46 protein-coding genes, 5 tRNA genes, 6 rRNA genes, 1 other RNA gene and 1 other annotated feature (1 of these 59 running past the window's edge) are annotated in these 57,671 nt (G+C 43.4%); of the genes, 52 read left to right on the forward strand and 6 right to left on the reverse strand.

Annotation, left to right across the window (positions count from 1 at the left end; all coding sequences use genetic code 11):
* Positions 1 to 639: 639 nt before the first annotated feature.
* The 13 genes from dnaA (at position 640) to rrf (K7887_RS00065) (ending at position 16,383) form a co-directional block, all read left to right on the forward strand.
* Positions 640 to 1,986, forward strand: a complete 1,347-nt coding sequence (dnaA, locus tag K7887_RS00005; protein WP_010197890.1) for a chromosomal replication initiator protein DnaA — start codon at positions 640 to 642, stop codon at positions 1,984 to 1,986.
* A 195-nt stretch (positions 1,987 to 2,181) separates the two neighbouring features.
* Positions 2,182 to 3,318: a DNA polymerase III subunit beta gene (gene dnaN / locus K7887_RS00010; RefSeq protein WP_010197892.1), complete on the forward strand. Its 1,137-nt coding sequence runs from the start codon at positions 2,182 to 2,184 to the stop codon at positions 3,316 to 3,318.
* A gap of 140 nt (positions 3,319 to 3,458) precedes the next feature.
* Positions 3,459 to 3,674, forward strand: a complete 216-nt coding sequence (gene yaaA, locus K7887_RS00015; protein WP_392396780.1) for a S4 domain-containing protein YaaA — start codon at positions 3,459 to 3,461, stop codon at positions 3,672 to 3,674.
* A 17-nt stretch (positions 3,675 to 3,691) separates the two neighbouring features.
* Positions 3,692 to 4,813, forward strand: coding sequence for a DNA replication/repair protein RecF (gene recF, locus K7887_RS00020; protein WP_223491702.1), 1,122 nt, complete (start codon positions 3,692 to 3,694; stop codon positions 4,811 to 4,813).
* Positions 4,814 to 4,824: 11 nt separating this feature from the next.
* On the forward strand, positions 4,825 to 5,073 hold the full coding sequence (gene remB / locus K7887_RS00025) for an extracellular matrix regulator RemB (RefSeq protein WP_223491703.1): 249 nt from the start codon (positions 4,825 to 4,827) through the stop codon (positions 5,071 to 5,073).
* Positions 5,074 to 5,180: 107 nt separating this feature from the next.
* Positions 5,181 to 7,106 (forward strand): DNA topoisomerase (ATP-hydrolyzing) subunit B, encoded by a 1,926-nt coding sequence (gene gyrB, locus K7887_RS00030; protein WP_223493734.1) that lies wholly within the window; start codon positions 5,181 to 5,183, stop codon positions 7,104 to 7,106.
* Positions 7,107 to 7,219: 113 nt separating this feature from the next.
* Positions 7,220 to 9,712 carry a DNA gyrase subunit A gene (gene gyrA / locus K7887_RS00035; RefSeq protein ID WP_223491704.1) on the forward strand — a complete coding sequence of 831 codons (2,493 nt, stop codon included), beginning with the start codon at positions 7,220 to 7,222 and terminating at the stop codon, positions 9,710 to 9,712.
* Positions 9,713 to 9,790: 78 nt separating this feature from the next.
* Entirely contained in the window at positions 9,791 to 10,861 is a 1,071-nt protein-coding gene (locus K7887_RS00040) for an HD-GYP domain-containing protein (protein WP_223491705.1), read from the forward strand.
* Positions 10,862 to 11,255: 394 nt separating this feature from the next.
* Positions 11,256 to 12,807 (forward strand): 16S ribosomal RNA (locus K7887_RS00045).
* Between the two features lie 60 nt (positions 12,808 to 12,867).
* Positions 12,868 to 12,944 (forward strand) — tRNA-Ile (locus tag K7887_RS00050).
* 23 nt (positions 12,945 to 12,967) lie between these two features.
* Positions 12,968 to 13,043: transfer RNA gene (locus K7887_RS00055), tRNA-Ala, on the forward strand.
* Positions 13,044 to 13,247: 204 nt separating this feature from the next.
* Positions 13,248 to 16,179, forward strand: a 23S ribosomal RNA gene (locus tag K7887_RS00060).
* Between the two features lie 87 nt (positions 16,180 to 16,266).
* Positions 16,267 to 16,383, forward strand: a 5S ribosomal RNA gene (gene rrf, locus K7887_RS00065).
* The 16S, 23S and 5S rRNA genes sit together here with 2 tRNA genes alongside, the layout of an rRNA operon.
* A gap of 323 nt (positions 16,384 to 16,706) precedes the next feature.
* Here rrf (K7887_RS00065) and K7887_RS00070 read toward each other — a convergent pair.
* Positions 16,707 to 17,666, reverse strand: a complete 960-nt coding sequence (locus tag K7887_RS00070; RefSeq protein WP_223491706.1) for a YaaC family protein — start codon at positions 17,664 to 17,666, stop codon at positions 16,707 to 16,709.
* Between the two features lie 140 nt (positions 17,667 to 17,806).
* Here K7887_RS00070 and guaB point away from each other — a divergent pair, with 140 nt between their 5' ends.
* From guaB to K7887_RS00100, 6 genes are all read left to right on the forward strand, one after another.
* Entirely contained in the window at positions 17,807 to 19,270 is a 1,464-nt protein-coding gene (guaB, locus tag K7887_RS00075; protein ID WP_223491707.1) for an IMP dehydrogenase, read from the forward strand.
* A gap of 126 nt (positions 19,271 to 19,396) precedes the next feature.
* Complete coding sequence (locus K7887_RS00080; protein ID WP_317849228.1) at positions 19,397 to 20,776, forward strand: D-alanyl-D-alanine carboxypeptidase family protein; 1,380 nt, start codon at positions 19,397 to 19,399, stop codon at positions 20,774 to 20,776.
* 284 nt (positions 20,777 to 21,060) lie between these two features.
* Positions 21,061 to 21,948: a pyridoxal 5'-phosphate synthase lyase subunit PdxS gene (gene pdxS, locus K7887_RS00085; RefSeq protein ID WP_223491708.1), complete on the forward strand. Its 888-nt coding sequence runs from the start codon at positions 21,061 to 21,063 to the stop codon at positions 21,946 to 21,948.
* An 18-nt stretch (positions 21,949 to 21,966) separates the two neighbouring features.
* The gene (pdxT, locus tag K7887_RS00090; RefSeq protein ID WP_223491709.1) at positions 21,967 to 22,542 is read left to right on the forward strand and encodes a pyridoxal 5'-phosphate synthase glutaminase subunit PdxT; all 576 of its coding nucleotides are present in this window, start codon (positions 21,967 to 21,969) and stop codon (positions 22,540 to 22,542) included.
* Positions 22,543 to 22,606: 64 nt separating this feature from the next.
* Positions 22,607 to 22,843: a binding site (T-box leader), on the forward strand.
* Positions 22,844 to 23,064: 221 nt separating this feature from the next.
* Positions 23,065 to 24,342, forward strand: coding sequence for a serine--tRNA ligase (gene serS / locus K7887_RS00095; RefSeq protein WP_223491710.1), 1,278 nt, complete (start codon positions 23,065 to 23,067; stop codon positions 24,340 to 24,342).
* A gap of 95 nt (positions 24,343 to 24,437) precedes the next feature.
* Positions 24,438 to 24,530, forward strand: a tRNA-Ser gene (locus K7887_RS00100).
* Positions 24,531 to 24,743: 213 nt separating this feature from the next.
* Here the strand turns inward: K7887_RS00100 and K7887_RS00105 are convergent.
* The 4 genes from K7887_RS00105 to K7887_RS00120 form a co-directional block, all read right to left on the reverse strand.
* On the reverse strand, positions 24,744 to 25,412 hold the full coding sequence (locus tag K7887_RS00105; protein ID WP_060667146.1) for a deoxynucleoside kinase: 669 nt from the start codon (positions 25,410 to 25,412) through the stop codon (positions 24,744 to 24,746).
* On the reverse strand, positions 25,412 to 26,050 hold the full coding sequence (locus tag K7887_RS00110) for a deoxynucleoside kinase (RefSeq protein ID WP_148990342.1): 639 nt from the start codon (positions 26,048 to 26,050) through the stop codon (positions 25,412 to 25,414). The genes K7887_RS00105 and K7887_RS00110 overlap by 1 nt, the downstream gene beginning before the upstream one ends.
* Before the next feature lie 289 nt (positions 26,051 to 26,339).
* Positions 26,340 to 27,650, reverse strand: a complete 1,311-nt coding sequence (locus K7887_RS00115; RefSeq protein ID WP_223491711.1) for a glycoside hydrolase family 18 protein — start codon at positions 27,648 to 27,650, stop codon at positions 26,340 to 26,342.
* 68 nt (positions 27,651 to 27,718) lie between these two features.
* The gene (locus tag K7887_RS00120) at positions 27,719 to 28,261 is read right to left on the reverse strand and encodes a cysteine hydrolase family protein (protein ID WP_223491712.1); all 543 of its coding nucleotides are present in this window, start codon (positions 28,259 to 28,261) and stop codon (positions 27,719 to 27,721) included.
* A gap of 84 nt (positions 28,262 to 28,345) precedes the next feature.
* Here K7887_RS00120 and tadA point away from each other — a divergent pair, with 84 nt between their 5' ends.
* The 22 genes from tadA (at position 28,346) to rsmI (ending at position 46,330) form a co-directional block, all read left to right on the forward strand.
* Positions 28,346 to 28,837 carry a tRNA adenosine(34) deaminase TadA gene (gene tadA / locus K7887_RS00125; protein WP_223491713.1) on the forward strand — a complete coding sequence of 164 codons (492 nt, stop codon included), beginning with the start codon at positions 28,346 to 28,348 and terminating at the stop codon, positions 28,835 to 28,837.
* A gap of 99 nt (positions 28,838 to 28,936) precedes the next feature.
* An RNA gene (gene ffs / locus K7887_RS00130) (signal recognition particle sRNA large type) lies at positions 28,937 to 29,201 on the forward strand.
* Positions 29,202 to 29,509: 308 nt separating this feature from the next.
* The gene (dnaX, locus tag K7887_RS00135) at positions 29,510 to 31,201 is read left to right on the forward strand and encodes a DNA polymerase III subunit gamma/tau (protein WP_223491714.1); all 1,692 of its coding nucleotides are present in this window, start codon (positions 29,510 to 29,512) and stop codon (positions 31,199 to 31,201) included.
* Between the two features lie 38 nt (positions 31,202 to 31,239).
* Positions 31,240 to 31,566 (forward strand): YbaB/EbfC family nucleoid-associated protein, encoded by a 327-nt coding sequence (locus tag K7887_RS00140; RefSeq protein WP_087942025.1) that lies wholly within the window; start codon positions 31,240 to 31,242, stop codon positions 31,564 to 31,566.
* Positions 31,567 to 31,576: 10 nt separating this feature from the next.
* Positions 31,577 to 32,173: a recombination mediator RecR gene (recR, locus tag K7887_RS00145; protein ID WP_047972597.1), complete on the forward strand. Its 597-nt coding sequence runs from the start codon at positions 31,577 to 31,579 to the stop codon at positions 32,171 to 32,173.
* Positions 32,174 to 32,226: 53 nt separating this feature from the next.
* A complete protein-coding gene (locus tag K7887_RS00150; RefSeq protein ID WP_060667154.1) occupies positions 32,227 to 32,439 on the forward strand; it encodes a YaaL family protein in 213 nt (70 codons plus the stop codon).
* A gap of 121 nt (positions 32,440 to 32,560) precedes the next feature.
* Positions 32,561 to 32,824 carry a pro-sigmaK processing inhibitor BofA family protein gene (locus tag K7887_RS00155; RefSeq protein ID WP_088016624.1) on the forward strand — a complete coding sequence of 88 codons (264 nt, stop codon included), beginning with the start codon at positions 32,561 to 32,563 and terminating at the stop codon, positions 32,822 to 32,824.
* A 356-nt stretch (positions 32,825 to 33,180) separates the two neighbouring features.
* Positions 33,181 to 34,732 (forward strand): 16S ribosomal RNA (locus K7887_RS00160).
* A gap of 60 nt (positions 34,733 to 34,792) precedes the next feature.
* Positions 34,793 to 34,869: transfer RNA gene (locus K7887_RS00165), tRNA-Ile, on the forward strand.
* A gap of 23 nt (positions 34,870 to 34,892) precedes the next feature.
* A tRNA-Ala gene (locus K7887_RS00170) sits at positions 34,893 to 34,968 on the forward strand.
* 204 nt (positions 34,969 to 35,172) lie between these two features.
* Positions 35,173 to 38,104, forward strand: a 23S ribosomal RNA gene (locus tag K7887_RS00175).
* A gap of 87 nt (positions 38,105 to 38,191) precedes the next feature.
* Positions 38,192 to 38,308: ribosomal RNA gene (gene rrf / locus K7887_RS00180) — 5S ribosomal RNA — on the forward strand.
* A 383-nt stretch (positions 38,309 to 38,691) separates the two neighbouring features.
* Complete coding sequence (locus K7887_RS00185; protein ID WP_223491715.1) at positions 38,692 to 38,892, forward strand: sigma factor G inhibitor Gin; 201 nt, start codon at positions 38,692 to 38,694, stop codon at positions 38,890 to 38,892.
* Positions 38,893 to 39,070: 178 nt separating this feature from the next.
* The gene (locus K7887_RS00190; RefSeq protein WP_223491716.1) at positions 39,071 to 40,522 is read left to right on the forward strand and encodes an aminotransferase class I/II-fold pyridoxal phosphate-dependent enzyme; all 1,452 of its coding nucleotides are present in this window, start codon (positions 39,071 to 39,073) and stop codon (positions 40,520 to 40,522) included.
* 7 nt (positions 40,523 to 40,529) lie between these two features.
* On the forward strand, positions 40,530 to 41,168 hold the full coding sequence (gene tmk, locus K7887_RS00195; RefSeq protein WP_223491717.1) for a dTMP kinase: 639 nt from the start codon (positions 40,530 to 40,532) through the stop codon (positions 41,166 to 41,168).
* Between the two features lie 81 nt (positions 41,169 to 41,249).
* On the forward strand, positions 41,250 to 41,579 hold the full coding sequence (locus K7887_RS00200; RefSeq protein ID WP_047972434.1) for a cyclic-di-AMP receptor: 330 nt from the start codon (positions 41,250 to 41,252) through the stop codon (positions 41,577 to 41,579).
* Positions 41,580 to 41,652: 73 nt separating this feature from the next.
* A complete protein-coding gene (locus K7887_RS00205; protein WP_223491718.1) occupies positions 41,653 to 42,093 on the forward strand; it encodes a YaaR family protein in 441 nt (146 codons plus the stop codon).
* An 18-nt stretch (positions 42,094 to 42,111) separates the two neighbouring features.
* Positions 42,112 to 43,104 carry a DNA polymerase III subunit delta' gene (gene holB / locus K7887_RS00210; protein WP_223491719.1) on the forward strand — a complete coding sequence of 331 codons (993 nt, stop codon included), beginning with the start codon at positions 42,112 to 42,114 and terminating at the stop codon, positions 43,102 to 43,104.
* Position 43,105: 1 nt separating this feature from the next.
* Positions 43,106 to 43,933, forward strand: a complete 828-nt coding sequence (locus tag K7887_RS00215; RefSeq protein ID WP_060666692.1) for a PSP1 domain-containing protein — start codon at positions 43,106 to 43,108, stop codon at positions 43,931 to 43,933.
* A gap of 12 nt (positions 43,934 to 43,945) precedes the next feature.
* Positions 43,946 to 44,314, forward strand: a complete 369-nt coding sequence (gene yabA / locus K7887_RS00220; protein WP_223491720.1) for a DNA replication initiation control protein YabA — start codon at positions 43,946 to 43,948, stop codon at positions 44,312 to 44,314.
* A 343-nt stretch (positions 44,315 to 44,657) separates the two neighbouring features.
* Positions 44,658 to 45,410, forward strand: coding sequence for a tRNA1(Val) (adenine(37)-N6)-methyltransferase (locus K7887_RS00225; protein WP_223491721.1), 753 nt, complete (start codon positions 44,658 to 44,660; stop codon positions 45,408 to 45,410).
* A 38-nt stretch (positions 45,411 to 45,448) separates the two neighbouring features.
* The gene (rsmI, locus tag K7887_RS00230; protein ID WP_223491722.1) at positions 45,449 to 46,330 is read left to right on the forward strand and encodes a 16S rRNA (cytidine(1402)-2'-O)-methyltransferase; all 882 of its coding nucleotides are present in this window, start codon (positions 45,449 to 45,451) and stop codon (positions 46,328 to 46,330) included.
* 208 nt (positions 46,331 to 46,538) lie between these two features.
* On the opposite strand, the gene K7887_RS00235 is transcribed toward rsmI, so the two are convergent.
* Entirely contained in the window at positions 46,539 to 46,820 is a 282-nt protein-coding gene (locus K7887_RS00235) for a transition state genes transcriptional regulator AbrB (RefSeq protein ID WP_010191364.1), read from the reverse strand.
* Positions 46,821 to 47,363: 543 nt separating this feature from the next.
* Here K7887_RS00235 and metG point away from each other — a divergent pair.
* The 11 genes from metG to ridA form a co-directional block, all read left to right on the forward strand.
* The gene (gene metG, locus K7887_RS00240; RefSeq protein ID WP_223491723.1) at positions 47,364 to 49,355 is read left to right on the forward strand and encodes a methionine--tRNA ligase; all 1,992 of its coding nucleotides are present in this window, start codon (positions 47,364 to 47,366) and stop codon (positions 49,353 to 49,355) included.
* Positions 49,356 to 49,514: 159 nt separating this feature from the next.
* Positions 49,515 to 50,282: a TatD family hydrolase gene (locus K7887_RS00245; RefSeq protein WP_223491724.1), complete on the forward strand. Its 768-nt coding sequence runs from the start codon at positions 49,515 to 49,517 to the stop codon at positions 50,280 to 50,282.
* Between the two features lie 224 nt (positions 50,283 to 50,506).
* Positions 50,507 to 51,715, forward strand: coding sequence for a G5 and 3D domain-containing protein (locus K7887_RS00250; protein WP_223491725.1), 1,209 nt, complete (start codon positions 50,507 to 50,509; stop codon positions 51,713 to 51,715).
* Between the two features lie 177 nt (positions 51,716 to 51,892).
* Positions 51,893 to 52,447 (forward strand): ribonuclease M5, encoded by a 555-nt coding sequence (gene rnmV / locus K7887_RS00255; RefSeq protein ID WP_223491726.1) that lies wholly within the window; start codon positions 51,893 to 51,895, stop codon positions 52,445 to 52,447.
* On the forward strand, positions 52,448 to 53,338 hold the full coding sequence (gene rsmA, locus K7887_RS00260; RefSeq protein WP_223491727.1) for a 16S rRNA (adenine(1518)-N(6)/adenine(1519)-N(6))-dimethyltransferase RsmA: 891 nt from the start codon (positions 52,448 to 52,450) through the stop codon (positions 53,336 to 53,338).
* A 156-nt stretch (positions 53,339 to 53,494) separates the two neighbouring features.
* Positions 53,495 to 54,397: a sporulation peptidase YabG gene (yabG, locus tag K7887_RS00265; RefSeq protein ID WP_223491728.1), complete on the forward strand. Its 903-nt coding sequence runs from the start codon at positions 53,495 to 53,497 to the stop codon at positions 54,395 to 54,397.
* Between the two features lie 263 nt (positions 54,398 to 54,660).
* Positions 54,661 to 54,924, forward strand: coding sequence for a biofilm formation stimulator Veg (veg, locus tag K7887_RS00270; protein WP_010191377.1), 264 nt, complete (start codon positions 54,661 to 54,663; stop codon positions 54,922 to 54,924).
* A 282-nt stretch (positions 54,925 to 55,206) separates the two neighbouring features.
* A complete protein-coding gene (locus tag K7887_RS00275) occupies positions 55,207 to 55,389 on the forward strand; it encodes a small, acid-soluble spore protein, alpha/beta type (RefSeq protein ID WP_047972421.1) in 183 nt (60 codons plus the stop codon).
* A 163-nt stretch (positions 55,390 to 55,552) separates the two neighbouring features.
* Entirely contained in the window at positions 55,553 to 56,422 is an 870-nt protein-coding gene (gene ispE / locus K7887_RS00280) for a 4-(cytidine 5'-diphospho)-2-C-methyl-D-erythritol kinase (RefSeq protein ID WP_223493545.1), read from the forward strand.
* A 57-nt stretch (positions 56,423 to 56,479) separates the two neighbouring features.
* Positions 56,480 to 57,322: a pur operon repressor gene (purR, locus tag K7887_RS00285; protein WP_223491729.1), complete on the forward strand. Its 843-nt coding sequence runs from the start codon at positions 56,480 to 56,482 to the stop codon at positions 57,320 to 57,322.
* Positions 57,323 to 57,337: 15 nt separating this feature from the next.
* Positions 57,338 to 57,671, forward strand: partial view of a 2-iminobutanoate/2-iminopropanoate deaminase gene (ridA, locus tag K7887_RS00290; RefSeq protein ID WP_010191383.1) — the 5' portion only. Its footprint extends 41 nt past the window's final position; the window shows 334 of its 375 coding nt (coding positions 1–334); its start codon is at positions 57,338 to 57,340; its stop codon lies off the right edge, out of view.

Below are 57,671 nucleotides of genomic sequence, written 5' to 3' on the forward strand. Positions count from 1 at the left end.
AAAGCAACCCTTTCTTTTTATATAGTAAAAACTAACAACCAAATTCACTTATCAAACCTACAACAAAAATTAAAAAAGGTGCCAAAGGTGCCTGACCCCGAAAACAAACAGCCGATCTTCCACACAAATTTAAAAATCGGGGTCTGGAACCAATAAAGGGGTCTGACCCCTTTTATACGTTCAAGTTTTTTCTACCTGTGAATAACTTTTTTCGCTATTTTTCGTCATCCACAGCACTTATCGACAAGGTTTACACAGTATCTTGTGTTGTGGAAAACTTTTCTCCACAATTTGTGGTAGTTGTGGATAATATCAAAAAGCAATTGCAACACAAGGATTTTTTTGATATTATTATTGTGTTTTCACTCTTAATAAATGGTTGACCGAAAATAGTTTTCCACAGACTGTGGATAAGATGTGGATAGTTATCCAAGGGTGTGTGTAAGTATTTGTCCACAGGTGTGGTTTTTTGTCGAAAACTACTTTTCTACTATATAATATCTTTTTCACAGTATACGAATGAATAAACATACAACGGGTGTTTTTCTAGCAGAGTGTTTGTTGAACAAAACTTGTACAGATAAGCACCTTTTTCTATTGTAAAAAGGTTGCCAGACACAAACGAAAGGGGGATTCATGATGAAAAATATTTCTGATCTATGGGTCAAAGCGCTAAATCAGATAGAGAAAAAAATAAGCAAACCAAGCTTTGAAACATGGTTGAAGAGTACAAAAGCTCATTCATTGCAGGGAGATAATCTCGTCATCACTGCACCAAATGAATTTGCACGTGACTGGCTCGAGTCCAGGTATTCCGGTCTTATCGGAGAAACCATCTCTGATATCACAGGTGAAGAATTATCCATCAAATTTATTATTCCTCAAAACCAAGCAGATGAAGAGATCGAAATAAAAACTCCTCCTGCAAAAGTGAAAAAAGACGATGATATGATCGAAATTCCGCAAAATATGCTGAATCCGAAGTACACATTCGACACATTCGTCATCGGTTCTGGAAACAGATTTGCCCACGCCGCATCTTTGGCAGTGGCAGAAGCTCCAGCTAAAGCCTATAATCCACTATTCATTTATGGGGGAGTAGGACTAGGAAAAACTCACTTAATGCATGCAATCGGCCATTATGTAATTGAGCATAATCCTGCAGCAAAGGTGGTCTATTTATCATCTGAAAAATTCACCAATGAATTCATTAATTCCATCCGGGACAACAAGGCTGTCGATTTTCGCAATAAATATCGAAATGTCGATGTGTTGCTTATTGATGATATTCAGTTCCTTGCCGGAAAAGAACAAACCCAAGAAGAATTTTTCCATACATTCAATACATTGCACGAAGAAAGCAAACAGATTGTCATCTCCAGTGACAGGCCTCCAAAAGAGATTCCAACATTGGAAGACCGCCTGCGATCCCGCTTTGAATGGGGTCTGATCACAGACATTACACCGCCAGATTTGGAAACCCGTATTGCTATCTTACGTAAGAAAGCAAAAGCAGAAGGGCTGGATATTCCAAATGAAGTGATGCTTTACATTGCCAATCAAATTGATTCCAATATTCGTGAACTAGAAGGGGCGCTCATCAGAGTGGTTGCCTATTCTTCCTTGATCAATAAGGATATTAATGCTGATTTGGCAGCAGAAGCACTCAAGGACATCATTCCAAGCTCTAGGCCAAGAGTGGTGACCATTCATGACATTCAACGGACCGTTGGAGAAGAGTACAATGTGAAATTAGAGGATTTTAAAGCAAAGAAGCGAACCAAATCGATTGCTTTCCCTCGACAAATCGCCATGTACCTATCAAGAGAACTTACGGATTATTCTTTGCCTAAAATAGGAGAGGAATTCGGAGGGCGAGATCATACAACGGTTATTCATGCCCATGAAAAGATCTCCAATCTGGTAAAAACAGATACAAATTTACAGAAACAGATACAATCAATTGCTGATTCTTTAAAAAGTTAATTAGAAGTTAAATAGAGCAATAGTGGAAACTGTGTATAAGTGGTGCTTGGTTAAACACAGGTTATTCACATGTGGATATCTACTCTTTGTAACAGAAAAGGGACTTATCCACATAATCACAGCCCCTACTATTACTTCTACTAGTTTTTTATTAATAAAATATATAAATAGACCTGCCCATTAAGGAGGATTACGATGAAATTTATTATCCAACGCGACAAGCTGGTTCAAAGCGTTCAAGACGTACTAAAAGCAGTATCTTCACGGACAACCATTCCTATTTTGACTGGAATAAAGATTGTCGCTACAGAAGAAGGAGTTACCCTAACTGGAAGTGATTCTGATATCTCCATTGAATCTTTCATTCCTTGTGAAGAAGATGGATCTGAAAATGTTGAAGTAAAAACGGCTGGAAGTGTTGTGCTGCAAGCCCGCTTCTTTAGTGAAATCATTAAGAAACTTCCAATGGATACAGTCGAAATCGAAGTACAAAACCAGTATGTAACAACCATCCGTTCTGGTAAATCAGAGTTTAACCTAAATGGTCAGGATGCTGCAGAATACCCGCATCTGCCACAAGTAGAGGAGCAAAACGTTTTCCGTGTTCCAACAGATCTACTGAAAAATATTATTCGACAAACTGTCTTTGCAGTGTCCACCTCAGAAACACGCCCTATCTTGACAGGTGTAAACTGGAAGCTTGAAAACCACGAACTCATCTGTATTGCAACAGATAGCCATCGCTTGGCTTTACGCAAAGCAAAGGTAGAAGCAGAGAACGATATTACCTGCAATGTTGTTATTCCGGGTAAGAGCTTGAATGAATTAAATAAAATTTTAGATGATACGAACGAATTGCTTGATATCGTTGTGACAGAGAACCAGGTGCTTTTTAAAGCAAAAAATATCCTTTTCTTCTCACGTCTGCTTGACGGAAACTATCCGGATACGTCCAGATTGATTCCTGCAGAAAGCAAAACAGATATTACGGTAACAACGAAAGAGTTTCTACAAGCGATCGATCGTGCGAGCCTACTTGCAAGAGAGGGACGAAACAATGTAGTAAAGCTTGCTACGTTAGAGTCTGATACGCTTGAAGTTTCTTCTAACTCTCCAGAAGTCGGAAAAGTAGTAGAACAAGTTCAAAGCAATTCCATTGATGGAGAAGAGCTGAAAATTTCTTTTAGCGCAAAATATATGATGGATGCCCTAAAGGCCCTTGAAGGAAACGAGATATTAATTAATTTCACTGGTGCGATGAGACCGTTTGTCATCAAAACATTGCATGATGATTCCATGCTTCAACTTATCCTGCCAGTCAGAACGTACTAATAAACATAAGCCCTGAAAGCTACTAGTGACCATTCCTAGTGGCTTTCTTTTCTATATGGAGAAGTTCTAGTACAATAGGAAGTAGACAATAAGGGAATAGTAAAAGAAAATCTGATCCCTAAAAAGAAAGTGAGCGCGAAATAATGACAGAAATTCAAATATCAACAGAAATGATTACACTTGGACAATTTTTAAAGTTGGCCGATGTCATCCAATCAGGTGGAATGGCAAAATGGTTTCTTTCAGAATATGAAGTAAAGGTGAACGGAGAGCTTGAAGACAGAAGAGGAAGAAAACTGAAAGTACAGGATGTAATTGAAATAGACGGTCATGGAAAATATGTCGTTGTTTCCTGATGAGTTGGTGATACGGATTGTATATTGAAGAATTGACGTTGAGACACTATCGCAATTATGAAAGTTTGCATGCCGTATTTGAAAACGGTGTGAATGTCATATTAGGTGAAAACGCACAAGGAAAGACAAATGTGATGGAATCCATCTATGTATTGGCAATGGCAAAATCACACAGGACGTCCAATGATAAAGATCTTATCAGATGGGACGAAGAGTATGGTAAAATAGAAGGTAGGATACATAAACGGAATGGAGAGTTGCCGCTGCAACTAGTCATAAGTAAAAAAGGGAAAAAAGCAAAGATCAATCATATTGAACAAACCAAATTAAGTCAGTATATCGGAAATATGAATATCGTCATGTTTGCACCTGAGGATCTTACGCTTGTAAAAGGTAGTCCTCAGGTGAGACGACGTTTTATAGATATGGAACTTGGACAAGTTTCACCGCGGTATATGCATGACCTGTCAAGGTACCTAAAAGTACTTCAGCAGCGGAATCATTACTTAAAGCAGTTACAGACGAGAAAGCAAAAAGATGAAACTATGCTGTTTGTATTAACAGAGCAGCTGATTGAATTGGCTGCGAGCGTGACGGAAAAGAGGCAGGAGTTTGTTCAATTGCTGCAAAGCTGGGCTCAGCCAATTCATAAAAGCATCAGCCGTGATTTAGAAGAATTGACTATTATCTACAAACCATCCATTGATTATGTATCAGAAACAACAAACTTGTCGAAAATGATAGAAGCATATAACGAAAAGTTTGATAAAATAAAAGATAGAGAAATTGAAAGAGGCGTGACACTATTTGGTCCCCATCGTGATGACCTGCTCTTTCAAGTGAACGGAAAAGATGTCCAGACATTTGGATCACAAGGACAACAGCGCACGACAGCTCTGTCGCTGAAGCTTGCAGAAATAGATCTCATTCACTCGGTAGTAGGGGAATATCCCATTCTGCTCCTTGATGACGTATTATCTGAGCTGGATGATTATCGACAGTCCCATCTCTTAAACACCATTCAGGGAAAGGTCCAAACCTTCGTTACGACAACGAGTGTGGATGGAATCGACCATCAAACGTTGAAACAAGCGGCTACGTATGAGGTAGTCTCAGGTACAATCAAGAAACGAAATTGAGGTGAAGGCTCATGTATTTACATATTGGAGAAGAAGTAATGGTGCGAGCTTCTAAAATTATCGCTATTTTAGATCGCAGGCTCCTCCAATCCGACTGGAAAGATACCCTGCCGGAAGTTGCGGACAAATCCATTAAAAATATCAGTAAACATGACATCAAATCAATCGTGATTACCGAAGAGAACATATACCTTTCTCCCCTAGCCTCGACAACCTTGAAAAAAAGAATGGATACCTCGATTGAGGAGTTACTCTTTTAGAGAAACTGCCTGTTATAGGTGTGGATGTTGCCTATAGGGACAACCCCCGCCAACAAATAACGAAGTCTATTGTGTAGAAATAAAAAGTGAAGGTGATAGATATGACGATGGACCAAAAAGAATTGCAAGAAAACAACTATGATGAAAGTAATATACAGGTACTCGAAGGCCTTGAAGCCGTAAGAAAACGACCAGGTATGTACATCGGTTCCACTAGTGCCAAAGGTTTGCACCACTTAGTGTGGGAGATTGTCGATAACAGTATCGATGAAGCATTGGCAGGATATTGCTCTGAGATTAATGTGGTCGTAGAAAAAGACAACAGCATCACCGTAAAAGATAATGGCCGTGGAATTCCAGTCGGTATCCATGAGAAAATGGGCCGTCCGGCAGTAGAAGTAATCATGACTGTACTTCATGCAGGTGGAAAATTCGGCGGTGGCGGTTATAAAGTTTCCGGAGGTCTGCACGGGGTTGGTGCATCCGTAGTTAACGCACTTTCCTCTGAGCTTAAGATTTATGTCCATCGCGACGGAAATATCCATTACCAGCAATTTAATAAAGGGGTACCGAATGAGGACCTGAAAATAATCGGCGAAACGGATGTTACAGGAACGATTATTCATTTTGTTCCCGATGAAGAAATTTTCACTGAAACAAAAGAATATGACTACGATACGTTAGCACACCGTCTACGTGAGCTTGCGTTCTTAAATAAAGGATTACGCATCACCATTGAAGATAAGCGTGAAGAAACACCGAAGAAAAATGAATACCACTATGAGGGCGGGATCGCTTCTTATGTAGAGCATTTAAACCGAACAAAAGAAGTCATTCATGAGGAAGTTGTCTTTGTAGAGGGAGAAAAGGACGGCATCTCTATTGAAGTGGCACTTCAGTACAATGACAGTTACACTAGCAATCTGTACTCTTTTGCCAACAACATCAACACCTATGAGGGTGGAACGCATGAATCAGGCTTTAAAACGGCATTGACGAGAGTAATCAATGACTATGCCCGCAAAAACAATATTTTCAAAGATGCGGACAGCAACCTGACAGGGGAAGATGTTCGAGAAGGTTTGACAGCTATCGTCTCCATCAAGCATCCAGATCCACAGTTTGAAGGCCAGACGAAAACAAAATTAGGAAACAGTGAAGCAAGAACGGTTACTGATTCTGTTTTTACGGAAAAATTCGAAGGCTTCCTTCTTGAGAACCCTTCTGCAGCAAGAAAAATTGTAGAAAAAGGCTTAATGGCTTCGCGAGCAAGAATGGCAGCCAAAAAGGCAAGGGAACTTACAAGAAGAAAAAGTGCATTGGAAATCTCCAGTCTTCCTGGTAAATTGGCTGACTGCTCCTCTAAAGATCCATCTATCAGCGAAATATATGTGGTAGAGGGAGATTCTGCCGGAGGATCAGCTAAGCAAGGCCGAGACCGTCACTTCCAGGCAATCCTACCTTTACGCGGTAAAATCATTAACGTTGAAAAGGCGCGTCTTGACAAAATTTTATCCAACAATGAGGTTCGTGCCATCATCACTGCACTTGGAACTGGAATTGGAGAGGATTTTGACATTTCCCGTGCACGTTACCATAAAATCGTGATCATGACGGATGCCGATGTCGATGGCGCTCATATTAGAACGCTATTATTGACATTCTTCTACCGTTACATGCGCCAAATCATCGAACATGGATATATCTACATTGCCCAGCCACCACTATACAAAATTCAGCAGGGTAAAAAGATCGAGTACGCTTATAATGACCGTCAGCTTGAAGAGATCCTTGCCACCATGTCCGATCAGCCTAAAGCGGGTATCCAGCGCTATAAAGGATTAGGGGAGATGAACCCTGAGCAGCTTTGGGAAACGACAATGGATCCAGTTTCTAGAACATTGCTACAGGTAAGCCTGCAAGATGCAATTGAAGCGGATGAAACATTTGAGATTCTAATGGGTGATAAAGTAGAGCCAAGAAGAAACTTTATCCAAGACAATGCCCGTTATGTGAAAAACCTGGATATCTAATTTCAGAATCCAATAAAAAAGCGGGGTAGTGTCATGCTATCCTGTCTTTTACATAGAGAAGAGCGAAAGCGAATGTAGTCATGAACTCACATTTCGCAAGGAGGTTCGTTATTATGTCTGAGAGGTCCTCAGTTAAAGAAATAAATATCAGTCAGGAAATGAGAACATCCTTCCTGGACTATGCCATGAGTGTAATCGTATCTCGTGCCCTGCCGGATGTACGAGACGGATTGAAACCTGTACACCGACGTATTTTGTACGCGATGAATGATTTAGGCATGACATCCGATAAAGCCTATAAAAAGTCCGCCCGTATCGTAGGGGAAGTAATCGGGAAGTACCATCCACATGGTGACTCTGCGGTTTATGACACGATGGTACGTATGGCACAGGACTTTAACTTCCGTTACATGCTGATTGACGGCCACGGAAACTTTGGATCTGTCGATGGTGACGCAGCAGCTGCCATGCGTTATACGGAAGCAAGAATGTCGAAGATCTCGATGGAGATACTTCGCGATATCAATAAAGACACCATTGATTACCAAGATAACTATGATGGTTCCGAGAGAGAGCCAGTTGTATTGCCTGCACGTTTTCCAAACTTGCTTGTAAACGGTGCTTCCGGTATCGCAGTTGGGATGGCAACCAATATCCCACCTCACCAGCTGGGAGAGATCATTGACGGAGTACTTGCTGTAAGTAAGGACCCTGACATTACCATTCCCGAGTTAATGGAAATCATTCCTGGTCCAGACTTCCCGACGGCAGGACAAATTCTGGGCAGAAGCGGAATCAGAAGAGCCTATGAAACGGGCCGCGGCTCCATTACTGTTCGTGCGAAAGTGGAAATCGAAACAAAGCCGAATGGCAGAGAAGTCATCCTTGTTCATGAACTTCCTTACCAGGTTAATAAAGCAAAACTGATTGAGAAGATTGCGGACCTTGTTCGTGATAAGAAAATAGAAGGCATCTCTGACTTGCGCGATGAATCAGACCGTAATGGTATGCGTATCGTTATGGAAGTCAAAAAAGATGCAAACGCCAATGTCCTTTTAAATAACTTATACAAGCAGACTTCCCTTCAAACAAGCTTTGGTATTAACCTGCTTGCACTAGTAAACGGGGAACCGAAAGTATTAAACTTGAAACAATGTCTGTATTACTACCTGGAACATCAAAAAGTCGTAATCAAGCGCCGTACGGCATTCGAATTGCGTAAAGCGGAAGCAAGAGCACACATCTTAGAAGGTCTGCGTATTGCCTTAGATCACTTAGATGCTGTTATCACCTTGATCCGTAGCTCTCAAACGGCTGATATTGCCCGTGAAGGATTAATGACCGAATTCTCTCTATCTGAGAAACAAGCACAAGCTATTCTAGACATGCGTCTACAACGTCTAACTGGCTTAGAGCGTGAAAAGATAGAAGAAGAATACCAAGGGCTTATGCAGCTTATTGCTGAACTAAAAGCCATTCTTGCAGATGAAGAAAAAGTACTGGAAATTATCCGTGAAGAACTAACAGAAGTTAAAGACCGTTTCAATGACACTCGTCGTACAGAGATAATGGTCGGCGGCTTTGAAAATATTGAAGATGAGGATTTAATTCCACGTCAAAATGTCGTGATCACCCTTACGCATAATGGCTATATTAAGCGTCTGCCTCTTTCTACTTACCGTAGCCAGCGTAGAGGAGGTCGTGGAATTCAAGGGATGGGAACCAATGAGAATGACTTTGTTGAACATCTATTGACCACTTCCACTCACGATACGTTACTATTCTTTACAAACAAAGGGAAAGTGTACCGAGCAAAAGGTTACGAGATCCCAGAATTCAGCCGAACAGCAAAAGGAATTCCAATCATCAACTTGCTTGAGGTGGAAAAAGGAGAATGGGTCAACGCCATTATCCCGGTGGAAGACTTTGTGGATGACTGGTATTTATTCTTTACAACCAAGCATGGAATATCCAAGCGTTCTCCGTTATCTCAATTCGCCAATATCCGTAAAGGCGGTTTAATTGCACTAGGATTACGTGAAAGCGATGAGTTAATCTCAGTAAAATTAACCGACGGCACGAAAGAGATGATCATTGGAACGAAAAAGGGAATGCTCATTCGTTTCCATGAAACGGACGTACGTTCCATGGGTAGGACGGCAACGGGAGTAAAAGGTATCTCCATTTCCGAGAATGATGAAGTGGTAGGAATGGAACTTCTAGATGAAGGCCTTGATGTGTTGGTTGTAACCAAAAACGGTTACGGTAAACGTACTCCGGCAGAAGAGTACCGTGTCCAAAGCCGTGGAGGAAAAGGAATCAAAACATGTAACATCACCGAGCGTAACGGTGAGCTAGTTTCTGTTAAGACCGTAACCACTGAAGAAGACCTAATGCTGATCACGGCAAGTGGCGTCTTGATCCGTATGTCTGTCGATGGAATCTCACAAATGGGTCGAAACACCCAAGGAGTGAAGCTGATTCGTCTTGCAGAGAATGAATTTGTGACAACAGTCGCAAGAGTGGATAAAGAAGACGAGCCAGAAGATGGTACGGAAGATACAGAAATGGAAGAAGGAAATTCCACAGAAGAAGTCGAAGAATAAGAATAGCAAAGTAAATGATCAACTCTAAGAGAGGAGCACTTTCATGTGTTCCTCTTTGTTTATAAGGAGAGAGCGTTCATGTTAGTGAAAACCGAACAGCTGGTGGAAGGATGTATTCTGGCACAAGAAATAAAAGCACTCACTTCAAAGCCGATTATGCCAAAGAGAACCGTCCTGACTAACCAACACATCGAAATATTAGAATCTTTCTTAGTGGAAAAAGTAGAAATAGAAGCATTCCTTTCAAACGGCCAGCCCTTTAATCCTCAATTGTTAACGATGATTGAAGAAAAGCCAAAAGAAGATTCCTTCTTGCAGATGTACTTAAAAGCAACCCAAGCCTACAAAAAGATGTATGAAGCATGGGGATCAGGAGCACCGATTGATTACAGTGCCGTTCGAAAAACAATCATTCCTTTAATTGAAAAATCCCTTCACTATCAAGAAGAAGTCTTCTCCCTTTACCATTACACAAATGAAGAAGATTATATCTATCATCATTCTGTCGCGGTAGCCATCATAGCTTCTGCAATCGCAAAGTCACTTGGCTATAAAAAGAAAGACATCATTCAAGTCGGCATTGCCGGTTACTTAATGGATTGCGGCATGTCACGCATCGATCAGAAAATCTTAAAAAATGTTGCGGTCCTGAGAAAAGAGGAGTTTGCGCAAATAAAAGAACATCCAATCTTCAGTTACCAAATGGTAAGCAAACAACCAGTAATACAAGATGAAATAAAACTAGCTGTATTACAGCATCATGAGCGCTACGATAAAACCGGTTACCCTTTTGGCTTATCAGAAGACAAAATACATACTTACACGAAGATACTGGCAGTAGCAGACGTATTTCATGCAATGACATCACCAAGGAAGTACCGCAGCAAGCAATCGCCGTTTAAAGTAATCGAGCAGCTGAAACATGAAACCTTTGGCAAGTATGACCTCTCTATCGTTCAAGCTCTTACTTCTAATGTATGCAGCTTTAGCATCGGCGACAAAGTAAAGCTTTCCAACAATAAAATTGCAGAAGTCGCCTTTATCGACCCGCAATACCCATCCAGGCCGATGGTGAGAGAAATTGAATCAGATCAATTCCTTACCCTGAATCAAGAATTGGATATTTATATAGAAGAAGTTTTAAAATAAATAAGTTGAAAAGAATGAAGGGAATCTATTAGGTTTCCTTCGTTTTTTAGGTTTAAAAGACAACCAAAAACCTAAAAAGTAGACTAGCAAAAAAGAAAATAAAAATATATTAAAAAAGTAATTGCATCCCTATTCCACCCATGCTATAATCAATCAAGTCAGCAACGACAACGAGTTGCATCTTACATAACTATCGAAAAAAGATAATAAAAAGATGTTGACTTAAAACGAAATAAATGATATATTAGTGAAGTCGCTTTTGAAAGGCGTCAACACAAAAGAGTTCTTTGAAAACTAAACAAAACAACAGCGTCATAACGTCGGTTCTACGGAACACGACAAAATGATTTTAAGTAACACAAGCTAGCAAATTTTGAGCAAAAGCTCAGACTCTTTATTGGAGAGTTTGATCCTGGCTCAGGACGAACGCTGGCGGCGTGCCTAATACATGCAAGTCGAGCGGACCTTTTAAAAGCTTGCTTTTGAAAGGTCAGCGGCGGACGGGTGAGTAACACGTGGGCAACCTGCCTGTAAGACTGGGATAACTTCGGGAAACCGGAGCTAATACCGGATAATATAAGGAACCTCCTGGTTCTTTATTGAAAGATGGTTTCGGCTATCACTTACAGATGGGCCCGCGGCGCATTAGCTAGTTGGTGAGGTAACGGCTCACCAAGGCGACGATGCGTAGCCGACCTGAGAGGGTGATCGGCCACACTGGGACTGAGACACGGCCCAGACTCCTACGGGAGGCAGCAGTAGGGAATCTTCCACAATGGACGAAAGTCTGATGGAGCAACGCCGCGTGAGCGATGAAGGCCTTCGGGTCGTAAAGCTCTGTTGTTAGGGAAGAACAAGTGCGAGAGTAACTGCTCGCACCTTGACGGTACCTAACCAGAAAGCCACGGCTAACTACGTGCCAGCAGCCGCGGTAATACGTAGGTGGCAAGCGTTGTCCGGAATTATTGGGCGTAAAGCGCGCGCAGGTGGTCCTTTAAGTCTGATGTGAAAGCCCACGGCTCAACCGTGGAGGGTCATTGGAAACTGGGGGACTTGAGTGCAGAAGAGGAAAGTGGAATTCCAAGTGTAGCGGTGAAATGCGTAGAGATTTGGAGGAACACCAGTGGCGAAGGCGACTTTCTGGTCTGTAACTGACACTGAGGCGCGAAAGCGTGGGGAGCAAACAGGATTAGATACCCTGGTAGTCCACGCCGTAAACGATGAGTGCTAAGTGTTAGAGGGTTTCCGCCCTTTAGTGCTGCAGCTAACGCATTAAGCACTCCGCCTGGGGAGTACGGTCGCAAGACTGAAACTCAAAGGAATTGACGGGGGCCCGCACAAGCGGTGGAGCATGTGGTTTAATTCGAAGCAACGCGAAGAACCTTACCAGGTCTTGACATCCTCTGACACTCCTAGAGATAGGACGTTCCCCTTCGGGGGACAGAGTGACAGGTGGTGCATGGTTGTCGTCAGCTCGTGTCGTGAGATGTTGGGTTAAGTCCCGCAACGAGCGCAACCCTTGATCTTAGTTGCCAGCATTCAGTTGGGCACTCTAAGGTGACTGCCGGTGACAAACCGGAGGAAGGTGGGGATGACGTCAAATCATCATGCCCCTTATGACCTGGGCTACACACGTGCTACAATGGACGGTACAAAGGGCAGCAAAACCGCGAGGTCGAGCCAATCCCATAAAACCGTTCTCAGTTCGGATTGCAGGCTGCAACTCGCCTGCATGAAGCCGGAATCGCTAGTAATCGCGGATCAGCATGCCGCGGTGAATACGTTCCCGGGCCTTGTACACACCGCCCGTCACACCACGAGAGTTTGTAACACCCGAAGTCGGTGGGGTAACCTTTTGGAGCCAGCCGCCTAAGGTGGGACAGATGATTGGGGTGAAGTCGTAACAAGGTAGCCGTATCGGAAGGTGCGGCTGGATCACCTCCTTTCTAAGGAATGTACGCTTGTTGTTTTGTTTAGTTTTGAGAGATCTCTCTCATAGATAGTCGGGGCCTATAGCTCAGCTGGTTAGAGCGCACGCCTGATAAGCGTGAGGTCGGTGGTTCGAGTCCACTTAGGCCCACCATTTTTTAATTATAGAACTTTTATGGGGCCTTAGCTCAGCTGGGAGAGCGCCTGCTTTGCACGCAGGAGGTCAGCGGTTCGATCCCGCTAGGCTCCACCAAGATGTTTTCACTCCGTGAAAATTATCATCCATAGACAATTCTTACGAATTGTCATATAAGATAAATCATTCGATTTATCCTTGTTGTTCCTTGAAAACTAGATAATGTAACTAATATCAAGATATTCACAAAATATCGTTCATCTTAGTAATTTTCTTTATAGATATCATCGCTGATATCGACACATGACCATATTGGTCAACGGTTAAGTTATTAAGGGCGCACGGTGGATGCCTTGGCACTAGGAGCCGATGAAGGACGGGACTAACACCGATATGCTTCGGGGAGCTGTAAGTAAGCTTTGATCCGGAGATTTCCGAATGGGGAAACCCACTGCTCGTAATGGAGCAGTATCCTTATCTGAATACATAGGGTATGGAAGGCAGACCCGGGGAACTGAAACATCTTAGTACCCGGAGGAAGAGAAAGCAAACGCGATTTCCTGAGTAGCGGCGAGCGAAACGGAATTAGCCCAAACCAAGAGGCTTGCCTCTTGGGGTTGTAGGACACTCAACATGGAGTTACAAAGGAACGGGGTAAATGAAGCGACCTGGAAAGGTCCGTCATAGAAGGTAAAAACCCTGTAGTTGAAACTTCGTTCCCTCCTGAGTGGATCCTGAGTACGGCGGGACACGAGAAATCCCGTCGGAAGCAGGGAGGACCATCTCCCAAGGCTAAATACTCCCTAGTGACCGATAGTGAACCAGTACCGTGAGGGAAAGGTGAAAAGCACCCCGGAAGGGGAGTGAAATAGATCCTGAAACCGTGTGCCTACAAGTAGTTAGAGCCCGTTAATGGGTGATAGCGTGCCTTTTGTAGAATGAACCGGCGAGTTACGATTACGTGCAAGGTTAAGTCGATGAGACGGAGCCGTAGCGAAAGCGAGTCTGAATAGGGCGCATGAGTACGTGGTCGTAGACCCGAAACCAGGTGATCTACCCATGTCCAGGGTGAAGTTCAGGTAACACTGAATGGAGGCCCGAACCGACTCACGTTGAAAAGTGAGCGGATGAGGTGTGGGTAGGGGTGAAATGCCAATCGAACCTGGAGATAGCTGGTTCTCTCCGAAATAGCTTTAGGGCTAGCCTCATGTGTTAGAGTCTTGGAGGTAGAGCACTGATTGGACTAGGGGTCCTCATCGGATTACCGAATTCAGTCAAACTCCGAATGCCAAAGACTTATCCATGGGAGTCAGACTGCGAGTGATAAGATCCGTAGTCAAGAGGGAAACAGCCCAGACCGCCAGCTAAGGTCCCCAAGTATACGTTAAGTGGAAAAGGATGTGGAGTTGCTTAGACAACCAGGATGTTGGCTTAGAAGCAGCCACCATTTAAAGAGTGCGTAATAGCTCACTGGTCGAGTGACTCTGCGCCGAAAATGTACCGGGGCTAAACGTATCACCGAAGCTGCGGACTGTTCTTACGAACAGTGGTAGGAGAGCGTTCTAAGGGCGTTGAAGCTAGACCGTAAGGACTGGTGGAGCGCTTAGAAGTGAGAATGCCGGTATGAGTAGCGAAAGAAGGGTGAGAATCCCTTCCACCGAATGCCTAAGGTTTCCTGAGGAAGGCTCGTCCGCTCAGGGTTAGTCGGGACCTAAGCCGAGGCCGAAAGGCGTAGGCGATGGATAACAGGTTGATATTCCTGTACCACCTCCACTCCGTTTGAGCAATGGGGGGACGCAGAAGGATAGGGTAAGCGCGCTGTTGGATATGCGCGTCTAAGCAGTAAGGCTGAGAAGTAGGCAAATCCGCTTCTCGATAAGGCTGAGCTGTGATAGCGAGGGAAATATAGTACCGAAGTTCCTGATTTCACACTGCCAAGAAAAGCCTCTAGCGAGGAGTATGGTGCCCGTACCGCAAACCGACACAGGTAGGCGAGGAGAGAATCCTAAGGTGAGCGAGAGAACTCTGGTTAAGGAACTCGGCAAAATGACCCCGTAACTTCGGGAGAAGGGGTGCTCTGTTAGGGTGTTAAAGCCCGAGAGAGCCGCAGTGAATAGGCCCAGGCGACTGTTTAGCAAAAACACAGGTCTCTGCGAAGCCGTAAGGCGAAGTATAGGGGCTGACGCCTGCCCGGTGCTGGAAGGTTAAGGGGAGAGGTTAGCGCAAGCGAAGCTTTGAACCGAAGCCCCAGTAAACGGCGGCCGTAACTATAACGGTCCTAAGGTAGCGAAATTCCTTGTCGGGTAAGTTCCGACCCGCACGAAAGGCGTAACGATCTGGGCACTGTCTCAACCAGAGACTCGGTGAAATTATAGTACCTGTGAAGATGCAGGTTACCCGCGACAGGACGGAAAGACCCCGTGGAGCTTTACTGTAGCCTGATATTGAATTTTGGTACAGCTTGTACAGGATAGGTAGGAGCCTGAGAAGCCGGAGCGCTAGCTTCGGTGGAGGCGTCGGTGGGATACTACCCTGGCTGTATTGAAATTCTAACCCGCAGCCCTTATCGGGCTGGGAGACAGTGTCAGGTGGGCAGTTTGACTGGGGCGGTCGCCTCCTAAAGAGTAACGGAGGCGCCCAAAGGTTCCCTCAGAATGGTTGGAAATCATTCGCAGAGTGTAAAGGCACAAGGGAGCTTGACTGCGAGACCTACAAGTCGAGCAGGGACGAAAGTCGGGCTTAGTGATCCGGTGGTTCCGCATGGAAGGGCCATCGCTCAACGGATAAAAGCTACCCCGGGGATAACAGGCTTATCTCCCCCAAGAGTCCACATCGACGGGGAGGTTTGGCACCTCGATGTCGGCTCATCGCATCCTGGGGCTGTAGTCGGTCCCAAGGGTTGGGCTGTTCGCCCATTAAAGCGGTACGCGAGCTGGGTTCAGAACGTCGTGAGACAGTTCGGTCCCTATCCGTCGTGGGCGCAGGAAATTTGAGAGGAGCTGTCCTTAGTACGAGAGGACCGGGATGGACGCACCGCTGGTGTACCAGTTGTCTTGCCAAAGGCATAGCTGGGTAGCTACGTGCGGACGGGATAAGTGCTGAAAGCATCTAAGCATGAAGCCCCCCTCAAGATGAGATTTCCTTTTACTTCGGTAAGTAAGATCCCTGAAAGATGATCAGGTAGATAGGTTCGAGGTGGAAGCATGGTGACATGTGCAGCTGACGAATACTAATCGATCGAGGACTTAACCCAAATAAGTATTGAAATAAGTGAACGATATGAATATCTTGATAAGAACACATTATCTAGTTTTGAAGGATCAACCTTCAACTGAATATGTCTGGTAATGATGGCGAAGAGGCCACACCCGTTCCCATACCGAACACGGAAGTTAAGCTCTTCAGCGCCGATGGTAGTTGGGGGATCTCCCCCTGTGAGAGTAGGACGTTGCCAGGCAATTTTAATGGGAAACCAGTGCTTATTTATTTAGGCACTGGTTTTTTGTGTTTTCTTTATGGAGAATGGTGGCGAAACAATGACAGAGTCCTTGGGTAAGAGGAGGATTTGTCATTGTAGAGGGTGAACGGCGCCAAAGCAACGAAGAAAAAGGAAGTTTTGTCACCGTAGAGGCGGAACAGCGCCAATACAAATGGAGTCATGAGTTCTGTCATCGTATAGTAATAGCGAACCCCCTTGCCCCACCACCAGGCCTATCATACCCGGCCCGCCCTAAGCTTACCGATGCCCCGCAACAAGTACCCCGCCCCCCGCCCTCCCATTCAATCAATCCCAAACGCACCCACCAAATACTCATGCAGATAAAAAGGAATTTTTGCAGATGTTGTTTCTAAAAACTGCTGGATCAAGGATAGATCGCTGCTGGTAAATGTATGAAGCAATTCGCCCCACCATTCTGTTTCGTATCGGCAAATCATGCTCAAGTTGTATAAAATTAGATAATGGTTAAGTATTTCCGGAAAAATAGTGAGCTTTTCTTTTTTTCTTGGAATAAACAAGGCCTCCTGTTCCAAGTGGAATAATAATGGCGAACAGTTGAGCGGCCCCTGGTTTTTGCTGCATTTAAAAAGAAGCTGGTTGTTTTTTTGTGAGTCAAATTCATAACTTGTCTGTTTTTGAAAGTACTGTTTAAATCGGTCTTGGGTCATTTTATAATCGTCTAAAATGGTTAGAGGGACTTTAATAAACTCATCTGTCATTTTTCCAACGGGAAGAAAAGGTGTTTTATTTTTGTTAATTTTTATGGTTCTTTCTAATTCAGGTATGGTAAATAGTAACTCTTGCATAGAAAATTTTGTTCCTTCTATTTGTTTCACATGGAACATTTTGTCGCTAAAGTGCGAGAATAGTCCGTTTTTCTGGATTTTCACTTCATCTTGAATAAATTCGTAACTTTGTTTTTTACGTTTTCTTGTTGAAACGCCATGAGCCAAAACAGACGTGGATTCTGGGTAGAGGGGGTCCACGGTTAATAGACAAGCTTTTATCAATTGAACCATTCCATAAAACAAGAGGACTGGTTTAATGGAAGTGGGAGTATTGCTTGACTGTTGAAGGTATGTGAGCCCATGCTCCACGTAATAGATAAAGCTATAGGCGTTGTGATAGCTCTTTTGTTCGGAATGCTCAACCTGTTGATTTTGATAACAATTTTTTAGTAATTTCTGTGCGGTTTCAACGGATTGAAAAGGGGAGAATAAATGTAAGTATGGAGCTGTCAATGAATCCACGTCCTCATAAAAAATAGTATAGTTAGAATAATTAGAAAAAATAAACTTATGTTACCATCCTTGACAGTATTTTGTCCAGTTGATACTCTACTATAAATATTATCGAGTTTAAGAAGGGGGAAAATTTTGTCATGTGGGAAAATAAATTTGCTAAAGAAGGCTTAACATTTGATGATGTTCTTTTGGTTCCATCCAAGTCTGAGGTATTACCAAGGGATGTAGATTTAAAAGTGAAGTTAACAGAGACATTGCAATTAAACATTCCGATTATCAGTGCAGGGATGGATACAGTGACAGAAGCGGAGATGGCGATTGCGATGGCACGCCAAGGAGGCTTAGGTATTATTCACAAGAACATGTCCATTGAACAGCAGGCAGAACAAGTGGATAAGGTGAAACGTTCTGAACGTGGCGTTATTACTGATCCGTTCTTCTTAACCCCTGAGCATCAAGTATTTGATGCGGAGCACTTGATGGGGAAATACAGAATCTCTGGAGTTCCTATCGTTAATAACAAAGAAGAGTTAAAACTTGTTGGTATCCTGACAAACCGTGATCTTCGATTCATTCAGGATTTCTCCATTCCCATTTCAGATGTCATGACAAAAGAAAACCTTGTAACTGCTTCTGTAGGAACAACTTTACAAGAAGCAGAAAGCATCTTGCAAAAGTATAAGATTGAAAAGCTTCCTCTTGTAGATGAAGCTGGCGTATTAAAAGGACTTATTACGATTAAAGATATAGAGAAAGTCATTGAATTCCCTCACTCTGCTAAAGATGACCAAGGACGTTTATTGGTTGGTGCAGCAGTAGGTGTAACTGGAGATACGATGCTTCGCGTTGAGAAGTTGGTACAAAAGAGCGTGGATGCTATTGTAGTGGATACGGCACATGGCCATTCTCAAGGTGTTCTTGATACGGTGAGAAAAATAAGAGACAAATATCCGAACTTGAACATTATCGCCGGGAATGTTGCAACAGCAGAAGCTACAAGAGATTTAGTAGAAGCTGGAGCGAATGTAGTGAAGGTAGGTATCGGGCCGGGCTCCATTTGTACGACTCGAGTAGTGGCCGGTGTAGGCGTCCCGCAAATCACTGCAGTATATGATTGCGCAACAGAGGCACGTAAGCTTGGAGTTTCCGTTATTGCAGACGGTGGAATCAAGTATTCCGGTGACATTGTAAAAGCACTTGCTGCTGGTGGACATGCCGTTATGCTGGGCAGTATGTTGGGTGGTACATCAGAAAGCCCTGGGGATACAGAAATTTTCCAAGGCAGACGTTTTAAAGTCTACCGCGGCATGGGCTCTGTTGGGGCGATGGAAAAAGGAAGTAAAGATCGTTATTTCCAAGAAGATAATAAAAAGTTCGTTCCAGAAGGTATTGAAGGACGCATTCCTTATAAAGGACCTGTTGCAGACACTATTTACCAAATGGTTGGCGGTCTGCGGTCCGGCATGGGGTATTGCGGTACAAAAGACTTACAAGCATTAAGAGAAAATGCACAATTTGTGAAAATGACAGGTGCCGGGCTTCGTGAAAGCCATCCGCATGATGTACAAATCACGAAAGAATCCCCTAACTATTCCGTTTAAGGAAGGGGCATAGGAGATTAGTCTTATATACGGACAGAGAAAGAAGTGGTCTTTCTCTGTCTATTTTTTTTGGACATAGTGTGATAAAATAACGACTATGTGAAAAAAATCTGGAGGTAAGACAAGGTGAAAAGAAGCTTTAAACAATTGTTCGTCGGTTTATTAGTACTTACGCTTATGGTTTCAATATTTCCTGGTAAATCTGCTCAAGCAGAAGAAAATGATTTCCTGAATATAAACGCGAAAGCTGCTATATTAATAGAATTTAGTACAGGAAAAATTATCTATCAAAAAAATGTAGATGAGGCACTTCCTGTTGCAAGTATGACAAAGATGATGACAGAGTACTTACTTCTTGAAGCAATTGAAGAAGGGAAATTGGATTGGTCCAAAGAAGTGATTCTGAGTGACTATGCACAAGCGATCTCTCAAAAGTATCCTGAGTTATCCAATGTCCCTATGAGAAAGCAAGAACCGTATACGATTAAAGAACTTTATGAAGCAATGGCAATCTATTCTGCGAACGGAGCTACCATTGCATTAGCTGAGGCTATTGCAGGGTCAGAAACGAAATTTGTAGAAATGATGAATGCGAAAGCGGAAGAAATAGGTTTAGAGAATTACAATTTCGTTAACTCTACAGGATTAAACAATGAGGATCTTGCTGTCGGTGGAGTCCCTATGCACCCTGAAGGAACGGATGCTAATGAAGAAACGACCCTTTCGGCTAAGGACACTGCAAGATTAGCACACCGTCTACTTACTGATTATCCTGAAATCTTAGATACAGCAAGCATTCCATTTAAAGTGTTCAGAGAAGGTACACCTGATGCCATCGATATGCCGAACTGGAATAAGATGTTGTTCACAGAAGAGTTAAAGGTACAATTTGAAGGAATTGACGGATTGAAGACTGGTTCTACAGATGCAGCTGGGTTCAACTTTACCGGTACTGCTGAAAGAGACGGAATGAGAGTAATATCTGTCGTAATGAACACAACAAACGATGAAGGTGTCTCTACAGAGATTTCCCGTTTTATTGAAACGAAAAAACTTATGACTCATGCATTCGGTAGTTACTCTGTACAAGAATTGTTTCCTGGCGAGTATCAAATTGAAGGCGAGTCCATCCTTCCTGTAACAAAAGGGAAAGAAGACAAAGTAGAAATTCATACAAAAGAACCATTCAAGACACTTGTCAAAGATGGCAATAAAGATAACTTTAAACCTCAATTTGAAATCAACGAAAAGCTCCTGAACGAAGAAGGAGAATTAACAGCTCCGGTAAAAGAAGGAGATAGCGTTGGTGTAATGAAAGTGACTCAAGAAGGCGGCCAAGATTATGGCTATCTTTTCGGTAACGATCAAGAAGGTGCAACAGTAGAGTTGGTAACAAAAGAAGGCGTGGAAAAAGCGAACTGGTTCGTATTATCCATGCGTGCAGTTGGTGGATTCTTTTCCGATCTTTGGTCCACAGTAGCTGGAGCAGTTAAAGGATTATTTTAATTAATGAATGTATAATGCTTGAAGGCCCATCTTCACAGAGGATGGACTTTCAGGCATTTTCCTTATAAATGAAGGATGGGTAATTTCATTTATCGGGGAAATACTACCTGAAGATTAAGGGTTTCACAAAAGCCGAATCTTTCTAAATAGTGGCAGGGTAATCTTTCGATATTTTATTAGGATTTTTCTAAAATTTAAGGTAAAATAAAGAGCGTGTTAGTAAATTATATGGACTTGCTCCATTTTATGAAAAAATTATTTTATACATATAGGGGGACTTATCGATGACACATCAAACAGGTACAGATCGTGTAAAACGTGGAATGGCAGAAATGCAAAAAGGCGGCGTTATCATGGACGTTGTCAATGCTGAGCAGGCGAAAATTGCAGAAGAAGCTGGTGCAGTTGCTGTAATGGCATTAGAGCGTGTTCCTGCTGATATCCGTGCAGCTGGTGGAGTTGCCCGAATGGCAGATCCAACGATTGTGGACGAAGTAATGAAAGCTGTATCTATTCCGGTAATGGCTAAAGCTCGTATCGGACATATCGTAGAAGCGCGCGTATTGGAAGCAATGGGTGTGGATTACATCGATGAGAGTGAAGTATTGACTCCAGCGGATGAGGAATATCACTTGGACAAGCGTCAATACAAAGTACCATTCGTATGTGGTTGCCGTGACCTTGGAGAAGCTGCTCGCCGTATTGGTGAAGGTGCATCTATGCTTCGTACTAAAGGTGAGCCAGGAACAGGAAACATCGTGGAAGCGGTTCGTCACATCCGTAAAGTGAACGCACAAGTTCGCAAAGTGGTTGGAATGAACGAAGATGAATTGATGACAGAAGCTAAGCTTTTAGGCGCTCCATTTGAGTTGCTTCTTGAAATCAAGCGTACTGGTAAACTTCCGGTAGTAAACTTCGCAGCAGGCGGAATTGCAACTCCAGCTGATGCAGCGTTGATGATGCAATTGGGTTCTGACGGGGTATTTGTTGGATCGGGTATCTTCAAATCCGAAAACCCTGCGAAATTTGCCCGTGCTATCGTGGAAGCGACTACTCATTACCAAGATTATGAACTAATTGCAAGCCTGTCCAAAGGATTGGGTACAGCGATGAAAGGCATCGAAATTTCTACACTATTACCTGAAAATCGCATGCAAGAGCGTGGCTGGTAAGTAAAGGAGTTTTAACGTATGGTGAAAGTTGGGGTCTTAGGACTTCAAGGTGCGGTTCGGGAACATGTTAGATCCATCGAGGCATCTGGAGCAGAAGCAGTAGTAGTAAAAAGAGCAGAACAGCTCTCTGAAATAGACGGCCTGATCATACCGGGAGGCGAAAGCACGACGATGCGCCGACTGATTGATAAGTATTCATTCATGGAGCCTTTGCGCGAATTCGGTGCAAGCGGCAAGCCTGTTTTTGGTACATGTGCCGGTCTCATTTTAATTGCAAATGAAATTGTTGGCTATGATGAGCCACACTTGGCATTTATGGATGCGAAGGTGGAGCGTAACTCATTCGGACGTCAGGTAGACAGCTTTGAAGCAAAACTGGATATTGCAGGGATAGCAGAAGATTTTGTCGGCGTATTCATCCGTGCTCCACATATTGTAGAAGTGGGAGAAGATGTTGAGGTTCTCTGTAAGCATAACGGCCGTATCGTAGCTGCTCGTCAAGGTCAGTTCTTAGGTTGTTCGTTCCATCCAGAATTGACGGATGACCACCGTATTACACAGTATTTCGTCAATATGGTGAAAGAGTCCAAGTAAATTTAGGTATAAAACTATTGCAAGTATGAGAAACTTGTAGTAGATTATCTAATAAGAAAATATTGTTAAAGCGTTGATAGGAAAAAGTAGCAGGTTGCCCATACTTTTAGAGAGTCGGTGGTTGGTGAGAACCGATGTATGACATTTGCGAATCCATCCTTGAGCACTTGGCCGAATTGCCTCTAGCAGGCATAGTAAGTCAATTCGGTAAGATTATTACCGTTATCGAATGAAGTGGGAGAAGGCGTTATGTCTTTTTCAACAAGGGTGGCAACACGGGAATATAACTCTCGTCCCTATTTAGGGGACGGGGGTTTTTTGTGTTCTCAAGATTCCTGCGGAACTCCCTGTTGATTTCCGTTCCAGGTATTCTCTTTCCGCGGGGCGTGAGCTTGAGCCTCCTCACAACGCTTCAGGGGTCTCAACCTACCGCTACCTCCCGCCGGAGTCTCATACCTTGCACTACAATCAACAGGGGACATCCCTAACGTTATTTTGGAAGTAAAAAAAGGAGGAATAAACATGTTGGATTTGAAGTTATTGCGTGCGAATTTTGAGGAGATTAAGGGAAAGCTGCAGCATAGAGGGGAAGATTTGTCAGACTTGGACCGCTTTGAAGAGCTGGATGCGAAAAGAAGAGACCTTCTTGTTCAAACAGAGCAATTGAAAAGTAAGCGTAATGAGGTTTCTCAGCAAATTGCTGCCATGAAACGCGAAAAGCAAGATGCTGATCACTTGATCAAGGAAATGCGTGAAGTAGGAGACAAGGTTAAGGAATTGGATGAAGAGTTAAGAGGAGTAGAAGAAGCGCTTGAACTGCTACTTTTATCTATTCCAAACATCCCGCACGAAAGTGTTCCTGTTGGAGAAACTGAAGATGACAATGTGGAGATCCGTAAATGGGGCGAGGTACCAAACTTCGGATTTGAAGCGAAAGCGCATTGGGATATCGCGGATGAGCTTGGAGTACTAGATTTTGAACGAGCGGGTAAGGTCACTGGTAGCCGTTTTGTTTTCTACCGCGGCTTAGGTGCAAGACTTGAGAGAGCATTATTCAACTTCATGTTAGACTTGCATGTGGATGAGCATGGCTATACAGAAGTGCTACCACCATACATGGTAAACCGTGCGAGCATGACTGGTACAGGACAGCTTCCTAAATTTGAAGAAGATGCTTTCTTGATTGAGAAAGAAGATTACTTCTTGGTTCCGACTGCAGAGGTACCGATTACGAATATGCACCGTGAAGAGATTTTAAGTGGCGATCAATTGCCGATCAATTATGCTGCATTCAGTGCTTGCTTCCGCTCTGAGGCTGGATCTGCAGGCCGTGACACTCGCGGGTTGATTCGTCAGCATCAGTTCAATAAAGTGGAGCTTGTGAAGTTTGTAAAACCGGAAGAATCTTATGAAGAGCTGGAGAAACTGACTGGCAATGCGGAAAAAGTATTACAGCTGCTTGGACTTCCATACCGCGTATTGAGCATGTGTACAGCAGATCTTGGCTTTACAGCAGCCAAGAAATACGACATCGAAGTTTGGATCCCGAGCCAGGAAACATACCGTGAAATCTCTTCTTGCAGTAATTTTGAGAGCTTTCAGGCACGCCGTGCAGGCATCCGTTTCCGTCGCGATCCAAAAGCAAAGCCGGAGCATGTGCATACGCTAAATGGATCTGGACTTGCGGTTGGACGTACAGTAGCGGCAATCATGGAAAACTACCAACAAGAAGATGGTTCTGTCATCATTCCGGAAGTATTGCGTCCATATATGGGTGGTAAAGAAATTTTGACTAAATAGTGAACAATGGGAGGATAGGGAGAAAAATCTCTATCCTTTTGTTATATCGTGTTGACATCACTTTTGAAGATATGATATATTACTCTTTGTCATACGGAGGAATACCCAAGTCTGGCTGAAGGGATCGGTCTTGAAAACCGACAGGGGTGTCAAAGCCCGCGGGGGTTCGAATCCCTCTTCCTCCTCCATTGATTTTAAAGAATGTTTTACCGATAGCGCATAAACTGGAGTATGTTCGTTACATTATGGAGAAGTAACGACTTTTTTATTGCCTGAGATGAAGCGACGTCATCTTTTTGGCAAACTGTAAGCTGCCCAATTAGGGTGGCTTATTTTTTTTGTACAATACTAAAATAACAAAAGACCGGGGCCACATAGCCTCGGTCTTTTGTTCGTGTCGTTTATTTTTTTAGTAACTGTGATTGCTTCATGTGATGGGAGATCTTTTCGATGATTGGTTCGATGGAATCTCCATTGCTTAGCACGTCGTACTCGTTGATGTTTAGGCGGAGTACCGGGCATGCGTGGAAGTTGTTGATCCATCGCTCATAGCGTTCATGCATTTCTTCCCAATAGGAAATCGGCGTCTGCTGTTCCATCGGGCGTCCGCGTTCTTGAATGCGGCCAAGGATATCGTCCAGGCTTCCTTCTAGGTAAATCAATAGGTCAGGATGAGGGAAGTAAGGTGTCATTACCATTGCTTCAAACAGGCTGGTGTACGTATCATAGTCGACCTGTGTCATCGTACCCTTTTCATAATGCATATTGGCAAAGATGCCAGTATCTTCGTAGATGGAGCGGTCTTGAATAAAGCCGCCGCCATATTCAAAGATTTTTTTCTGATCTTTAAAACGTTCTGCCAGAAAGTAAATTTGTAAATGAAAGCTCCAACGCTCGAAATCAGCGTAAAATTTATCTAGGTATGGATTGGTGTCTACTTTTTCAAAAGAGGTACGAAAACCAAGGGCGTTTGCCAAAGCATTCGTCATCGTAGATTTACCGACTCCCACTGTTCCGGCAATCGTAATGACCGCGTTAGAGGGGATGCCGTATTTTTGACGTAAATTCATTATACGTTAACTCCTTTATTCAAGGTATCTTTCAGCTGTTGGAAGATACGCTGTAGGTCTTCATCTCGTTGTACAAAGTCAACCTCGTCTCCGTTAAAGCGCAGGATCGGCAGGGAAGGGTATTGTTCTTCGAGGCGATCCATTTCTTCATCGTAATCAAGACTTAGCTGTTGAAGATATAGTGGATCAATTTTCTTTTCGATATCACGGCCACGCTTTTCAATTCTTGTTAGTAGCGTGTCCAGGCTTGCATTTAAATAAATGATGACATTTGGCTTTGGCATGTCTTCCGTTAAAATATCGTATATTTTAAGGTATTTATCATATTGCTTGTCCTTTAGTGTGCGTTTAGCGAAAATAAGGTTTTTCAGGATATGATAATCAGCTACTACCGGTTTATGTTGCTTTAGGTGGTGCTGATCGATGTCTTCGAGTTGTTTGTATCTATTGCATAGGAAAAACATTTCCGTTTGAAAACTCCACTCGTCGATGTTTTCGTAGAATTTTCCGAGGAAAGGATTTTCGTCTACTATTTCTTTTAATAATTGATATTGGAACTCTTCTGCAATTTTTTTTGCAAGTGAGGTCTTTCCAACACCAATGGGTCCTTCAACTGTTATAAATGGTGTTGCTTGCACCAGGATGCCCCCTTTATAAGCGTGTGACTACATCAATATTTTGACAGACAATTAGTATTCTATCATAGATATGGGGGTTGTGGAGGAACAATTTGAGGGAGGTTGGAGAGTGGATGTAACAGTCGATCTCCGTTCCAGGCGCTTCGCTTGCCTGCGGGCGGTCCGGGAGCCTCCTCACAACGCTTCAGGGGTCTCCCCTGTCCCTTCCTCCCGCGGGCGTCTGCGCGCCTTCCACTACGATCAACTAGGTTGCTGCATTAAATATTAAAGGACCGGGTTCCCCCAGTCCTCAGAAGTTGTAATAGAAACGCTCGGTTGGGTTTTTTACGACATTGAAGTTATCTGTGATCAATAGCCAGTTTTGCGGAAAAGGTAGGCCTAGCTTCCAATAGCTGATACCGCGTAAGTTAAGTTCTTTTATGAGATCAAATTTTGCCTGTATGGATCGTGCGTCTTCAAACCAGACCTCATGCTCCTTGCCGTCCTTACTGTATTTGAAGGTAGGCGCCTGTGCCTCTTCATCGTAAGTAATTGCGACATTGTTTTCTGCTGCCAGCTGAATGGCTGCCTGTGGGCTTATTGCTTTAGCAAATTCTCCGCCTTGGACGAAGGGAAGCGTCCAGTCATATCCATAGAGGTTTTGACCCATCATGATTTTTTCACTCGGCATTTCCGTGATCGCATATTCTAATACCTCTCGAACAGGTCCAATCGGAGAGACTGCCATTGGTGGACCTCCGCTATATCCCCACTCATACGTCATAATGACGACAAAATCGACAATTTCCCCATGTGCTTTGTAGTCATGGGCCTCATACCATTTTCCTTTTTGATCGGCTTTTGTTTTGGGAGCGAGGGCGGTGGAGATGAGCCATCCTTCCTTTTTAAAGCGATCCCGGGCTTTTCGTAAGAATGTATTGTATGCTTCCTTGTCTGCCGGACGTAAATATTCAAAGTCAAAATGAATGTCTTTAAAATTATATTTTTTGGCAGTGGCTACGACATTATCAAGGAATTTATTCTGGACCTGCATGTCGTTCAGGATGATGCGGCCGAGTTCGTCACTGAAGCCGTCCTCTTCTAAATTGGTAAGCACCATCATCAAGATGACATTGTCTTCTGCAGCGATGGCAGGAAGATTGGTAAGCGGTGGTTCTTTCAGTGATCCGTCCCGCAGCACCTGAAAGCTAAATGGTGCAAGGTATGTTAAATAGGGAGCGGCATTGCGCGAGCTCTGTTGCAGTTCTTGAGATACCGTGTTTCCACGGGGTTCCACATACGCATTGATTTCGGCTTCTCTTTTCGGTTGTGGAGGAATATAAAGACGCAGCCCCACTCGTAAAGGGGTGGCAGGATTTAATTGGTTTATTTCAATTAACTGTTCAGGTGTGGTGTTGTACCTTCTTGCTATCGAAAAAATCGTATCTCCCTGCTGGACAAAATAAAAACGCCCCACAATGGGGATCACCAGTGCCTGGCCGACAACGAGCCTATCGGGATTGGGAAGATCATTGGCTTCAATAATATCCTGTGGGGTAGTAGCGTATGCCTGTGCAATCCCGCTGAGCGTCTGACCTTGGCTTACGACATGTATTTGCATGGTTCGTCCCTCCTATTCATTATCCTTTATCAATGTATGAACGGGTCGGGGGATTCATGCAAGCAACCTTACTGTTGGCTTAGAAACTTAGCTGTTGGACTGACATCCGCCTTCAGCACATTTTCCATCATGCGTAATGCGTACATATGGTCTTGGTCATCCGCAGAAGCTATTGCATCACTTGGTATGACTAATTCAAACTCTCTCATATAGGCGTCATTTGCCGTGAATAGGACACATATATTCCCTGCAAGTCCTGTAAGGATAAGTTTCTTAACATTAAGTTGAGAAAGCAGGGTATGCAATGCCGTCCCAAAGAAGGCGGAATGCTTCGGCTTGATGAGGAAAAAGTCGTCCCCATCGGGATACAATGCCTTCATGATTGGTTCGCTCCACTTATTCTTGCATTTATCCATGATTTTATCGTAATCGGCCTGCCATAAGTTATAATGATCATTAATATAGATAACAGGGAGTCCTTCCTTGTGCATATATTCTTTGATTGCTTTAATATTAGGGACCATCTTGGTTGTTTTTTCTGCCAGGATGCTTCCATGCTTGAATTGAAAATCGTTTATAATATCGATAATTAAAAGAGCGGTTTGTTTCATTATGTAAAATCACCTCGTAGAGATTAGTCTATGGAAAAGAGGTGGAGAATATAAATAGGCAAGGAAAAGAAGGGAAAGGTCTAAATGCAAGATGAACATTTTATGAAGATGGCAATAGAAGAGGCGAAAAAAGCGGAGGCGCTTAAAGAAGTACCGATTGGTGCCGTGCTAGTTCATGACGGTAAAGTCATCGCAAAAGGATATAATCTCAGGGAAACCACCCAAAGGTCGATCACGCATGCTGAAATTCTGGTGATTGATCAAGCGTGTGAAGCCTTGCAAACATGGCGGTTAGAGGAAGCGATCCTTTACGTAACATTGGAACCATGTCCGATGTGTGCCGGGGCCATCATCCAATCGCGTATTAAAAAAGTGGTATACGGTGCCAAGGATCCAAAAGCGGGTTGTGCAGGTACTCTCATGAACATTCTGCAAGATTCACGATTTAACCACCAGACAGAAGTCGCAAGTGGTATAATGGAAGAAGAATGTGGTGAACTGCTGTCCTCCTTTTTCAGGAAGCTTCGTCAGCAGAAAAAAGAGAAGAAGCAACAACTACGAGAACTTAACTCCTAATAATTTACAGTAGTAGACGGTTGCATTTTTTCCACTTACCCGTTATACTAAATTATGCGTCGAGTTAATGACGCAAACCAACTTATGGTTTTAATTTTGTCGTGCTAAGCGGGGAGGTAGCGGTGCCCTGAACTCGCAATCCGCTCTAGCGAGGCTGAATCCCTTCTCGAGGTTAGTAGACTGTAGGGTCTGCCTCAAGTAAGTGGTGTTGACACCTGGGTCCTGCGCAATGGGAACCCGTGAACCATGTCAGGTCCGGAAGGAAGCAGCATTAAGCGGACTCTCTCATGTGCCGCAGGGTTGCCTGGGTCGAGCTAACTGCTTGAGTAACGCTTATGGTGACTAATCGACAGAAGGTGCACGGCAGTTTAATAATACAAATCAAACTCACTCCAGTTAATGGGGTGAGTTTTTTCATATTCAAAATGTTAACCAGACTAGTGGATTGGAGCGGAAGACACTCGACTCCGGCGGGAGGTAGCGGTAGGTTGAGACCCCACAGGCGAAGCCGAGGAGGCTCAAGCATCGCCCCGCGGAAAGCGAGTGACTGCAGCGAAAAGGAACGGTCAATCTATACAGTCAATTAATAATGATAGACATGGAACAAACATTTTATTTTATAGAAGCCATACGGTATAATGAAAGAGGATAAAAAAGAAGGAGGGCATATTGGTGGCATATCAAGCTTTATATCGTGTTTTTAGACCACAAACCTTTGCAGATGTCGTGGGACAAGAACATATAACCAAAACCTTACAAAACGCCCTGCTTCAACAGAAGTTTTCTCACGCCTACTTGTTCTCCGGTCCAAGAGGAACAGGAAAAACAAGTGCGGCAAAAATATTAGCAAAAGCAGTGAACTGCGAACATGCACCAGTTGCGGAACCATGCAACGAATGTTCCGCCTGTAAAGGAATTACGGACGGTTCCATTTCGGATGTCATAGAAATTGATGCAGCCTCCAATAATGGAGTAGATGAAATCCGGGACATCCGTGACAAAGTCAAATATGCTCCAAGTTCCGTGAAATATAAAGTTTACATTATAGATGAAGTACATATGCTTTCCATCGGTGCGTTCAACGCGTTACTTAAAACGTTAGAAGAACCACCAAAGCACGTTATCTTTATATTGGCTACAACCGAGCCCCATAAGATCCCGCTTACCATCATCTCGCGTTGTCAGCGCTTTGATTTTAAAAGGATCACGGGTGAGTCGATTGTCGGAAGGCTTTCTACTGTTTTACAAGCACAAGAAATAGAAGCAGAACCCCAATCTCTGGCTATCATTGCCCGAGCGGCAGAAGGCGGGATGCGTGATGCCCTCAGTTTGATGGATCAGGCAATCTCCTTCAGTGACGGTCTGTTAACTGTCCAAGATGCACTTGCGATAACGGGATCTGTCTCACAAAGCTTTATGACAGATATCGTAAACGGCCTGTATCACAAAAATGTGGCAGAAGCGCTGGATTCACTGAACCAAGTATTCCAATCAGGTAAAGATCCTGCAAGGTTTTTGGAAGATCTTATCTTCTATTACCGGGACATGCTTTTATATAAAACGGCACCAAACTTGGAACAGATTCTCGACAGGGTACAGGTGGATCAAGCATTTCAGCGATTTGCAGAGGAAATCCCTGCGGAAACAATCTATGAAACGATTGATATCCTGAATAAAAGCCAACAGGAAATGAAGTGGACGAACCATCCGCGTATTTATCTCGAAGTGGCGATTGTGAAGCTTTGTCAGCTTGAAGCCCAGGCTAAGGAATCGGCGAATCAAGACCAGGTAAATGTTTTGCAAAAGAAGATTGCTATGCTAGAAAGCAAAGTGAAAGAACTTGCGGCTGGAAATGTAGGGGGAGCGGCAAAAGCTAATGCACCAAGCAAGGCTCCTGCTAGAAGTGGCGGCGGCTCCAGAAATGGCTTCAAGCCTGCGACAGGTCGAATCCAGGAAGTGTTGAAGCAGGCAACAAGAGGTGATTTGGAAAGTATTAAAGGCAGCTGGGCACAGTTGCTGGAGGCACTCCGCAAGCAAAATAAAGTTTCTCATGCTGCATTATTGACCGACAGTGAACCTGTAGCTGCAGCAAGCAGTGCTTTTGTGTTAAAGTTTAAATATGAGATACATTGCAAGATGGCATCAGATGAACCGGTTAAGCAAAACCTGGAACAAATCATCCTGGACCTTACCGGAAAATCATATGACATGCTGGCCGTTCCTGAAGAAGAATGGCTGAAGATCCGAGAAGGCTTTATTCGCGGACAAAAAAATGATGAAGAGGGCAGCGAAACACAAGATGACCCGTTCATTGAAGAAGCGAAGAAACTTGTCGGTCCCGATCTTGTAGAAATTAAAGAATAATAAACAATAATATAAAATATTAGGAGGAATTTATTATGATGCGTGGCGGCGGAATGGGTAACATGCAAAAAATGATGAAACAAATGCAAAAGATGCAAAAGGATATGGCGAAAGCACAGGAAGAGCTGGCTGAAAAGACAATGGAAGGTACAGCTGGTGGCGGAATGGTCACAGTTGTAGTCAATGGTCAAAAAGAAATCATTGAAGTGAATATTAAAGAAGAAGTAGTAGACCCGGAAGATATCGAAATGCTACAAGACTTAGTTCTTGCTGCAACAAACGATGCCCTTAAGAAAATGGAAGAGCTGACAAATGATACAATGGGCCAGTTCACTAAAGGGTTAAACATGCCAGGACTATTCTAGGAGGACCTTTATGCATTATCCTGAGCCTATATCAAAGCTGATCGACAGCTTTATGAAATTGCCAGGTATCGGCCCGAAAACGGCCGCTCGTCTGGCTTTTTTCGTACTTAACATGAAAGAAGATACCGTATTGGACTTTGCCAAAGCATTAGTGAATGCAAAGAGAAACCTTTCCTATTGTTCTGTATGCGGACATATCACTGATAAAGATCCTTGCTATATTTGTGAGGATAATAGAAGAGACAGAACCATCATCTGTGTGGTACAAGAAACGAAAGATGTTATCGCGATGGAAAAGATGCGGGACTATAATGGTCTTTATCATGTCCTTCACGGAGCAATATCCCCAATGGATGGAATCGGTCCAGAGGATATCAAAATACCGGAACTTATTAAACGACTGCAAGACGATGAAGTGCAAGAACTCATCCTTGCAACCAATCCCAATATTGAAGGCGAAGCAACAGCGATGTATATTTCTAGGTTATTAAAGCCATCCGGAATAAAAATGACCCGTATTGCTCATGGACTTCCTGTTGGAGGAGATCTAGAATATGCAGATGAAGTAACGTTATCCAAAGCCCTTGAAGGAAGAAGGGAAATATAAGGTAGATGTAAGTAAACGATTCATGATCTCAGACAAAGGGGTTATCATAACCTATGTTTTTTCGAAAAAAAGACCGCTTAAAAAAACAATATGATGCCAAGTTGATGGAAACGACGGAAGACTGTAAGAATCGGTGGGCCAAACAAAAAAGTTTGGTAGATAAAAGCGTCGATCCTTCAGAAGAAGTCATCTGCCAATTAAAAATTGCAGAAGCGAAATATCTCTTCCTATTAAGGGAAGTCCGAACTCGTATGGTGAAAAAGTAGCTGGGAATCTCCTTAGCTGCTTTTTTTAATGCCTTCTATAACTTCTTATTAAAGTAGCAAGTTCTTAATCCGTTCTTACATTCATATAGTTTAGTACAAGCTGGCAAGAGGAGGGATTATGATGGAACCGTTACTTGTAATAGGTGTGATATGCGGGTTGATCCTGCTTGTTCTTTTGGTGGGGACACCGATAAAACCGTTGCGTTTTGCAGGCCAAGCCCTTATAAAAGTAATGATCGGTGCACTCTTTTTATTCTTTTTAAATGCATTCGGCAACTCTATGGGCATTTATGTGCCAATCAATCCTGCTACCGCTGCAGTCTCAGGTCTGCTGGGGATACCAGGCGTCGTATCTTTGGTGATTATTCAAATGTATATATTATAAGAAGAGATTGCGTGTTTTTTAGTGACGGTTTAGGTTCAAAAAACTGATAACACCGCCCTCCTATAAAAAAAGGAGGTTTTTTTATTTTTTTCGTTGACTTACCTTTATTAAAAATGGTATATTATATTTCGTTGTCACAAACGATCGCATACAGGGTTTGAAAATAACTTTTAAAAAAGTTGTTGACTTCATTCGAAAGTATGTGATAAGATAATAAAGTCGCTTCGAGAGAACGACGAAAAAGAGTTCTTTGAAAACTAAACAAAACAACAGCGTCATAAGTCGGTTCTACGGAACACGACAAAATGATTTTAAGTAACACAAGCTAGCAAATTTTGAGCAAAAGCTCAGACTCTTTATTGGAGAGTTTGATCCTGGCTCAGGACGAACGCTGGCGGCGTGCCTAATACATGCAAGTCGAGCGGACCTTTCAAAAGCTTGCTTTTGAAAGGTCAGCGGCGGACGGGTGAGTAACACGTGGGCAACCTGCCTGTAAGACTGGGATAACTTCGGGAAACCGGAGCTAATACCGGATAATATAAGGAACCTCCTGGTTCTTTATTGAAAGATGGTTTCGGCTATCACTTGCAGATGGGCCCGCGGCGCATTAGCTAGTTGGTGAGGTAACGGCTCACCAAGGCGACGATGCGTAGCCGACCTGAGAGGGTGATCGGCCACACTGGGACTGAGACACGGCCCAGACTCCTACGGGAGGCAGCAGTAGGGAATCTTCCACAATGGACGAAAGTCTGATGGAGCAACGCCGCGTGAGCGATGAAGGCCTTCGGGTCGTAAAGCTCTGTTGTTAGGGAAGAACAAGTGCGAGAGTAACTGCTCGCACCTTGACGGTACCTAACCAGAAAGCCACGGCTAACTACGTGCCAGCAGCCGCGGTAATACGTAGGTGGCAAGCGTTGTCCGGAATTATTGGGCGTAAAGCGCGCGCAGGTGGTCCTTTAAGTCTGATGTGAAAGCCCACGGCTCAACCGTGGAGGGTCATTGGAAACTGGGGGACTTGAGTGCAGAAGAGGAAAGTGGAATTCCAAGTGTAGCGGTGAAATGCGTAGAGATTTGGAGGAACACCAGTGGCGAAGGCGACTTTCTGGTCTGTAACTGACACTGAGGCGCGAAAGCGTGGGGAGCAAACAGGATTAGATACCCTGGTAGTCCACGCCGTAAACGATGAGTGCTAAGTGTTAGAGGGTTTCCGCCCTTTAGTGCTGCAGCTAACGCATTAAGCACTCCGCCTGGGGAGTACGGTCGCAAGACTGAAACTCAAAGGAATTGACGGGGGCCCGCACAAGCGGTGGAGCATGTGGTTTAATTCGAAGCAACGCGAAGAACCTTACCAGGTCTTGACATCCTCTGACACTCCTAGAGATAGGACGTTCCCCTTCGGGGGACAGAGTGACAGGTGGTGCATGGTTGTCGTCAGCTCGTGTCGTGAGATGTTGGGTTAAGTCCCGCAACGAGCGCAACCCTTGATCTTAGTTGCCAGCATTCAGTTGGGCACTCTAAGGTGACTGCCGGTGACAAACCGGAGGAAGGTGGGGATGACGTCAAATCATCATGCCCCTTATGACCTGGGCTACACACGTGCTACAATGGACGGTACAAAGGGCAGCAAAACCGCGAGGTCGAGCCAATCCCATAAAACCGTTCTCAGTTCGGATTGCAGGCTGCAACTCGCCTGCATGAAGCCGGAATCGCTAGTAATCGCGGATCAGCATGCCGCGGTGAATACGTTCCCGGGCCTTGTACACACCGCCCGTCACACCACGAGAGTTTGTAACACCCGAAGTCGGTGGGGTAACCTTTTGGAGCCAGCCGCCTAAGGTGGGACAGATGATTGGGGTGAAGTCGTAACAAGGTAGCCGTATCGGAAGGTGCGGCTGGATCACCTCCTTTCTAAGGAATGTACGCTTGTTGTTTTGTTTAGTTTTGAGAGATCTCTCTCATAGATAGTCGGGGCCTATAGCTCAGCTGGTTAGAGCGCACGCCTGATAAGCGTGAGGTCGGTGGTTCGAGTCCACTTAGGCCCACCATTTTTTAATTATAGAACTTTTATGGGGCCTTAGCTCAGCTGGGAGAGCGCCTGCTTTGCACGCAGGAGGTCAGCGGTTCGATCCCGCTAGGCTCCACCAAGATGTTTTCACTCCGTGAAAATTATCATCCATAGACAATTCTTACGAATTGTCATATAAGATAAATCATTCGATTTATCCTTGTTGTTCCTTGAAAACTAGATAATGTAACTAATATCAAGATATTCACAAAATATCGTTCATCTTAGTAATTTTCTTTATAGATATCATCGCTGATATCGACACATGACCATATTGGTCAACGGTTAAGTTATTAAGGGCGCACGGTGGATGCCTTGGCACTAGGAGCCGATGAAGGACGGGACTAACACCGATATGCTTCGGGGAGCTGTAAGTAAGCTTTGATCCGGAGATTTCCGAATGGGGAAACCCACTGCTCGTAATGGAGCAGTATCCTTATCTGAATACATAGGGTATGGAAGGCAGACCCGGGGAACTGAAACATCTTAGTACCCGGAGGAAGAGAAAGCAAACGCGATTTCCTGAGTAGCGGCGAGCGAAACGGAATTAGCCCAAACCAAGAGGCTTGCCTCTTGGGGTTGTAGGACACTCAACATGGAGTTACAAAGGAACGGGGTAAATGAAGCGATCTGGAAAGGTCCGTCATAGAAGGTAAAAACCCTGTAGTTGAAACTTCGTTCCCTCCTGAGTGGATCCTGAGTACGGCGGGACACGAGAAATCCCGTCGGAAGCAGGGAGGACCATCTCCCAAGGCTAAATACTCCCTAGTGACCGATAGTGAACCAGTACCGTGAGGGAAAGGTGAAAAGCACCCCGGAAGGGGAGTGAAATAGATCCTGAAACCGTGTGCCTACAAGTAGTTAGAGCCCGTTAATGGGTGATAGCGTGCCTTTTGTAGAATGAACCGGCGAGTTACGATTACGTGCAAGGTTAAGTCGATGAGACGGAGCCGTAGCGAAAGCGAGTCTGAATAGGGCGCATGAGTACGTGGTCGTAGACCCGAAACCAGGTGATCTACCCATGTCCAGGGTGAAGTTCAGGTAACACTGAATGGAGGCCCGAACCGACTCACGTTGAAAAGTGAGCGGATGAGGTGTGGGTAGGGGTGAAATGCCAATCGAACCTGGAGATAGCTGGTTCTCTCCGAAATAGCTTTAGGGCTAGCCTCATGTGTTAGAGTCTTGGAGGTAGAGCACTGATTGGACTAGGGGTCCTCATCGGATTACCGAATTCAGTCAAACTCCGAATGCCAAAGACTTATCCATGGGAGTCAGACTGCGAGTGATAAGATCCGTAGTCAAGAGGGAAACAGCCCAGACCGCCAGCTAAGGTCCCCAAGTATACGTTAAGTGGAAAAGGATGTGGAGTTGCTTAGACAACCAGGATGTTGGCTTAGAAGCAGCCACCATTTAAAGAGTGCGTAATAGCTCACTGGTCGAGTGACTCTGCGCCGAAAATGTACCGGGGCTAAACGTATCACCGAAGCTGCGGACTGTTCTTACGAACAGTGGTAGGAGAGCGTTCTAAGGGCGTTGAAGCTAGACCGTAAGGACTGGTGGAGCGCTTAGAAGTGAGAATGCCGGTATGAGTAGCGAAAGAAGGGTGAGAATCCCTTCCACCGAATGCCTAAGGTTTCCTGAGGAAGGCTCGTCCGCTCAGGGTTAGTCGGGACCTAAGCCGAGGCCGAAAGGCGTAGGCGATGGATAACAGGTTGATATTCCTGTACCACCTCCACTCCGTTTGAGCAATGGGGGGACGCAGAAGGATAGGGTAAGCGCGCTGTTGGATATGCGCGTCTAAGCAGTAAGGCTGAGAAGTAGGCAAATCCGCTTCTCATTAAGGCTGAGCTGTGATAGCGAGGGAAATATAGTACCGAAGTTCCTGATTTCACACTGCCAAGAAAAGCCTCTAGCGAGGAGTATGGTGCCCGTACCGCAAACCGACACAGGTAGGCGAGGAGAGAATCCTAAGGTGAGCGAGAGAACTCTGGTTAAGGAACTCGGCAAAATGACCCCGTAACTTCGGGAGAAGGGGTGCTCTGTTAGGGTGTTAAAGCCCGAGAGAGCCGCAGTGAATAGGCCCAGGCGACTGTTTAGCAAAAACACAGGTCTCTGCGAAGCCGTAAGGCGAAGTATAGGGGCTGACGCCTGCCCGGTGCTGGAAGGTTAAGGGGAGAGGTTAGCGCAAGCGAAGCTTTGAACCGAAGCCCCAGTAAACGGCGGCCGTAACTATAACGGTCCTAAGGTAGCGAAATTCCTTGTCGGGTAAGTTCCGACCCGCACGAAAGGCGTAACGATCTGGGCACTGTCTCAACCAGAGACTCGGTGAAATTATAGTACCTGTGAAGATGCAGGTTACCCGCGACAGGACGGAAAGACCCCGTGGAGCTTTACTGTAGCCTGATATTGAATTTTGGTACAGCTTGTACAGGATAGGTAGGAGCCTGAGAAGCCGGAGCGCTAGCTTCGGTGGAGGCGTCGGTGGGATACTACCCTGGCTGTATTGAAATTCTAACCCGCAGCCCTTATCGGGCTGGGAGACAGTGTCAGGTGGGCAGTTTGACTGGGGCGGTCGCCTCCTAAAGAGTAACGGAGGCGCCCAAAGGTTCCCTCAGAATGGTTGGAAATCATTCGCAGAGTGTAAAGGCACAAGGGAGCTTGACTGCGAGACCTACAAGTCGAGCAGGGACGAAAGTCGGGCTTAGTGATCCGGTGGTTCCGCATGGAAGGGCCATCGCTCAACGGATAAAAGCTACCCCGGGGATAACAGGCTTATCTCCCCCAAGAGTCCACATCGACGGGGAGGTTTGGCACCTCGATGTCGGCTCATCGCATCCTGGGGCTGTAGTCGGTCCCAAGGGTTGGGCTGTTCGCCCATTAAAGCGGTACGCGAGCTGGGTTCAGAACGTCGTGAGACAGTTCGGTCCCTATCCGTCGTGGGCGCAGGAAATTTGAGAGGAGCTGTCCTTAGTACGAGAGGACCGGGATGGACGCACCGCTGGTGTACCAGTTGTCTTGCCAAAGGCATAGCTGGGTAGCTACGTGCGGACGGGATAAGTGCTGAAAGCATCTAAGCATGAAGCCCCCCTCAAGATGAGATTTCCTTTTGCTTCGGCAAGTAAGATCCCTGAAAGATGATCAGGTAGATAGGTTCGAGGTGGAAGCATGGTGACATGTGCAGCTGACGAATACTAATCGATCGAGGACTTAACCCAAATAAGTATTGAAATAAGTGAACGATATGAATATCTTGATAAGAACACATTATCTAGTTTTGAAGGATCAACCTTCAACTGAATATGTCTGGTAATGATGGCGAAGAGGCCACACCCGTTCCCATACCGAACACGGAAGTTAAGCTCTTCAGCGCCGATGGTAGTTGGGGGATCTCCCCCTGTGAGAGTAGGACGTTGCCAGGCAAATGAAGTGAAAGAAACCAGTGCTTATTAATTTAGGCGCTGGTTTTTTTGTGTTGTTTTGGTGGTTGCGGGCGGAGTGCGGTTTTGGTATGATTGTGTCGAATGACGGTTATATCGTCCGACTTAGTGGATAAATTGAAAAGTTCGCGGATAAAACAAAAACTTCGCGGATAAAATCAAAACGCGGCTCCTAAAACCAAAACCTGTCAGCTCTATCCCAATCACAATCAACACACTCCCCATCTTTTTTTATCCAAAGACAAACACAGACTAGTAGGCACTACATACACTAGATGTAGGAGATTGGTAGGCTGGAATTTTACTAAAGTAGTATACAATTTTTAGATCTGGTTAGAATAGTGGATGGAGGTGGAGAAAGAGACATGAAGTCAGCCATTCATTCATCAATTGGGGAAACGTGTATTGTTTGTGAAGAACAGAAAGAAAAAGGAATTCATTTATACACGTCGTTTATCTGTAAGGAATGTGAGGGAACGATGCTTCAGACTGATGTGGAAGATCCGAAATATAAGTTTTATCTGCAACAGCTGAGAAAGATTACCATTCCTAAGATTTATTCGTAGTGTCTATTCCCATTCATCTAAAAAGAGCCTTTAATTCAATAGTTTACTATGATGAAAAGTCCTAAAAATTAGGGCTTTTATTTTTTATAACCGTCGACTTGATTACTGGATGACTATAAGTCTAAAGTTCTATCCGTTATAATGGAGTAAGTGAAACGATTAATTAGAGGGTGTGCGAATGTTAGATCAGAATAAAACACCTTTGTTTTCAGGACTAAGAAGCCATTGGGAAGGGGCTCCGTTGTCCGGGCATGTCCCAGGCCATAAGTTTGGTACGGTTTTTCCTGAGGAAGCAAGGGATTATTTTAGAGATATATTGAAGTTGGACGCGACGGAGATTACAGGGATGGATGATTTGCATGATCCTGAAGGCATGATAGATGAGGCGCAGTGCTTAGCAAGTGACTTATATGGTTCTGATGAAACATTTTTTCTGGTGAATGGATCCACAGTGGGCAACTTGGCAATGATCTTAGCAACATGCAAAAGAGGAAGTAAGGTGCTGGTTCAAAGGAATTGTCATAAGTCAGTTCTGAATGGATTGGAGCTTGCAGGAGCAGATCCTGTATTTTTACCTTGTAAAGTGGATGATAACTTTGGTGTAGCTGTATCTGTCGATGTGTCCTCATTATATAAGGCATTAGAAACAATAGAAGGTATAACGGCTGTTGTGTTGACCAACCCGAACTATTATGGGGTGGCAATAGATTTGGAGAGTATTGTACAAACTGTACATAGTTATGACATTCCTGTTTTAGTGGATGAAGCGCATGGGGCGCATTTTCTGTTGGGGGAACCTTTTCCTAAGACCGCAATGTCTAGTGGGGCGGATGTGGTCGTACATTCTGCGCATAAGACCTTGCCTGCGATGACGATGGGGTCATGGTTGCATGTTCAGGGGAAAAGGGTGAAGAAGGAAAGAGTCTTCCATTATCTTAAGATGTTGCAGTCGAGCAGCCCTTCTTACCCGCTAATGGCGTCCTTGGATCTTGCCAGATATTATCTTGCAAGTTTGTCGCAACAGGAGAAACAAGCTATTGTAGAGGATATTAAAGGGATCCACCAAGAGCTGAAGAAGGTAAAGGGTTTAGAAGTGGTTACTCCTGGTGACAGTCATTTGCTTGTCGACCCATTAAAGCTTACATTGCGCTCCACACGGGGACTCAGTGGCTTTGCACTATCGAGTCTTTTGGAAAAGGAAGGCCTTTTTGTGGAGCTGGCAGACCCTAAAAGTGTATTAATTATTTTGCCACTAGCGGTTAATGAGAAAAAACATGATATGATAGAGGGAATAGTCCGGGCTGTATCTAAAGAAACAGAAGCAGGCTTGGAAAAGGAACAGATTACACTTCCTCCCTTTCCAGCTAAGATAAGTGGACTTTCCATTCCTTTCAGCGAACAAGCGGACTATCAAAGGGTAAAGTGCCCGATAGAGGAAGCAATCGGTGAAGTCGCTGCTGAAGCGATCGTGCCATATCCTCCTGGAATTCCACTTTTATTTAACGGGGAGAAGATTACAAGTTCCACGGTGGAGTACATAAAGGCTCTCCAACATATCGGTGCAAGGTTCCAAGCAAGCGAAGCGTTTAAAAGTAATTATATTTATATATATAAGAAGATAAAGGAGTAACTGGATTGTGAAGGGATTATTTATTACATTTGAAGGACCTGAGGGTGCAGGAAAGACGTCTGTCATTCAAAAATTGGCAGCGGAAATGACGGAACGGGAATATCCAATCTTACTAACAAGGGAACCCGGCGGCATTGCCATAGCCGAGCAGATCCGTAATGTTATATTAGATTGTAACAATACAGAGATGGATGCGAGAACAGAAGCGTTGCTATATGCTGCGGCACGCCGTCAGCACTTGGTGGAGCGGGTCATACCTGCATTGAAGGAAAATAAGATTGTCCTGTGTGACCGTTTTATCGATAGCTCCCTTGCCTATCAAGGGTATGCGAGGGGAATTGGTGTGGAAGACGTGCTTAGCATCAATGAGTTTGCAACAGAAAAAATGATGCCCTCCCTTACGATCTATTTTGATATAGAGCCGGAAGCAGGACTTAAGCGAATAGCGGCGAATAATAATCGTGAAATAAACCGTTTAGATCAAGAAAAACTAGATTTCCATTATAAAGTGAAAGAAGGATATGATCTTGTAAAAGAAAAGTATGGAGAAAGAATCAGGGTGGTGGATGCGTCTATGGATTTCGAATCCGTATGCAACCAAGTTCGAGAGATTCTAATCTCCTATATTTCCAAACACGGATTCTAATTCTTATCATAAAAATAAATTACCATATACGAAATAATGAAGTGAAAGATATTTAATGGTAAAATAAAGGAGGCGCTTTATATGAAGATGATCATGGCAGTTATTCAGGATAAAGACAGTAATCGTTTAATGAATGCTTTGGTGGAACATAATTTCCGTGCAACAAAACTTGCGAGTACAGGCGGCTTTTTGAAGTCTGGAAATACCACGTTTATGATTGGAACGGAAGATGTTCGCGTCCAAAAAGCATTAGATATCATTAAAGACAATTGCCAGCACCGACAGCAATTGGTTGCACCTGTTTCACCTATGGGTGGGAATGCAGATTCCTATGTTCCATACCCGGTAGAGGTGGAAGTGGGCGGCGCAACAGTCTTTGTCTTACCTGTTGAGCATTTTCATCAATTCTAACGTTTAAGCGGCTGAAAGGCTGCTTTTTTCAGATAAGTTCCAGGAAACGACATAGGAAAGGGACATTGCAGTCATGAAAATTTCAACCGATCTTAGAACAAACGTAGATAATGCAAGGATGGATATGAGAAGCGGCTCTGCTGCCACCACTGCCTTTGGGGAGGTCATGCAAAGACACTCCAGCAAGTTGCATAACCAACAGTTGCAGTTACTGATGAAAGATATAGAATTAGTAGGCGACCGCTTGGGGAATTCTCGTTCTTTCCAAGACTTGGCCAAGTATAAAACACTTGTAAAACGTTTTATGGAAGAAGCGGTTGAATTTGGAATGGAGTTAAATCAGTCCCACCATTGGACAAATGATGGACAATCCAGGCATCTGCAAGTGGTAAAGCAGGTAGACGAAGCACTTCTCGGACTGACTGAAAAGGTCATGAGCCAAGAGGAATCAAGAATAAACATATTAAGCAGTATTGGTGAGATCAAAGGGTTGCTCATCAATTTATATATGTAGGTTAGTGAGTGATAAAGAGTGATTAAAAGTTGGTCGGATCTACAAAACCAGCCTACCGTTGCAAGAATCGTTACAAACAGTTTAGAGCGGAATAGAATCGCCCATGCTTATTTGCTGGATGGGATGAAGGGCACCGGAAAAAAAGAAGTCAGTTACCTATTTGCAAAAAGCTTATTGTGTAAAGACTTACAAGGAGTCAATCCGTGTCAAAGCTGTTCAAATTGTAAGCGGATAGATTCGAGGAATCATCCGGATGTCCATGTCGTGGAACCGGACGGTAACTCTATAAAGAAGCAACAAATTCAATTCTTGCAAGAGGAATTCACGAAAACTGGTTTGGAGTCTAAGAGGAAAATTTATATTATTGAGCATGCAGATAAGATGACGACAAATGCAGCCAATAGTTTATTGAAATTCTTGGAAGAACCGAACCAAGAAACGTTCGCTTTTTTATTGACGGAAAATGTCAATCAAATGTTAAATACCATCATTTCCAGGTGTCAGCCGTTATCATTCCGTGCATTAACATCAGAAGGATTGGTAGCTAAGCTTACAGCGGAAGATATTCCACTGCCATTAGCCAAGTCAGCGGCATCCTTAACGAACAGTTTAGAGGAAGCAGTAGAATTATGTCGAGATGATTGGTTTGCGCTGGCTAGAAGCTTAGTGATAAAATTGTATGAAGCAATATTTAATCGTCCTCAGGCATCTTTGCTATTTATACAAGAAAAATGGATGCCCCATTTTTCCGATAGAAAGCAACTGGAGATAGGTTTAGATTTAATGCTATTTATTTATAAAGATATGCTGTATGCTCAGTTATCCAAAGAGGAGCAACTGGTGTTTGTCGACGAGAAAGAGTTGATTCAAAAGTTGGCACTCCAGACGACTCAACAGAGAGTGACCGAGCAATTGTCCTATATATTACAAAGCAAGTCTCGGTTGGCATCGAATGTGAATCCGCACCTTCTCATGGAACAATTAGCGTTAAACTTGCAGGAGGGATATTAGTTTGTATGAAGTAGTGGGAGTTCGTTTTAAAAAAGCAGGGAAAATATACTATTTTGACCCAAATGGGCTTGATATAAAAGATAATGAGTTTGTCATTGTGGAAACAGTAAGAGGCGTGGAGTTCGGGAAGGCTGTCATCGGTCAAAAGAAAGTTGACGAAAATGATGTCGTACTGCCTTTGAAAAAAGTACTCCGCATTGCTGATCAGAAAGACCGACTTATTGTAGAAGAAAATAAAAAGGCTGCAAACGAAGCGTTTGATGTATGTTTCGGTAAAGTAAATGACCATGGGCTGGACATGAAGCTAGTGGATGTGGAATACACATTTGATCGAAATAAGATCATCTTCTATTTCACTGCCGATGGACGTGTGGATTTCAGGGAACTTGTAAAAGATCTTGCTTCCATTTTCCGTACCAGAATCGAACTTAGACAAATTGGTGTTCGTGATGAAGCCAAACTTTTGGGTGGTATCGGCCCATGTGGACGCATGCTTTGCTGTTCCACATTCTTGGGCGACTTTGAACCGGTATCCATCAAAATGGCGAAGGATCAAAACCTGTCGTTGAATCCTTCCAAGATTTCCGGACTATGTGGTCGTCTAATGTGCTGTCTGAAGTATGAAAATGACGAATACGAGTCCGCTAAAGAACAATTACCGGATTTGGATGAAGTAATAAAAACACCAAATGGGGTAGGCCGGGTTGTTGGATTGAATATACTTGAACGCGTGCTTCAAGTGGAGTTGTCCGGGAAGGACCGAGTGGTCGAATTTTCTCTAGACGAATTACTTCAAGAGGGAGCCGTTTCAACGCAAGCCACAGATTAAGAGGTGGAAAACTTGGACAAGAAGGAAATATTTGATTCTGTCAGCAATATGGAAGAACAGATCGGACATTTATATAAACAGCTTGGAGAATTAAAAGAACACCTTGCCCTGATTATTGAAGAGAATAACAGTGTGCTGGTGGAAAACAGCCACCTCCGCAAACGTCTAGAGCAAATGACGGCTGTGGAGGAACAGGCTCCAATACCGGAACATAAACGCAAGAAAAAGCAGCAGGAGCAAAAACAGACGGATGTGGGAGAGGGCTATGATAATTTGGCCAGGCTCTATCAGGAAGGGTTTCATATTTGTAACCTGAATTTCGGCAGTCCGCGTAAAGAAGGGGATTGTATGTTTTGCTTGTCTTTTCTTAATAAGAAGTAGAGAGTCGCTTCTCCGTTATGGGGTGGCGGCTTTTTATTTATGTTTATCTGATTAACTCCTTTCGATTTCCGTTTCAGGTGTTCGCTTTCCGCGGGACGATGCTTGAGCCTCCTCACTTCGTTGCGGGGTCTCAACCAACCGTTATCCCCCGTAGGACAAGGAAGGCTTCGGCAGCGATTCATCGCACGAAGAAAATGCGTTAGCATTTTCGAGGAGTCTCACACCTTGCACTCCAATCTACAGGGGAATTAGGTAAGCTATATCTACTCACATTCTCTTTTATGTTTTTTGATGGGATTGCGTTATAATAGGGAAAGATTATGGTACGAGAGGGTTTTGTTAGATGGTAGAGCTTGTAGGCGATGAGCGTTTGGATTATTTGTTGGCGGAGAACTTGCGGATTATACAGAGTCCATCTGTGTTTTCCTTTTCGTTGGATGCTGTCCTGTTGGCACAATTTGTGTATGTTCCGATTCAAAAAGGAAACATAATGGACCTGTGCACAGGGAATGGCATCATACCGCTTTTATTGAGTAAACGGACAAGAGGGAACATTACAGGAGTAGAAATACAAGAGCGACTTGCCGGCATGGCTGAGCGAAGCTTTACTTTTAATGGGTTAGAGGATCGTTTGAAAGTCATTAATATGGATCTTAAAGAGCTTCCGGCAATGCTCGAGAACAAGAAGTTTGATGTGGTAACGTGCAATCCTCCTTATTTTCCTTTAACAGAGCAGGAAGAAAAGATAAATAGCAATATACACTATGCCATCGCAAGGCATGAAATAGAATGCACACTCGAGGATGTTGTACGGGTCTGCAGCCAAATTACGAAACAAGGCGGAAAAGTCGCTTTTGTGCATCGTCCAGGCAGACTTTTAGATATCATCTCCTTAATGAGGAAATACCGGATAGAACCGAAGCGTCTTCAATTTGTTCATTCCAAACTAGGAAAACCCGCCAATACACTTCTAATAGAAGGAATTAAGGATGGCAACCCTGACCTGAAAATCCTCCCGCCACTTCTAGTGTACGACGAAAACGGCGAATACACACCAGAAGTGAGAGAAATGCTCTTTGGAAAAGAACAAAGTTGAGAAAAAATATAGTAGCCAAGAAAAAAGAGGGATACAATATGGACTTATGGCAACAAAATAGCTTTAACGAATCATACACTCAAGGTAGACTTTACCTCATCCCCACACCCATCGGGAACCTAGAAGACATCACTTACCGTTCCCTAAGGATGCTAAAAGAAGTAGACTATATCGCAGCAGAGGACACAAGAAACACCAAAAAACTATGTAACTATTTCGAGATAACCACTCCCCTGATCAGTTATCACGAACACAACAAAGAACAAAGCGGAAGAAAAATAATTGACCTTTTAAAAGATGGCAAGGACATTGGACTTGTAAGCGATGCGGGCATGCCGTCCATCTCAGACCCAGGCTATGAAATTGTGGTGGAAGCTCTCGAAGAAAAGCTGTATGTGGTGCCTCTGCCAGGAGCAAATGCAGCATTAACCGCCTTAATCGCATCTGGATTAGTCTCACAGCCTTTTTACTTTTATGGTTTCCTTGATCGTCAAAAGAAGGAAAAGAAAAAGGAATTGGAGCGGCTGAAAAAGTTCACAGATACCTTTATTCTTTACGAATCTCCACATCGTTTAAAGGACACGCTCAGCCTAATGCATGACATTCTCGGTAACCGTTCGATCGTCGTGAGCCGAGAGCTAACGAAAAAATTTGAAGAATTCACAAGAGGCAACATCTCTAAGGTACTGGCTCTTTATGAAGAGCAAGGGATCAAAGGTGAGTGCTGCATTATAATAGAAGGAAGTAGTGAAGAAGTCAACGATGACAAAGAATCCTGGTGGCAGGACCTTTCCATACTGGAACATGTCCAACAGGTAATGGAGACAGAAGGCTATTCATCCAAAGAAGCCATCAAGCAAGTCTCCAAAGAGCGTAACTTACCAAAAAGAGAAGTATACCAAGCATTTCATGTTGAGTAGTAATAAGATTCTCCCTGAAGATTGTAGTGCAAGGTATGAGACTCCAGCGGGGGAGTAACGGTTGGTTGAGACCCCTGAAGCGTTGTGACGAGGCTCAAGCACCGTCCCGCGGAAAGCGAATACCTGGAACGGAAATCGGAAGGTGTTGAACGAAATATTTTGCATAAAAAAGAGGGTGCCGCAGCACCCTCTTTTTTGTGTCATATCATTATTTTGCTTGCAAGTTGTTTTGGATCTCTTGGATAATTTTTTCTGCACCTTCACGGCTTAAGATGATTTTTCCATCTGCAAGAGTAAGGTTGTTGTCAGAAACTTCACCAGTAACTTGGCAAGTCATGTTAGGTTTGTATTTTTTCAAGATGATTTTTTCGTCATCAACATAAATCTCCAAAGCGTCTTTTTCTGCAATTCCTAAAGTTCTGCGAAGCTCGATAGGAATAACCACGCGGCCTAACTCGTCAACTTTACGTACAATACCAGTAGATTTCATAAGAAAAATACCCCTCTCCAAAATATAAGTTTTATTAGTATTATTAATCTATCATTTTCGTCATTATTCGACAAATCTAACGTGTCTTTATCATAACAATATTTACAAAAACCGTCAAGAATTATGTTTGAAAATATTTGTATTTCTTTAAAAAAATGTATTCCAAAAGCGGAAAAATAGCTTTGTAATAAGGGTTTACTGGAATCTGTCTAAGGTTAACATTTACAATTACTTACTAATTTTCAATAGAATACTAACTTAATTATAAACATCATTCGACAAATTTCAACTATTTTATTCGACAAATTTTTCGACAAATGTCGAAGTGGAAGTAAACACTCCATCAAGAGTTGCGGAAATGAAAGAGGATAGAAAAAGTTTTTGCTCAATCCTTAACAATACTGGTGTAAACCATGTATAATAGTTATAAAAAATAGGTTATGATGTTGATATATATAGGAAGTCGAAAACGTTCATCGCTCTCGTCCATCGGGCGGGAGTTTTCTACTTTTATATGTTTCGATTATAGGGAGGTAATTTTTGATGGTAGCCGATAAAAAAACTTTTTACATTACAACACCTATCTATTATCCAAGTGGTAATTTACATATTGGTCATGCATATACGACAGTTGCGGGAGATGCGATGGCCCGTTATAAACGTCTAAAGGGCTTTGATGTGATGTACTTAACCGGTACAGACGAGCACGGACAAAAGATTCAGCGAAAAGCCGAAGAAAAAGGTGTTACTTCTCAACAATACGTAGACGATATTGTGTCAGGAATTAAAGAACTTTGGGAAAAGCTTGATATATCTTATGATGACTTCATTCGTACAACGGAAAGCCGCCATAAAGAGGTAGTAGAGAAAATTTTCAAACAGCTACTGGATCAAGGCGATATTTATTTGGATGAATATGAGGGATGGTATTCTGTTCCGGATGAAACATACTACAGAGAACATCAGCTTGTGGATCCGATTCATGAGAACGGGAAAGTAGTGGGAGGAAAGAGTCCAGACAGCGGCCATCCGGTTGAATTGGTGAGAGAGCAGTCTTATTTCTTCCGCATGGGTAAATATGTGGACCGCCTGCTACAATATTACGATGAAAATCCGCAATTCATCCAACCAGAATCCAGAAAAAATGAAATGGTTAACAACTTTATTAAACCGGGTCTTGAAGACCTTGCTGTTTCTAGAACTTCTTTTGACTGGGGAGTAAAAGTCCCTGGAGATCCGAAACATGTTATTTATGTTTGGATTGATGCATTGTCCAACTATATTACGGCACTTGGTTATGGTACGGACAATGATGAGAAGTATATGAAATATTGGCCTGCAGATGTGCATCTAGTAGGAAAAGAAATTGTTCGCTTTCACACCATTTACTGGCCGATCATGTTGATGGCATTGGATCTGCCACTTCCAAAGAAAGTTTTTGCACATGGATGGCTTCTAATGAAAGATGGAAAGATGTCCAAGTCAAAAGGGAATGTAGTGGACCCTGTTACCTTAATTGATCGTTATGGGCTTGATGCACTGAGATATTATCTGTTAAGAGAAGTGCCATTTGGGGCGGACGGTGTCTTCACACCGGAAGGCTTCGTGGAAAGAGTAAACTTTGACCTTGCCAATGACCTTGGAAACTTACTGAACAGAACGGTTGCCATGATTGATAAGTATTTTGACGGGGAAGTTCCTGTTTACAACGGTAATGTAACAGAGTTTGACAATACGTTAAGCGAGCTTGCAGTTAACACGGTTCAACAGTATGAAAATGCAATGGAAAACATGGAATTCTCTGTAGCATTATCTTCTATCTGGCAGCTTGTGAGCAGAACGAACAAGTATATAGATGAAACACAACCATGGGTGCTGGCAAAAAATGATGAGACTAAAGATCAACTGGCTTCTGCGATGGCACACCTTGCAGAATCACTGCGATTCATCGGGATCCTTTTAAAACCGTTCCTGACTAGAACACCAGGGAAGATCTTTGCACAACTTGGAGTAAATGAGTCCTTAACAACTTGGGAAAGCTTATCCGCATTCGGTCAGATTCCTGCAGGAACGAAGACAGTGAAAGCAGACCCTATATTCCCCCGCCTTGATGTAAAAGAAGAGGTGGAGCACATTAAACAAGTGATGCAGCCTTCAGCACCGGCAGAAAAGGCAGAAGAAAAAGTGGTGGAAGAAGCACCGCCAGTATCTGAAGAAATTACATTTGATGATTTTATGAAAATAGATTTGCGTGTAGCGGAAGTGACTCACTGTGAGCCAGTGAAAAAGGCCGACAAGCTATTAAAGCTTCAGTTGGATCTTGGATATGAAAAGAGACAGGTAGTTTCCGGTATCGCAAAGTTTTATAAGCCGGAGGAGCTAGTTGGAAAGCGAGTTATTTGCGTAACGAACTTGAAGCCTGTTAAACTACGCGGAGAGTTATCAGAAGGAATGATACTGGCAGGCGAAAAGGATGGAAAATTGTCCTTGGCTTCTGTGGACGCGTCCTTACCTTTAGGTGCTAAAGTAAAGTAATTAGTTTTTGGATAAAATAATTTTAGAATGAAAGAGGTGTTTCACGTGTAACAACGGGTTGCACCTCTTTGTTTCTTTTTTTGAATACTATTTGTTTATATTATTTTAAGAAAAGGATTTAATTCTCAATTCAACCAATATATTACGGGAGTGTTTTTCATGTTATTTGATACACATGTGCATTTAAATGCAGATCAATACGAGGAAGATCTACAAGAGGTTATCGACCGTGCCCAAGCTGAAAAAGTAACGAATATGGTGGTGGTGGGGTTTGACCGAAAAACGATCACTAGGGCAATCGAGCTTGTGGAAAAGTACGATTTTCTTTATGCTGCGGTTGGTTGGCACCCGGTGGATGCGATTGATATGACAGAAGAGGACCTGGCTTGGATAGAAGACCTCGCATCTCATGAAAAAGTAGTGGCAATCGGGGAGATGGGACTTGACTATCATTGGGACAAATCTCCGAAAGAAATACAAAAAGAGGTGTTTCGCAAGCAGATTCAGCTGGCGAAAAAAGTGAAACTTCCTATCGTTATCCATAACAGGGACGCAACGGCAGATGTAGTGCAAATTCTAAAAGAAGAAGATGCCAAAGAAGTGGGAGGAATTATGCATTGCTTTACGGGCAGCTTGGAAGTGGCGAAAGAATGTATGGAGATGAATTTCTATATTTCATTTGGCGGCCCTGTCACGTTTAAAAATGCAAAAAAACCAAAAGAAGTGGTAAAAGAGATTCCGATGGAGAAACTCCTGATCGAAACGGATTGCCCTTATCTTACGCCCCATCCATATCGAGGAAAAAGAAATGAGCCGGGGTATGTACGACTAGTTGCAGAACAAATTGCAGAGTTGAAAGAATTAACGATAGAGGAAGTAACAGAAAAAACAACAGCAAATGCTAAGAAATTATTCGGCATAAACTGACAAAGAAACTTGTCAAAAATGGCGGATACTTGTCCAAATCGGGAAAAAACAAATAAGTTCTACCAATCTTCTTCTCTTCATAGGATAATCGTGTCGATAGTTTTCACTTCCCTTTTGTGAGAATTTTCTGCATAATAGACATTACGGTCGAGCCAATGGAAAGGGTTGACAAGTTACATAACTGTCTATATAATCCATTCGAGGAGAAGGAGGCGTTTTTTTACATGTTACATAGCATGAAAAAACTGTTTTCTGGTAAGTTGAGCAAGACGAAACTGGCCATTACTTTAACTAGTTTCATAGTCTTCTCAACCATACTTGGCTTTGGTGTCTTTCATGGCACAAAGGCTGCTGTAACAGTGAATGTGGACGGTGAGGAAGTCACGGTGCGCACGCACGCAAAAACTGTAGCGGATATTCTAAAAGAGTTGGACATTGAAGTCCATCCCGAGGACAAATTGGAGCCTTCAAAGGATACCGTTGTCAGCGATTCCATGCAGATTGTCTGGGATCCTGCAAAAGAAGTGAAACTTGTCATCGATGATAAGGAACACGCAATCTATACGACAGCAGAGACAGTACAAGATTTCTTAGCAGAAAGAGAAATAGATATAAAAGAGCACGATAAAGTTAGTCAAGATTTAAATACCCCACTTAAAGACAATTTAGTCATTGCCATTGAAAAGGCATTTGAAGTGACTTTGAATGTCGGGGGAGAAAAACAACAAGTATGGTCTACTTCGACTACGGTCGCTGACTTTTTAGAACAGCACGATATCACAGTAAATGATCTTGACCGAGTGGAGCCTAGTCTAGAAGAATTGGTAGCAAAAGATACTGTAGTTAATATTACTAGAGTTGAAAAGGTCACCGATGTAGTGGAAGAGCCTATTGAATTTGGTGTTGTAACACAAAATGATAGTTCCCTTGATAAGGGGAAGGAGCAAGTGGTTCAGCAAGGTGAAAATGGGACCGTTGCAAATCATTATGAAGTCATATTAGAAAACGGCAAGGAAGTTTCCCGTGAATTGGTGAAAACAGAAACGGTGAAAGAATCTTTAGACCGCATCGTTGCTGTCGGAACGAAAGCTCCGCCACAACCAAAACCTCAGCAGGTTGTGTCACGTAGTACAGAATCAAGCTCTAAAGAGTTTTATGTTTCTTCTACGGCCTATACAGCATTTTGTAATGGGTGTAGCGGTGTGACGAGTACGGGCATTAACTTACGAACAAATCCAGGAGCGAAAGTAATTGCAGTAGACCCAAGTGTCATTCCATTAGGGACAAAAGTCTATGTGGAAGGCTACGGCTATGCTGTTGCTGGAGATACTGGCGGGGCCATCAAAGGCCACAAAATCGATGTTTTCTTCGCTGATAAAGATGCTGCTTATCGTTGGGGAAGAAAAAAGGTTAAAATCAAGATACTTGATTGATCATATGTGATAGTTAGTTCAAGCAGGGGTTTCTTCATGCCTCTGCTTTTTTCTGTTAAAATAAATATTAGTAATAAAAGACAAAATAAAGTAGAATACATACTATTGTTTGTTTTTGCTTTTCATAACATTAGACGATTATCATAGACGAAAAGTTTCACTCTTTTGGAGGAAAAAATGAAAATAAAAGAAATTATTGTGGTGGAAGGAAAAGATGATACGGTCGCCATTAAGCGGGCTGTTGATGCTGATACCATTGAAACGGGTGGTTCGGCCATAAATGAGGAGATACTAAATCGTATCAAGCATGCTCAGGATACAAGAGGTGTCATTGTATTCACAGATCCTGACTATCCTGGTGAGAAAATACGCCATGCCATCAGACAGGCTGTTCCCGGCTGTAAACATGCTTTTTTGCCTAAGGATAAGGCACGCGGCAAAAATGGCAAAGGAATAGGGGTAGAGCATGCCACAGTGAGTGACATTCAACAAGCGCTTGAAGGGTTGCATCAAGAGTATGAACAGGAGACAGAAGAGATACCTTTTGAAGCCCTTGTCTATTACGGACTTGTTGCAGGTCCCAAAGCCAAGAGTAGAAGAGAGCGCCTTGGCGTAGAACTGAACATTGGATATACAAACGGCAAGCAATTGCAAAAGCGTCTGCAGATGTTCCATATCTCATTAGAAAGATTGAAACAAGCAGTAACGAAAATAGACCAGGAGGAGCAATAAATGCATAAAGATATTGCCACACCGAAAAGAACGAAAGAAATTTTGGATAAGTACGGCTTCTCTTTTAAAAAGAGTTTGGGACAGAACTTCCTGATCGACACAAATATCCTAAGAAATATTGTGGAGTATGGGGAAGTTTCGGAAAAGACAGCTGCCATTGAAATTGGTCCGGGGATTGGTGCCCTAACAGAACAGATTGCCAAAAGAGCCGGAAAGGTTTTCGCTTTTGAAATCGATCAAAGGCTGTTGCCGATCTTGGAAGACACCCTTTCTCCTTATGATAATGTTACTGTTATTCATAAGGATATTCTGAAAGCAGATGTAACAGAACTGATTGGAGAAGAGTTAAAGGCGTATGAAGAAGTGAGAGTGATAGCCAACCTTCCATACTACGTCACCACCCCTATCATCATGAAGCTGTTGCAAGAGGGATTACCGCTTAAAAGCATCACTGTTATGCTGCAAAAAGAAGTCGCAGAGCGAATGGCCGCAAAGCCTGGTACGAAGGAATATGGGTCCCTTTCGATTGCGGTGCAATATTTCACACAAGCGGAAACGGTTATGATTGTCCCGAAAACAGTTTTTGTTCCACAACCTAATGTGGACTCCGCGGTCATTCGTCTCGTCGTTCGTGAGGAGCCGCCTGTTCGTGTGAAAGACGAGGATTTCTTCTTTGAAGTGGTTCGCGCAAGCTTTGGACAACGAAGAAAAACGATTTTAAATAACCTGCAAAGCAACCTGCCTGATGGAAAGGCGAAAAAACAGGGAATAGAAGGGGCCCTTGCCAATACTTCCATCGATCCAAAAAGGCGCGGGGAGACTCTCTCCATTGAAGAGTTCGGTGCTTTGAGCGATGAATTGTTCCCACTCTTTAAAACGGAAACGGCCTGATCAGGGTCGTTTTTTTTATGCTTAGGAATCGGCTTCAGGCAAATGTGCCGCCACCTATTTTACACCAAGGAAAGTGCTCACACACCTAAAGTCCCGTGCATACTCTAGGTTAGATAGACCGTTGGGGTAAATGCCTTCTCCCAGTTGGAGGGAAAAATGATGCTGAAAATTGGAGACATTGTTGCACGAAAATCTTATAATTATGATTTATTATTTCGTGTGATGGATATACATGAGAATGAATTAAAACAGCGAGTTGTTTTATTATATGGGGAGGATGTCAGGCTGATGGCAGACGCCCCTTACGAAGATCTGAAAGTGGTAGATGGAAAAGAGCAGATGACCAGAAAGCAACGAGCAGAGTCGAAGGTAAACAGGTCTCTGCAGCTATTGCAACAGGACTACCAGCTGATACGGGAAAAAAATGAATACGAGGCAACAGGTGGCTATAGTACAGAGCAGAACTATTTTCAAGTGCCAGGAAAGGTCCTGCACTTGGATGGCGACCCTTTGTATCTGAAGAAGTGCCTGGAGCTTTACGAAAGAATCGGCGTCCCTGTCACCGGGGTGCATGCAAACGAGAAAGAAATGCCTCTGAAAATAACCGAATTGATGGAAAAGTATCGGCCTGATATCTTGGTCATTACCGGTCATGACGCATACTCCAAGAGCAAGGGAAAAGTCACTGACCTCAAAGCATATCGCCACTCTTGGCACTTTGTGCAAACCGTGAAAGAGGCCCGCCGGATCCAACCGAACCTCGATCAGTTAGTTATTTTTGCAGGAGCGTGCCAGTCCCACTTTGAATCATTAATACAGGCAGGCGCAAACTTTGCAAGCTCCCCATCTCGAGTGAATATCCATGCTCTTGATCCTGTTTATATTGTGGGGAGAATCTGTTTTACTCCTTTTATGGAACGCGTAAATGTATGGGATTTGTTGAAAAATACATTAACAGGGGATAAGGGACTGGGAGGAATTGAAACAAGAGGGGTTTTACGGACGGGAATGCCTTTTAGACCTTATAAAGAAGAAGACGAAGAAGATGAAGACTCTTAACGTTTGAAGTTAAGGGTTTTTTGTCGTATTTTCGCCTAATTATTCCTTATCCAAAAACCTCTACTGGTAAGGATAAAAGGGGGATTTTTAAATTTATACATAATTATTGCATGATATGCGCATAGTAAATGTAGACATATGAAGATAATTGTAGACAGAAATATATTGACAGGTTGCTTTAGCGGTTGTTATAATTTTAAGTTTTATTTGATTTTTTATTAAAATTATGTTACACTAACTATAGTATAGTGAGGTGGAGTAAAATGGGAAAAACGTTAGTAGATATCAAAAGGACGTTAGATTCTAATTTAGGTAAAAAGTTAACTCTTCGTGCTAACGGTGGTCGTAGAAAGACAATTGAGCGCATAGGGATATTAGCAGAAACTTATCCATCAGTATTTGTAATAGAACTAGATCAAGACGAAAATGCTTTTGAACGTGTATCCTACAGCTATGCAGATGTCCTCACAGAGACGGTACAACTTACATTTTTTGAAGAAGGAAATATGGCCATAAGTGGGCAGTAGACAAATATGTTTGCTGCTTTTTATTTTGCCCAAAAAAACCTTAGCTGATGATTGGAGCGAAAGGCTGAGACTCCAGCGGGGGAGTAACGGTTGGTTGAGACCCCGCAGGCTTGCCGAGGAGGCTCAAGCACCGTCCCGCGGAAAGCGAAGCCTGGCGCGGAAATCAACAGCGGTGTACAAAGCAATCCCTCTAAAAATACATATATAACCGCTTATAAAAAGACAAAAGCCCTCCAATACTAATATTGTCGCGTTTATCGATCAATGAGGAGGGCTTTTATCATGAGCAGAAGACGAAGCGTAATGTCTCATCAGCTAAAAGAAGAACTGGCAAAAGAACTTGGTTTCTATGATGTCGTCCAAAGCGAAGGCTGGGGCGGAATTAAAGCCAAGGATGCCGGGAACATGGTAAAACGTGCAATAGAATTGGCAGAGCGACAACTTGTACAAAATCAACAAAAATAGATAAATGAAAAACCGAAGTGAAAGCCACTTCGGTTTTTTGGCAACGCTGGAAAAGGGCAGATCACTTTTGAAAACATAATATTTCCCATTCATGGAGATATTTCTGACAAGGAATATGGTACAATACATAGATAATTGGAGACGAATGAAGAAGGTGAAGAAAGTGAGACTGTTAGAAAAAGCACCAGCGAAAATAAACTTGTCGCTAGATGTGCTACATAAGCGTCCAGACGGATTCCATGAAGTGAAGATGATTATGACCACCATCGATTTAGCTGACCGTATCGAACTGTCAGAGCGGAAAGATGGTCAAATCACCATTCTATCTCATAATCGGTATGTTCCGGACGACAATCGAAATTTGGCCTACCAGGCAGCAGCCCTGTTGAAAGAACGGTTTAACGTGAAGCAAGGGGTTTCCATCGGGATTACAAAGGTGATTCCTGTTGCAGCAGGTTTAGCTGGCGGAAGCAGTGACGCAGCTGCCACGCTACGTGGTTTGAACAGGCTTTGGAAACTGGGGCTTTCCTTAGATGAACTGGCCGAGATTGGAGCTGAAATTGGTTCTGATGTGTCATTTTGTGTGTATGGAGGAACAGCCCTTGCAACAGGAAGAGGAGAAATTGTTCAACATATCCCTGCTCCGCCTCATAGTTGGATTGTTCTTGCCAAGCCGACAATTGGCGTATCGACAGCAGAAGTGTATAACAACCTTGATCTTAGTAAGGTCGAGCATCCCGATGTAGAAGGAATGCTTGCTGCCATTCATGAAAATGATTATGAAAAAATGATCGGGCTTGTTGGCAATGTGTTGGAAAGTGTTACATTAAGGCTTTATCCGGAAGTAGCCCATATAAAAGAGCAGATGAAGAAATTCGGGGCAGATGCCGTTTTGATGAGCGGCAGTGGACCGACTGTCTTTGGCATTATTCAATATGATTCAAGAATGCATCGCATATGCAATGGACTGAGAGGGTTCTGTGATCAAGTGTTTGCCGTCAGAATCCTTGGCGAGCGGAACAGTCTTGATTAAATCCGGATATTAATGTTATATTTACATTAGAATATTCGGATTTTAGGAGGAAAAAGCATGAAATTACGTCGAAGTGGTCGTCTTGTGGACATGACGCATTATTTGCTGCAGCATCCACAAGGGTTAGTTCCGCTTTCCTTCTTTGCTGACCGTTATGGGTCTGCAAAGTCTTCCATCAGTGAAGATCTTGGAATCATCAAACAAACATTCGAACAGCAAGGAATCGGAACGCTTGTGACGGTCCCTGGTGCTGCTGGCGGTGTCAGGTATATCCCATATGTAAGTAATGAAGAGGCATCTGCCTATCTAGAGGAATTGTGTGAAATGATCGCAAAGCCGGAAAGATTGCTGCCTGGCGGTTATTTATATATGACGGATATTCTTGGCAACCCGAAAGTATTAAACAAAGTCGGGAAAATGTTCGCAACAGCATTCAGTCATAAAAAGGTGGATGTTGTCATGACAATGGCGACGAAAGGGATCCCACTTGCACATGCAGTGGCAAGCTTTTTAAATGTGCCGGTTGTTATCGTAAGACGTGACAGCAGGGTCACAGAAGGCTCTACAGTAAGCATTAATTATGTTTCAGGTTCATCCAAACGAATTCAGACGATGGTTCTGGCAAAAAGAAGTTTAGAGACGGGCTCGAATGTCCTCATTATCGATGACTTCATGAAGGCCGGCGGGACAGTCAGCGGAATGGTGAACTTACTGGCAGAGTTTCAAGCAAACGTAGCTGGCATCGGGATTTTAGTGGAGTCGGAAAACATTGAAGAACGCCTGGTCGAAGATTATGTTTCCTTGGCCAAGCTGGACAAGGTAAGTGAAAGAGACCGACAGATTGAAGTGCAGCAAGGCAACTATCTTCAGCATGTGAAAGACAATATTACAATAAACTAAAGGGTGTGTAAGTTCATGAAAGTTGTTCATACAGATGCCGCTCCAAAAGCGATAGGTCCATATTCCCAGGGGATCATCGTCAACAATCTTTTTTACAGTTCAGGTCAAATTCCGTTATTGCCTAATGGAGAATTACTTGAAGGTGATGTGAAAGAACAAACTCATCAAGTATTTAAAAACTTGCAAGCGGTTTTAGAAGAAGCTGGTGCTTCTTTGGAAACGGTAGTGAAAGCCACTGTTTTCATTAAAGATATGAATCAATTTGGAGAAATTAATGAAGTGTATGGAGAGTATTTCTCCGCTCACAAACCTGCAAGATCTTGTGTGGAGGTTGCTCGTTTACCGAAAG

Origin of the sequence: Sutcliffiella horikoshii, from assembly GCF_019931755.1 — a bacterium.
In the GTDB taxonomy this organism is placed as follows: Bacteria; Bacillota; Bacilli; order Bacillales; family Bacillaceae_I; genus Sutcliffiella_A; species Sutcliffiella_A horikoshii_E.

Bases quoted from the DNA above. Each gene is read 5' to 3' on its own strand.
- dnaA (WP_010197890.1), top strand. From the start codon at position 640: ATGAAAAATATTTCTGATCTATGGGTCAAAGCGCTAAATCAGATAGAG.
- dnaN (WP_010197892.1), top strand. From the start codon at position 2,182: ATGAAATTTATTATCCAACGCGACAAGCTGGTTCAAAGCGTTCAAGAC.
- remB (WP_223491703.1), top strand. From the start codon at position 4,825: ATGTATTTACATATTGGAGAAGAAGTAATGGTGCGAGCTTCTAAAATT.
- gyrB (WP_223493734.1), top strand. From the start codon at position 5,181: ATGGACCAAAAAGAATTGCAAGAAAACAACTATGATGAAAGTAATATA.
- gyrA (WP_223491704.1), top strand. From the start codon at position 7,220: ATGTCTGAGAGGTCCTCAGTTAAAGAAATAAATATCAGTCAGGAAATG.
- K7887_RS00040 (WP_223491705.1), top strand. From the start codon at position 9,791: ATGTTAGTGAAAACCGAACAGCTGGTGGAAGGATGTATTCTGGCACAA.
- guaB (WP_223491707.1), top strand. From the start codon at position 17,807: ATGTGGGAAAATAAATTTGCTAAAGAAGGCTTAACATTTGATGATGTT.
- pdxS (WP_223491708.1), top strand. From the start codon at position 21,061: ATGACACATCAAACAGGTACAGATCGTGTAAAACGTGGAATGGCAGAA.
- pdxT (WP_223491709.1), top strand. From the start codon at position 21,967: ATGGTGAAAGTTGGGGTCTTAGGACTTCAAGGTGCGGTTCGGGAACAT.
- serS (WP_223491710.1), top strand. From the start codon at position 23,065: ATGTTGGATTTGAAGTTATTGCGTGCGAATTTTGAGGAGATTAAGGGA.
- K7887_RS00105 (WP_060667146.1), bottom strand. From the start codon at position 25,412: ATGAATTTACGTCAAAAATACGGCATCCCCTCTAACGCGGTCATTACG.
- K7887_RS00115 (WP_223491711.1), bottom strand. From the start codon at position 27,650: ATGCAAATACATGTCGTAAGCCAAGGTCAGACGCTCAGCGGGATTGCA.
- K7887_RS00120 (WP_223491712.1), bottom strand. From the start codon at position 28,261: ATGAAACAAACCGCTCTTTTAATTATCGATATTATAAACGATTTTCAA.
- tadA (WP_223491713.1), top strand. From the start codon at position 28,346: ATGCAAGATGAACATTTTATGAAGATGGCAATAGAAGAGGCGAAAAAA.
- K7887_RS00140 (WP_087942025.1), top strand. From the start codon at position 31,240: ATGCGTGGCGGCGGAATGGGTAACATGCAAAAAATGATGAAACAAATG.
- recR (WP_047972597.1), top strand. From the start codon at position 31,577: ATGCATTATCCTGAGCCTATATCAAAGCTGATCGACAGCTTTATGAAA.
- K7887_RS00150 (WP_060667154.1), top strand. From the start codon at position 32,227: ATGTTTTTTCGAAAAAAAGACCGCTTAAAAAAACAATATGATGCCAAG.
- K7887_RS00155 (WP_088016624.1), top strand. From the start codon at position 32,561: ATGGAACCGTTACTTGTAATAGGTGTGATATGCGGGTTGATCCTGCTT.
- K7887_RS00185 (WP_223491715.1), top strand. From the start codon at position 38,692: ATGAAGTCAGCCATTCATTCATCAATTGGGGAAACGTGTATTGTTTGT.
- K7887_RS00190 (WP_223491716.1), top strand. From the start codon at position 39,071: ATGTTAGATCAGAATAAAACACCTTTGTTTTCAGGACTAAGAAGCCAT.
- K7887_RS00200 (WP_047972434.1), top strand. From the start codon at position 41,250: ATGAAGATGATCATGGCAGTTATTCAGGATAAAGACAGTAATCGTTTA.
- K7887_RS00205 (WP_223491718.1), top strand. From the start codon at position 41,653: ATGAAAATTTCAACCGATCTTAGAACAAACGTAGATAATGCAAGGATG.
- K7887_RS00225 (WP_223491721.1), top strand. From the start codon at position 44,658: ATGGTAGAGCTTGTAGGCGATGAGCGTTTGGATTATTTGTTGGCGGAG.
- rsmI (WP_223491722.1), top strand. From the start codon at position 45,449: ATGGACTTATGGCAACAAAATAGCTTTAACGAATCATACACTCAAGGT.
- K7887_RS00235 (WP_010191364.1), bottom strand. From the start codon at position 46,820: ATGAAATCTACTGGTATTGTACGTAAAGTTGACGAGTTAGGCCGCGTG.
- metG (WP_223491723.1), top strand. From the start codon at position 47,364: ATGGTAGCCGATAAAAAAACTTTTTACATTACAACACCTATCTATTAT.
- K7887_RS00245 (WP_223491724.1), top strand. From the start codon at position 49,515: ATGTTATTTGATACACATGTGCATTTAAATGCAGATCAATACGAGGAA.
- K7887_RS00250 (WP_223491725.1), top strand. From the start codon at position 50,507: ATGTTACATAGCATGAAAAAACTGTTTTCTGGTAAGTTGAGCAAGACG.
- rnmV (WP_223491726.1), top strand. From the start codon at position 51,893: ATGAAAATAAAAGAAATTATTGTGGTGGAAGGAAAAGATGATACGGTC.
- rsmA (WP_223491727.1), top strand. From the start codon at position 52,448: ATGCATAAAGATATTGCCACACCGAAAAGAACGAAAGAAATTTTGGAT.
- yabG (WP_223491728.1), top strand. From the start codon at position 53,495: ATGATGCTGAAAATTGGAGACATTGTTGCACGAAAATCTTATAATTAT.
- veg (WP_010191377.1), top strand. From the start codon at position 54,661: ATGGGAAAAACGTTAGTAGATATCAAAAGGACGTTAGATTCTAATTTA.
- K7887_RS00275 (WP_047972421.1), top strand. From the start codon at position 55,207: ATGAGCAGAAGACGAAGCGTAATGTCTCATCAGCTAAAAGAAGAACTG.
- purR (WP_223491729.1), top strand. From the start codon at position 56,480: ATGAAATTACGTCGAAGTGGTCGTCTTGTGGACATGACGCATTATTTG.